Source organism: Streptomyces sp. NPDC050619, assembly GCF_040654815.1.
GTDB lineage: Bacteria > Actinomycetota > Actinomycetes > Streptomycetales > Streptomycetaceae > Streptomyces.
This window is the reverse complement of record NZ_JBFAIR010000021.1, coordinates 57,051-113,403: the sequence shown is the minus strand read 5'-3', so window position 1 is coordinate 113,403 and position 56,353 is coordinate 57,051. Positions and strand designations below refer to the sequence as shown.

Annotated in this window: 51 protein-coding genes, 3 tRNA genes and 1 riboswitch (1 of these 55 running past the window's edge); of the genes, 20 read left to right on the top strand and 34 right to left on the bottom strand. The window is 70.2% G+C overall.

Annotation, left to right across the window (positions count from 1 at the left end; genetic code table 11):
* Positions 1–111 precede the first annotated feature (111 nt).
* The 5 genes from AB0I77_RS30975 to AB0I77_RS30955 all read right to left on the bottom strand — a co-directional run bounded on the left by AB0I77_RS30975 (position 112) and on the right by AB0I77_RS30955 (position 1,531).
* Complete coding sequence (locus tag AB0I77_RS30975) at positions 112–540, bottom strand: MaoC family dehydratase (protein ID WP_363286031.1); 429 nt, start codon at positions 538–540, stop codon at positions 112–114.
* Complete coding sequence (locus tag AB0I77_RS30970; RefSeq protein WP_363286030.1) at positions 540–1,001, bottom strand: MaoC family dehydratase N-terminal domain-containing protein; 462 nt, start codon at positions 999–1,001, stop codon at positions 540–542. Before AB0I77_RS30970 ends, AB0I77_RS30975 begins: the two co-directional genes overlap by 1 nt.
* Positions 1,002–1,087: 86 nt before the next feature.
* On the bottom strand, positions 1,088–1,252 hold the full coding sequence (gene rpmG / locus AB0I77_RS30965; RefSeq protein ID WP_003948671.1) for a 50S ribosomal protein L33: 165 nt from the start codon (positions 1,250–1,252) through the stop codon (positions 1,088–1,090).
* A gap of 87 nt (positions 1,253–1,339) precedes the next feature.
* Positions 1,340–1,412: transfer RNA gene (locus AB0I77_RS30960), tRNA-Met, on the bottom strand.
* Between the two features lie 46 nt (positions 1,413–1,458).
* Positions 1,459–1,531 (bottom strand) — tRNA-Thr (locus AB0I77_RS30955).
* A 294-nt stretch (positions 1,532–1,825) separates the two neighbouring features.
* Here AB0I77_RS30955 and AB0I77_RS30950 point away from each other — a divergent pair.
* Both AB0I77_RS30950 and AB0I77_RS30945 read left to right on the top strand, forming a co-directional pair.
* On the top strand, positions 1,826–3,124 hold the full coding sequence (locus AB0I77_RS30950) for a hydrolase (protein ID WP_363286029.1): 1,299 nt from the start codon (positions 1,826–1,828) through the stop codon (positions 3,122–3,124).
* Between the two features lie 304 nt (positions 3,125–3,428).
* Entirely contained in the window at positions 3,429–4,085 is a 657-nt protein-coding gene (locus AB0I77_RS30945) for an SDR family oxidoreductase (RefSeq protein WP_363286028.1), read from the top strand.
* Positions 4,086–4,106: 21 nt separating this feature from the next.
* Here the strand turns inward: AB0I77_RS30945 and AB0I77_RS30940 are convergent, their stop codons facing one another.
* Complete coding sequence (locus AB0I77_RS30940) at positions 4,107–4,319, bottom strand: hypothetical protein (RefSeq protein WP_363286027.1); 213 nt, start codon at positions 4,317–4,319, stop codon at positions 4,107–4,109.
* A 191-nt stretch (positions 4,320–4,510) separates the two neighbouring features.
* On the opposite strand from AB0I77_RS30940, the gene AB0I77_RS30935 reads away from it, so the two are divergent.
* Positions 4,511–7,132 carry an MFS transporter gene (locus tag AB0I77_RS30935; protein WP_363286026.1) on the top strand — a complete coding sequence of 874 codons (2,622 nt, stop codon included), beginning with the start codon at positions 4,511–4,513 and terminating at the stop codon, positions 7,130–7,132.
* Between the two features lie 515 nt (positions 7,133–7,647).
* Entirely contained in the window at positions 7,648–8,472 is an 825-nt protein-coding gene (locus tag AB0I77_RS30930; protein ID WP_363286025.1) for a YceI family protein, read from the top strand.
* Positions 8,473–8,585: 113 nt separating this feature from the next.
* On the opposite strand, the gene AB0I77_RS30925 is transcribed toward AB0I77_RS30930, so the two are convergent.
* A tRNA-Tyr gene (locus AB0I77_RS30925) sits at positions 8,586–8,667 on the bottom strand.
* Between the two features lie 235 nt (positions 8,668–8,902).
* Here AB0I77_RS30925 and AB0I77_RS30920 point away from each other — a divergent pair.
* On the top strand, positions 8,903–9,391 hold the full coding sequence (locus tag AB0I77_RS30920) for a YajQ family cyclic di-GMP-binding protein (RefSeq protein ID WP_030672009.1): 489 nt from the start codon (positions 8,903–8,905) through the stop codon (positions 9,389–9,391).
* Positions 9,392–9,551: 160 nt separating this feature from the next.
* Here AB0I77_RS30920 and AB0I77_RS30915 read toward each other — a convergent pair whose 3' ends face one another.
* Entirely contained in the window at positions 9,552–9,818 is a 267-nt protein-coding gene (locus AB0I77_RS30915) for a GlsB/YeaQ/YmgE family stress response membrane protein (protein ID WP_363286024.1), read from the bottom strand.
* 154 nt (positions 9,819–9,972) lie between these two features.
* On the opposite strand from AB0I77_RS30915, the gene AB0I77_RS30910 reads away from it, so the two are divergent.
* Positions 9,973–11,217 carry an APC family permease gene (locus AB0I77_RS30910; protein ID WP_363286023.1) on the top strand — a complete coding sequence of 415 codons (1,245 nt, stop codon included), beginning with the start codon at positions 9,973–9,975 and terminating at the stop codon, positions 11,215–11,217.
* Between the two features lie 93 nt (positions 11,218–11,310).
* On the opposite strand, the gene AB0I77_RS30905 is transcribed toward AB0I77_RS30910, so the two are convergent.
* The 14 genes from AB0I77_RS30905 to AB0I77_RS30840 form a co-directional block, all read right to left on the bottom strand.
* A complete protein-coding gene (locus tag AB0I77_RS30905; RefSeq protein WP_363286021.1) occupies positions 11,311–11,877 on the bottom strand; it encodes an SMI1/KNR4 family protein in 567 nt (188 codons plus the stop codon).
* 86 nt (positions 11,878–11,963) lie between these two features.
* Positions 11,964–13,124 (bottom strand): barstar family protein, encoded by a 1,161-nt coding sequence (locus AB0I77_RS30900; protein WP_363286020.1) that lies wholly within the window; start codon positions 13,122–13,124, stop codon positions 11,964–11,966.
* Between the two features lie 15 nt (positions 13,125–13,139).
* Positions 13,140–13,532, bottom strand: a complete 393-nt coding sequence (locus AB0I77_RS30895; protein WP_363286019.1) for a YccF domain-containing protein — start codon at positions 13,530–13,532, stop codon at positions 13,140–13,142.
* Positions 13,529–14,392 carry a zinc metalloprotease HtpX gene (gene htpX / locus AB0I77_RS30890; protein WP_363286018.1) on the bottom strand — a complete coding sequence of 288 codons (864 nt, stop codon included), beginning with the start codon at positions 14,390–14,392 and terminating at the stop codon, positions 13,529–13,531. Before htpX ends, AB0I77_RS30895 begins: the two co-directional genes overlap by 4 nt.
* 189 nt (positions 14,393–14,581) lie before the next feature.
* Entirely contained in the window at positions 14,582–16,105 is a 1,524-nt protein-coding gene (locus AB0I77_RS30885; RefSeq protein WP_363286017.1) for an NADH-quinone oxidoreductase subunit N, read from the bottom strand.
* Complete coding sequence (locus AB0I77_RS30880) at positions 16,102–17,730, bottom strand: NADH-quinone oxidoreductase subunit M (RefSeq protein ID WP_363286016.1); 1,629 nt, start codon at positions 17,728–17,730, stop codon at positions 16,102–16,104. Before AB0I77_RS30880 ends, AB0I77_RS30885 begins: the two co-directional genes overlap by 4 nt.
* Before the next feature lie 6 nt (positions 17,731–17,736).
* The gene (locus AB0I77_RS30875; protein WP_363286015.1) at positions 17,737–19,731 is read right to left on the bottom strand and encodes an NADH-quinone oxidoreductase subunit L; all 1,995 of its coding nucleotides are present in this window, start codon (positions 19,729–19,731) and stop codon (positions 17,737–17,739) included.
* Positions 19,728–20,120 (bottom strand): NADH-quinone oxidoreductase subunit NuoK, encoded by a 393-nt coding sequence (gene nuoK, locus AB0I77_RS30870; RefSeq protein WP_363286014.1) that lies wholly within the window; start codon positions 20,118–20,120, stop codon positions 19,728–19,730. Before nuoK ends, AB0I77_RS30875 begins: the two co-directional genes overlap by 4 nt.
* On the bottom strand, positions 20,120–20,722 hold the full coding sequence (locus tag AB0I77_RS30865; protein WP_363286013.1) for an NADH-quinone oxidoreductase subunit J: 603 nt from the start codon (positions 20,720–20,722) through the stop codon (positions 20,120–20,122). Before AB0I77_RS30865 ends, nuoK begins: the two co-directional genes overlap by 1 nt.
* A complete protein-coding gene (locus AB0I77_RS30860) occupies positions 20,719–21,366 on the bottom strand; it encodes an NADH-quinone oxidoreductase subunit I (RefSeq protein WP_363286012.1) in 648 nt (215 codons plus the stop codon). Before AB0I77_RS30860 ends, AB0I77_RS30865 begins: the two co-directional genes overlap by 4 nt.
* A gap of 2 nt (positions 21,367–21,368) precedes the next feature.
* A complete protein-coding gene (locus AB0I77_RS30855) occupies positions 21,369–22,337 on the bottom strand; it encodes a complex I subunit 1 family protein (protein ID WP_363286011.1) in 969 nt (322 codons plus the stop codon).
* The gene (locus AB0I77_RS30850) at positions 22,334–24,250 is read right to left on the bottom strand and encodes an NADH-quinone oxidoreductase subunit C (RefSeq protein ID WP_363286010.1); all 1,917 of its coding nucleotides are present in this window, start codon (positions 24,248–24,250) and stop codon (positions 22,334–22,336) included. The genes AB0I77_RS30855 and AB0I77_RS30850 overlap by 4 nt, the downstream gene beginning before the upstream one ends.
* A complete protein-coding gene (locus AB0I77_RS30845) occupies positions 24,247–24,897 on the bottom strand; it encodes an NADH-quinone oxidoreductase subunit B family protein (RefSeq protein ID WP_363286009.1) in 651 nt (216 codons plus the stop codon). Before AB0I77_RS30845 ends, AB0I77_RS30850 begins: the two co-directional genes overlap by 4 nt.
* Positions 24,888–25,382 carry an NADH-quinone oxidoreductase subunit A gene (locus tag AB0I77_RS30840; protein ID WP_363286008.1) on the bottom strand — a complete coding sequence of 165 codons (495 nt, stop codon included), beginning with the start codon at positions 25,380–25,382 and terminating at the stop codon, positions 24,888–24,890. Before AB0I77_RS30840 ends, AB0I77_RS30845 begins: the two co-directional genes overlap by 10 nt.
* A 224-nt stretch (positions 25,383–25,606) precedes the next feature.
* Here AB0I77_RS30840 and AB0I77_RS30835 point away from each other — a divergent pair, with 224 nt between their 5' ends.
* The 5 genes from AB0I77_RS30835 (at position 25,607) to AB0I77_RS30815 (ending at position 32,610) form a co-directional block, all read left to right on the top strand.
* Complete coding sequence (locus tag AB0I77_RS30835) at positions 25,607–26,812, top strand: sensor domain-containing protein (protein WP_363286007.1); 1,206 nt, start codon at positions 25,607–25,609, stop codon at positions 26,810–26,812.
* Positions 26,813–26,943: 131 nt separating this feature from the next.
* Positions 26,944–28,308: a sensor domain-containing protein gene (locus AB0I77_RS30830; protein WP_363286006.1), complete on the top strand. Its 1,365-nt coding sequence runs from the start codon at positions 26,944–26,946 to the stop codon at positions 28,306–28,308.
* Between the two features lie 387 nt (positions 28,309–28,695).
* Positions 28,696–29,394: a response regulator transcription factor gene (locus AB0I77_RS30825; RefSeq protein WP_363286005.1), complete on the top strand. Its 699-nt coding sequence runs from the start codon at positions 28,696–28,698 to the stop codon at positions 29,392–29,394.
* A 215-nt stretch (positions 29,395–29,609) separates the two neighbouring features.
* The gene (locus tag AB0I77_RS30820; protein ID WP_363286004.1) at positions 29,610–31,538 is read left to right on the top strand and encodes a 2-oxoacid:acceptor oxidoreductase subunit alpha; all 1,929 of its coding nucleotides are present in this window, start codon (positions 29,610–29,612) and stop codon (positions 31,536–31,538) included.
* Positions 31,531–32,610 carry a 2-oxoacid:ferredoxin oxidoreductase subunit beta gene (locus AB0I77_RS30815; protein WP_363286003.1) on the top strand — a complete coding sequence of 360 codons (1,080 nt, stop codon included), beginning with the start codon at positions 31,531–31,533 and terminating at the stop codon, positions 32,608–32,610. The genes AB0I77_RS30820 and AB0I77_RS30815 overlap by 8 nt, the downstream gene beginning before the upstream one ends.
* Positions 32,611–32,774: 164 nt before the next feature.
* Here the strand turns inward: AB0I77_RS30815 and AB0I77_RS30810 are convergent, their stop codons facing one another.
* The 3 genes from AB0I77_RS30810 to AB0I77_RS30800 all read right to left on the bottom strand — a co-directional run bounded on the left by AB0I77_RS30810 (position 32,775) and on the right by AB0I77_RS30800 (position 34,369).
* Positions 32,775–33,032 (bottom strand): hypothetical protein, encoded by a 258-nt coding sequence (locus AB0I77_RS30810; protein ID WP_363286002.1) that lies wholly within the window; start codon positions 33,030–33,032, stop codon positions 32,775–32,777.
* 147 nt (positions 33,033–33,179) lie between these two features.
* Positions 33,180–33,743: a DUF6082 family protein gene (locus AB0I77_RS30805; protein WP_363286001.1), complete on the bottom strand. Its 564-nt coding sequence runs from the start codon at positions 33,741–33,743 to the stop codon at positions 33,180–33,182.
* Between the two features lie 227 nt (positions 33,744–33,970).
* Complete coding sequence (locus AB0I77_RS30800) at positions 33,971–34,369, bottom strand: helix-turn-helix domain-containing protein (protein WP_363286000.1); 399 nt, start codon at positions 34,367–34,369, stop codon at positions 33,971–33,973.
* A gap of 89 nt (positions 34,370–34,458) precedes the next feature.
* On the opposite strand from AB0I77_RS30800, the gene AB0I77_RS30795 reads away from it, so the two are divergent.
* From AB0I77_RS30795 to AB0I77_RS30785, 3 genes are all read left to right on the top strand, one after another.
* Entirely contained in the window at positions 34,459–35,313 is an 855-nt protein-coding gene (locus tag AB0I77_RS30795; RefSeq protein ID WP_363285999.1) for an SDR family oxidoreductase, read from the top strand.
* A gap of 191 nt (positions 35,314–35,504) precedes the next feature.
* Entirely contained in the window at positions 35,505–36,524 is a 1,020-nt protein-coding gene (gene rarD / locus AB0I77_RS30790; protein WP_363285998.1) for an EamA family transporter RarD, read from the top strand.
* Between the two features lie 394 nt (positions 36,525–36,918).
* Positions 36,919–37,869, top strand: coding sequence for a M28 family metallopeptidase (locus tag AB0I77_RS30785; RefSeq protein WP_363285997.1), 951 nt, complete (start codon positions 36,919–36,921; stop codon positions 37,867–37,869).
* Between the two features lie 160 nt (positions 37,870–38,029).
* Here AB0I77_RS30785 and AB0I77_RS30780 read toward each other — a convergent pair whose 3' ends face one another.
* A complete protein-coding gene (locus AB0I77_RS30780) occupies positions 38,030–39,901 on the bottom strand; it encodes a tetratricopeptide repeat protein (protein ID WP_363285996.1) in 1,872 nt (623 codons plus the stop codon).
* A gap of 277 nt (positions 39,902–40,178) precedes the next feature.
* Here AB0I77_RS30780 and AB0I77_RS30775 point away from each other — a divergent pair, with 277 nt between their 5' ends.
* From AB0I77_RS30775 to AB0I77_RS30765, 3 genes are all read left to right on the top strand, one after another.
* Positions 40,179–40,730 carry a DUF6668 family protein gene (locus tag AB0I77_RS30775; RefSeq protein ID WP_363285995.1) on the top strand — a complete coding sequence of 184 codons (552 nt, stop codon included), beginning with the start codon at positions 40,179–40,181 and terminating at the stop codon, positions 40,728–40,730.
* Positions 40,731–40,845: 115 nt separating this feature from the next.
* Entirely contained in the window at positions 40,846–42,144 is a 1,299-nt protein-coding gene (locus tag AB0I77_RS30770; protein WP_363285994.1) for an amidase, read from the top strand.
* A gap of 74 nt (positions 42,145–42,218) precedes the next feature.
* Entirely contained in the window at positions 42,219–42,800 is a 582-nt protein-coding gene (locus AB0I77_RS30765; protein WP_363285993.1) for an NAD(P)H-dependent oxidoreductase, read from the top strand.
* A 41-nt stretch (positions 42,801–42,841) separates the two neighbouring features.
* Here AB0I77_RS30765 and AB0I77_RS30760 read toward each other — a convergent pair whose 3' ends face one another.
* From AB0I77_RS30760 to AB0I77_RS30740, 5 genes are all read right to left on the bottom strand, one after another.
* On the bottom strand, positions 42,842–43,735 hold the full coding sequence (locus tag AB0I77_RS30760) for an ABC transporter permease (protein WP_363285992.1): 894 nt from the start codon (positions 43,733–43,735) through the stop codon (positions 42,842–42,844).
* Entirely contained in the window at positions 43,722–44,726 is a 1,005-nt protein-coding gene (locus AB0I77_RS30755; RefSeq protein ID WP_363285991.1) for an ABC transporter ATP-binding protein, read from the bottom strand. The genes AB0I77_RS30760 and AB0I77_RS30755 overlap by 14 nt, the downstream gene beginning before the upstream one ends.
* Before the next feature lie 55 nt (positions 44,727–44,781).
* Positions 44,782–46,053, bottom strand: a complete 1,272-nt coding sequence (locus tag AB0I77_RS30750) for a DUF2092 domain-containing protein (RefSeq protein WP_363285990.1) — start codon at positions 46,051–46,053, stop codon at positions 44,782–44,784.
* Positions 46,054–46,328: 275 nt separating this feature from the next.
* Positions 46,329–47,300 (bottom strand): CHRD domain-containing protein, encoded by a 972-nt coding sequence (locus AB0I77_RS30745; RefSeq protein WP_363285989.1) that lies wholly within the window; start codon positions 47,298–47,300, stop codon positions 46,329–46,331.
* 383 nt (positions 47,301–47,683) lie between these two features.
* A complete protein-coding gene (locus tag AB0I77_RS30740) occupies positions 47,684–48,694 on the bottom strand; it encodes a polyprenyl synthetase family protein (protein WP_363285988.1) in 1,011 nt (336 codons plus the stop codon).
* 216 nt (positions 48,695–48,910) lie between these two features.
* Between AB0I77_RS30740 and AB0I77_RS30735 the strand changes: the two genes are divergently transcribed.
* The 3 genes from AB0I77_RS30735 to AB0I77_RS30725 all read left to right on the top strand — a co-directional run bounded on the left by AB0I77_RS30735 (position 48,911) and on the right by AB0I77_RS30725 (position 53,731).
* Entirely contained in the window at positions 48,911–50,407 is a 1,497-nt protein-coding gene (locus tag AB0I77_RS30735) for a peptide MFS transporter (RefSeq protein WP_363286094.1), read from the top strand.
* 132 nt (positions 50,408–50,539) lie between these two features.
* Entirely contained in the window at positions 50,540–52,534 is a 1,995-nt protein-coding gene (locus tag AB0I77_RS30730) for a CocE/NonD family hydrolase (RefSeq protein WP_363286093.1), read from the top strand.
* Positions 52,535–52,808: 274 nt separating this feature from the next.
* Positions 52,809–52,985: riboswitch (cyclic di-AMP (ydaO/yuaA leader) on the top strand.
* Between the two features lie 5 nt (positions 52,986–52,990).
* On the top strand, positions 52,991–53,731 hold the full coding sequence (locus AB0I77_RS30725) for a LysM peptidoglycan-binding domain-containing protein (protein ID WP_363285987.1): 741 nt from the start codon (positions 52,991–52,993) through the stop codon (positions 53,729–53,731).
* Between the two features lie 7 nt (positions 53,732–53,738).
* On the opposite strand, the gene AB0I77_RS30720 is transcribed toward AB0I77_RS30725, so the two are convergent.
* The 3 genes from AB0I77_RS30720 to AB0I77_RS30710 form a co-directional block, all read right to left on the bottom strand.
* Positions 53,739–54,551, bottom strand: a complete 813-nt coding sequence (locus AB0I77_RS30720) for an HAD family hydrolase (protein ID WP_363285986.1) — start codon at positions 54,549–54,551, stop codon at positions 53,739–53,741.
* Between the two features lie 124 nt (positions 54,552–54,675).
* Positions 54,676–55,704, bottom strand: a complete 1,029-nt coding sequence (locus AB0I77_RS30715; RefSeq protein WP_363285985.1) for a LacI family DNA-binding transcriptional regulator — start codon at positions 55,702–55,704, stop codon at positions 54,676–54,678.
* Positions 55,705–55,787: 83 nt separating this feature from the next.
* A protein-coding gene (locus AB0I77_RS30710) for a carbohydrate ABC transporter permease (protein ID WP_363285984.1) crosses the window boundary here: on the bottom strand, positions 55,788–56,353 show its 3' portion. It continues 313 nt past the right edge of the window; the window shows 566 of its 879 coding nt (coding positions 314–879); its start codon lies off the right edge, out of view — the gene reads right to left on this strand; its stop codon occupies positions 55,788–55,790.

Sequence of the window (56,353 nt, the reverse complement as noted above, 5' to 3'; positions counted from 1 at the left end):
GGTCCGGGCCCGCGTAAGGGGCGTCCGCAGGTGTAAGGAGCGTCCGCAATGGCGGGCGCCCCTTACACCTTGCCGTACCTCGCCAGTCACCTTGCCGTCCCGGCGAGCCCCTCAGGCCAGTCGTACGACCGCCCGGGACATCCCCAGCACCTTCTGCCCGGCGCTGGTCGCCGTGAGGTCGACGCGGACCGTGTGGTCGTCGAGCTTGGCCGCGACTTTGGCGCTGACCTCGATCGTGGCGCCTTGGTCGTCGTTCGGGACGACGACGGGCTTGGTGAAGCGAACGCCGTACTCGACGACCGCGCCGGGGTCGCCGGTCCAGTCGGTGACCACGCGGATCGCCTCGGCCATGGTGAACATGCCGTGCGCGATGACGTCCGGCAGCCCGACCTCCTTGGCGAACTTCTCGTTCCAGTGGATCGGGTTGAAGTCCCCGGAGGCGCCCGCGTACCGGACGAGCGTGGCGCGCGTCACGGGAAAGGAGTGGGCGGGCAGCTCGGTGCCGACCTCGACGTCGTCGTACGCGATCTTCGCCGTCATCAGCTCGAGGCCTCCTCGTCCGCCGCGCGGGCGACCAGCTTGGTCCAGGCGGTCACGACGTGCTCGCCGGCCTCGTCGTGGACCTCACCACGGATGTCCAGGATGTCGTTGCCCGCCATGGACCTGATGGCGTCGATGGTCGAGGTGACGGTGAGCCGGTCGCCGGCGCGCACGGGGCGGACGTAGGCGAACTTCTGGTCTCCGTGCACCACGCGGCTGTAGTCCAGGCCGAGCTGCGGGTCCTCGATGACCTTTCCCGCCGCCTTGAAGCTGATCGCGAAGACGAAGGTCGGCGGAGCGATGACATCGGGGTGGCCGAGTGCCTTGGCGGCCTCCGGGTCCGTGTACGCGGGGTTAGTGTCACCCACCGCTTCCGCGAACTCGCGGATCTTCTCCCGGCCCACCTCGTAGGGGTCGGTGGGCGGATAGCTCCGCCCCACGAAGGACTGGTCGAGCGCCATGGCCCGGTACCTCCTGATGTCTGCTGTACCGAAACGACGTGAGGCCGTCCCCGCAGTGCGGGGACGGCCTCACGTACGAGCCTGAATTATCGCGTTTCGCGGTGCGCGGTGTGCGCATTGCAACGCGGGCAGTGCTTCTTCATCTCCAGTCGGTCCGGGTTGTTACGCCGGTTCTTCTTGGTGATGTAGTTCCGCTCCTTGCACTCCACGCAGGCCAGCGTGATCTTCGGGCGGACGTCGGTGGCAGCCACAGGAGTGCTCCTTGACGAACGGATGGGACATTAACGCACAGAAGAGTAGCCGATCGAAGGACCGACCCCACAATCGGCTACTGTCAGTAGCGGTGACCGGACTTGAACCGGTGACACAGCGATTATGAGCCGCTTGCTCTACCGACTGAGCTACACCGCTGCGATGCGATCGGGCCCCGCCTCGCGGCGGGAACCTCTCACACCAGAGCCCCAATACGGAATCGAACCGTAGACCTTCTCCTTACCATGGAGACGCTCTGCCGACTGAGCTATTGGGGCGAGCGATGAAGACATTACACGCTCGGTCGCCGTTCGCCCAAATCCGTTTCCCCGCCCCCGCCAGGCCCTGTTCCGCGGCCTCCTCACGAGCCGCTGAGGCCTCTGCCGTACGGCGGAACCCCACCGGTACGACTATTTCGCTCCTCACCGTCGTGAGCGTGTCGTCACCCTAGGCTTCGACTCACTCTGCGTGATCTTGCGTCTCCTTGCGCAGTTCACGAGCCCGCAGTCCCTGCCCCGCAACCCGAACCCCGCCGTCCCCGAGCCCCGCAGCCCACGAGCCTCTGGAGCGCGATGCCCGACAGTCAGCCGCAGCCGCCGCACTCCCCGTCGGGTTCGTCATCGGGTGCCTCGTCGGGTGTCCCTTCCGGGTCCTCGACGGGGCAGGCCGACGGGAACGCCCTCCTGCTGTGCGGGGCGCGACTCACCGACGGCCGGACCGTGGACGTACAGCTGGTCGGCGGGCGCATCGAGGCGGTCGGCACGGCCGGGAGTCTCGCGGCGGGCGGCACGCGCGCGCGTGGAGCGCGCCTGGATCTCGGCGGCTACCTGCTCCTGCCGGCCCCCGCCGAGCCGCACGCCCACGGCGACACCGCCCTGTCGGCCGACGTGGGCGGGCCGGTCTCGTACGACGCCCAGGACGTCCAGCGCCGGGCCACGGAGGCCGCCCTGCTGCACCTCGGACACGGGGCGACCGCCCTGCGGGCACACGTGCGCGTGGGCGACGTCCAGGGGCTGGGTGCGCTGACCGCCGTACTTCAGGCGCGGCGCTCGCTGCGCGGGTTCACCGAGCTGACCACCGTGGCGATGCCGAGGATGCTGACCGGGGTGGCCGGGGCCGACGGGCTCGCGATGCTGCGGGACGCGCTGAAGATGGGCGCCTCCGTGGTGGGCGGTTGTCCGGACCTGGACCCCGATCCGACGGGCTACGTGGAGACGGTCCTGGAGGTCGCCTCCGAGCACGGCTGCCCCGTCGACCTGCACACCGACGCTTCCGACCCGGCCCGCCTGGCCCGCCTCGCGGCGATGGCCGGCGGGCTGCGCCCCGGGGTGACGCTCGCCCCGTGCGGCGGCCTTGGACGGCTGCCCGCCGAGGTGGCCTCGCGGACCGCCGACCAACTCGCGGCGGCTGGCGTGGCGGTGGTGTGCCTGCCGCAGGGCGGCTGCGGGGGTGTGGAGCGGCGGGGCACTGCTCCGGTACGGCTGCTGCGCTCGGCCGGGGTGCGGGTAGCCGCCGGGAGCGGGGCCCTGAGGGACGTATCGAATCCGGTGGGACGCGGGGATCCGCTGGAGGCGGCGTACTTGCTGGCCTCGCGCCACGGTCTGCGGGCCGAGGACGCGTACGACGCGGTGAGCGCGTCGGCGCGGGCGGTGCTGGGGCTGCCCGAGGTGCGCGTGGAGGCGGGATTTCCGGCCGAGTTGCTGGCGGTGCGCGGGGACCGGCTGGCAGGGGTGCTGTCGCTGGCGTACAGCCGGATCGTGGTGCATCGGGGGCGCGTGGTGGCACGGACGAGCGCGGTGCGGGAGTACTGCGACTCTGCCGCGGCGGCGGAGTTGGGGCTGCCCAGGCAGGGGCGGGGGGAGTTGTCTTAGGGCGTGCGGCGGGGTGTGCGTTTCGCCCTGGCGTGCAGGGGGGTGCGTTTCGCGCGGGCATGCGGGGTGTGCGTTGCGCGCGGGCCTGCTGGGGGGAGTTTTCGCCCAGGCATGCGTTGTTGGCGCGTGCGCCTGGAGTGTGCGTCTTGCGCGCGGTCGTGCGCGGCTTGAGTTGGTGTGTTCGGCGTACGCCCGGAAGGCTCCGAAGGCTCATGCGCCCGATGCACGCGCCTCTGCTGTGCGCCCCTGAGGCGTGGCTGGAGTCATGCGGCGGATGCGGTCGTCCGGGCGTACGGTCGGAACCATGCGCATTGTCATTGCTGGGGGTCATGGTCAGATCGCACTGCGGCTGGAGCGGTTGCTCGCCGCGCGCGGGGACGAGGTCGCGGGGATCATCCGCAGCCCCGAACAGCGCGACGACCTGCGTGAGGCGGGCGCCGAACCGGTGCTGCTGGACCTGGAGTCGGCCTCGGTCGAAGAAGTCGCGGCGTCGCTGCGGGGCGCGGACGCGGCGGTGTTCGCGGCGGGCGCGGGTCCGGGCAGCGGCGTGGCCCGCAAGGACACGGTGGACCGGGGCGCGGCGGTCCTGTTCGCGGACGCGGCGGTCCGGGCGGGCGTACGACGCCATGTGGTCGTGTCGTCCATGGGTGCGGATCCGCAGCACGAGGGCGACGAGGTCTTCGACGTGTACCAGCGCGCCAAGGGCGAGGCCGACGCCTACGTGAGCGGCCTGGACGACCTGGACTGGACGATCCTGCGCCCCGGCCTGCTGACGAACGACACCGGCACCGGCCTCGTCCGGCTGGAGGCGAACACGGGCCGCGGCGCGATCCCACGCGACGACGTGGCCGCCGTACTGGCGGAGTTGCTGGACACTCCGGCGACGGCCGGTCTGACCCTGGAGCTGATCGGTGGGTCGACGCCCCTGTCGGTCGCGGTGAAGTCGGTGGCGGGGAACTGACTCTCAACAACCCTTGACCCTTCAGAACAGGGGCAGTTGACCGGGGAATTCGGGGACGGTGTACCCGTCCAACGTCGGCTGTGCCGCACCGAGTTCCGCCTGTCGCCGGGAGCCGGGGCAGGAGACGAGTTGCCCGCTCTCGCGTGCGCCGGGCGGGTCGTGCCGGGCGTACCGTCCGGCGACGACGGCGATCTCGCGACGGCATTCGGGGCAGTGTCTGCGGCGCGTGGACATGGGGTCAGTGTGCCCCGCCTGCCGTGTGATTCCCCTCCTCCCCCATCGCCTCCGAATCCCCCGCCGCCCTTCGATCACCTCGGGTCCTTCACGCGATGGCCACGGAATCCGACCATGCTTGCTTAAGTCAATCAACTGACTTAGCTTAGGAGGGTCGCGCTGTCACCGACGCCCACACGGAGGCTCGACCCATGTCCCATGCACATCCCCGACCCGCCGACGAAGGACGGGCCGCGGCACCGCGGCCCAATGCCGTCGTGGCGGTGCTGGCCTTCGGCGGGATCGTCGTCGCGCTGATGCAGACCCTGGTGATCCCGATCGTCCCGGAGCTCCCCCAACTCCTGAACGCCCCGGCCTCGGACACCGCCTGGGCCGTCACCGCCACGCTGCTCGCCGCCGCCGTCGCCGTCCCGATGATGGGGCGGCTCGGTGACATGTACGGCAAGCGCCGCATGCTCCTGATGAGCCTGGTCCTGCTGGTGGCCGGCTCGATCACCGCCGCCCTCAGCGACACCCTCGCCCCGATGATCGTAGGCCGGGTGCTCCAGGGCATGGCGGGCGGTGTGATCCCGCTCGGCATCAGCGTCATGCGGGACGAACTCCCCGCCGAACGGCTCGGTTCCGCGACCGCCATGATGAGCGCCTCACTCGGCGTCGGCGCGGCCCTCGGACTGCCCGCCGCCGCGCTCATCGCCGACAACTTCGACTGGCACATGCTCTTCTGGAGCTCGGCCGTCATGGGCGTCATCGCCCTCCTGCTGGTCCTGGTGCTCGTACCCGAGTCCAAGGTGCGCACCGGTGGCCGCTTCGACCTGATCGGCGGCCTCGGCATGGCGGGCGGCCTGATCTGCCTGTTGCTGGCCATCTCCAAGGGCGGCGACTGGGGTTGGGGCAGCGATTCGATCCTCGGTCTCTTCGCGGCGGCCGTCGTGGTCCTGCTGGTGTGGGGCTGGTGGGAACTGCGCACGGAGCAGCCGCTGGTCGACCTGCGGACCACCGCCCGCCGCCAGGTGCTGTTCACCAACCTCGCCTCGATCGCGCTCGGCTTCGGCATGTTCGCGATGTCCCTGGTCCTTCCTCAGCTCCTGCAGTTGCCCGAGGCGACCGGCTACGGTCTGGGCAAGTCGCTGCTCACCGCCGGCCTCGTCATGGCGCCGTCCGGCTTGGTGATGATGGTCATCGCCCCGGTCTCCGCGGCCCTGTCGAAGGCCAAGGGCCCGAAGATCAGCCTGATGGTCGGCTCCCTGATCGTGGCCGGCGGCTATGCCCTGCAGATCCTGCTGATGGACGAGGTCTGGCAGTTCGTACTGGTCTCCTGCGTCATCGGCACCGGTATCGGCTTCACCTACGGCGCGATGCCCTCGCTCATCATGGGTGCCGTGCCGCCGTCCCAGACCGGCGCCGCGAACAGCCTCAACACCCTGATGCGGTCCATCGGTACGTCGGTCGCCAGCGCGGTCGCCGGCGTCATCCTGGCGCAGATGACCACCAACCTCGGCTCGGTCGCCCTGCCCTCGGAGGACGGCTTCAAGACCGTCCTGGCCATCGGCGGCGGCGCGGCGCTGCTCGCGTTCGCGCTGGCGGCGTTCATTCCGCGCCGACGACCGGTCGAGGCGGGCGAGTCGAGTGCTTCGGTCGAGGCGGGCGGCGTCGGCGAGGCGGGCGAGGCGGGCGGCGCCGGGGCTTCGGCGGTGGAGAGTCCGCAGAGGGCTTCGACCGTGCCGGTCGCGGCCGTTGGGGTGGCACCCGCGTCCGCGGCGGCACTGGGTGTGCCGGCACGGGCGTCCGTCGCGACCGCTGAGCGAGAGAGGGCGAGTGGCTCCGCCGGTGGTTCGGGCAGTGATTCGGGCAGTGATTCGGGGGTCGGCTCGGGCCGTGTTTCGGGGGTCGGCTCGGGCGGTGTTTCGGGGGACGGCTCGGGCGGGGGTTCGGGGGACGGCTCGGGCAGGGGTTCGAGGGACGGCTCGGGCGGTGTTTCGGGGGACGGCTCGGGCAGGGGTTCGGCCGGTGACTTGGTCGGAGTGTCGGCCGGTGATTCGGCCGGGGGCGGCATCCTGGTGAGCGGGCAGGTCCTGGGCACGGAGCGCGTCGCCGTGGCCGGAGCCGCCGTCACGCTGATCTCGCTCGGCGGGAAGCAGCTGGGCCGGTCGGTCTCGCGCGGCGACGGCTCGTACGGCGTGTCCGCCCCGGGTGCCGGTTCGTACGTCCTGATCGCTTCCGCCGACGGCTACCAGCCGCAGGCCTCGACAGTCGTCGTCGCCGGCGACTCGCCGGTCCCGTACGACATTCTGCTGTGCGGCACCAGCGGCCTCACCGGTGTGGTGGTGTCCGCCGACAGCGGGGCTCCGGTCGTGGAGGCCGTGGTCATCGTGACCGACGTCCGCGGGGACGTCCTGGCCACCGGACGCACCGACGCCCTGGGCGAGTTCAGCGTCACCGACCTGGTGCCGGGCACGGTGACCGTGGCGGTCAACTCTCCCAAGCACCGCCCACTGGCCCTGCCCGTCGAGATCGGCGGCGTCGGGACCTCGCGAGTGGAGGTCGAGCTGCGGCCCGGGGTGCACGTGCGGGGTACGGTGCGCGGAGCCGGCGCCCCGCTGAGCGACGCGCTCGTGACGCTGGTGGACGCCGCGGGCAACGTGATCGCCACGACCACGACCGGCCACGACGGGGCGTACGCCTTCTCCGACCTGGACGGCGGCGCGTACACAGTCATCGCGACGGGTTACCCGCCGCGGGCGGCCACGGTGACGGTGTCGGGCGGCGGTGTCGACGATCATGACATTGAACTTGCCCATACGGGGAGTAGGTGACGTTGGACACTTGAACGCCCGAGCAGGCGGGCGCCTTTGAGGGGGACTGCGGGCGAGGTTTTGAGCGGGGGCTAGTGGGTGTGGCTCTGAGCGGGGGCCTTTGCGCAGGGCCTTCGGCGTGGCCTTCGGACGGGGGCTTCGCGCGGGGCCTTCGGGCGTGGCTTCGGGCGGGTGACCTTGAGCGGGGGGAGTCCGCACCGGGCAGCGGGGTGAAGGCAAGGCCGGGCAGGGGACCGGCGGGTGAGGGCGAGGCGGGATTACCCGGCGGGCGATTGCCCGACGGAGCGATTGCCCGACGGAGATCCCCCGCCCGCGCCTCGGTGCCCACCCGTTACACGTGGCACCCGCACGCATGAAGGCCGAACCCGAGGCGAACACACCGGAGTCGACCGCACCCGAGACGGCCCGAGCCCACCAGGACCGCCCCTAAGAGACCGCTTGCAGAAGTACACCGTGCGAAAGACAACCGCCTCGAGTGCACGGTATGGAAGAGCACCGCACGGAAGCGAGACGTAATGCCCCTCAGTGCACGGATCCGCACCCGGGACGGCTGGGCCGTACCCCACGCGGTGGTCACGGTGACCGACATGACCGGCGCGCAGATCCTGCGCGCCGAGGCCGAGGCCGACGCCGACGGCACCGTCACCGATGCCACGCCTCTGTCCCCCGGCGCCTACACGGTGATCGTCACCGCGCTCGGCTACGCGCCCGCCGCGTCGACGGCACTGGTCACGGCAGGCGGGCGCGCGGAGGTCGGCCAGGTCGTCCTCGGCCGGCAGGCAGGCGTCGAGCTGCCGTCGCCGGGCCCGTGGACCATCGACCCGCCCCACTCCTCCGTCGGCGCGGTCGCCCATCACCTGGGCATCTCCAGCGTGCACGGCCGTTTCACCGACTTCCGCGGACGCGTCGAGATCGCGCAGGTCGTAGCGAAGTCCCAGGTCGAGGCAGTGATCCGCACGGCCTCGATCGACACGGGCAACGGCATGCGCGACGACCACCTCAAGTCCCCCGACTTCCTGGACGTCGAGCGGCATCCGGAGATCACGTACCGCTCGACCGGCCTGACCCCCGCCGGCACTGACCGCTGGACGGTCCACGGCGAACTCGCCCTGCACGGCGTCGTCCGCCCGGTCGACCTGGACCTCGCCTACCTCGGCACCGGCCCCGACCCCTGGGGCGGACTCCGCGCGGCCTTCCGCGCCACGACCCAACTACGTCGCGAGGACTTCGCGATGAACTACAACCAGGTACTCCAGGCAGGAATCGCCGCGATCGGCACCACCCTGAAGGTGGAACTGGACATCCAGACGGTCCAGGGAGAGACGCTTCCCCAGGCTTGACGACGGGACCACCGCATCGTGGGTCGACGTCAGTGCGCTGAAGCCGGCACGCAACCAAAAAGACCCCTTCCACGCTGCGTTTCCGCAGGTCGGAAGGGGTCTCTTACCCAGTGTGGCGGCGCCAGGGTTCGAACCTGGGTAGGCTAAGCCGGCAGATTTACAGTCTGCTCCCTTTGGCCGCTCGGGCACACCGCCGGGGGTCGCTGCCCTTCGAACCGCTTTGTGGCGGTGCTCCGTGGCAACGACGTAAACAATACCCGATACGGAGGGGTGCTTCGCCACCCGATTGATCTGCGCCCAGAGGTCGGTGGGTGGCTAGGCTTGTCCGGATGCGGCCCGGGACCTGCCGGGCTCGGCGCCCGCCCCCACGTACGCCGATACGCACCCGTACGCACCCCGATACGCACCCCGATACAAGGAGCCACAGGACATGGCCGACTCCAGTTTCGACATCGTCTCGAAGGTCGAGCGGCAGGAGGTCGACAACGCCCTCAACCAGGCCGCCAAGGAGATTTCCCAGCGCTACGACTTCAAGGGCGTGGGTGCCTCGATCTCGTGGTCCGGTGACAAGATCCTCATGGAGGCGAACTCCGAGGACCGGGTGAAGGCCATCCTCGACGTCTTCCAGTCCAAGCTGATCAAGCGGGGGATCTCGCTGAAGGCGCTGGACGCGGGCGAGCCGCAGCTGTCCGGCAAGGAGTACAAGATCTTCGCGTCGATCGAGGAGGGTATCTCCCAGGAGAACGCGAAGAAGGTGGCGAAGATCATCCGGGACGAGGGCCCGAAGGGCGTGAAGGCCCAGGTGCAGGGCGACGAGCTGCGGGTCAGCTCGAAGAACCGCGACGACTTGCAGGCCGTTATCGCCCTCCTGAAGGGCAAGGACTTCGACTTCGCGCTGCAGTTCGTGAATTACCGGTAGTCGCGCAGTCCGAGCGCACTGCGCGCACTGCCTTCACGAGGACACGAGGACACGAGGACACGAGGAAGGGTGGGCACCCGGGGTTTCCCGCGGGTGCCCACCCTTCCCGCCTGCTGGCTGCGGTCGGGGTGCGCAGTCGCGCTCAGTTGCGCACTTGTGCTCAGTTGCGCGAGTTGCCGAACAGGAGGCGGTAGACCACCAGGAGGACGAACGAGCCGCCGATCGCCGCCGCCCAGGTGGCGCCGTCGTAGAAGTCCTTGCTGATCGGGTGGTCAAGCCAGCGGGCCGATATCCAGCCGCCGATGAACGCGCCCGCGATGCCGATGACTGTCGTGCCGATGAAGCCGCCCGGGTCACGACCCGGCAGCAGGAACTTGGCGATGGCGCCGGCCAAAAGGCCGAGGATGATCCAACTGATGATGCCCATGGCCTGAACCTGCCCCTTCGTGCTGTGTCCGCGCCGTCCCGGCACTGTGATTTGGGTCGCTCAACGATGTGCTCGTGCCGTTGTTCGTGCGGTGTTGATGTACAGGACGACGCGGCTGCATCGGGCGGTTGCAGCGATCAGTAGGGTGCGGCTCATGACACATTCCGATGCCGAGCTGCGCCGCAGTCTGGGAGTGGGAGACGCGGTGGTCATCGGGCTGGGCTCGATGATCGGCGCCGGAATCTTCGCAGCCCTGGGACCCGCAGCGCACGCGGCCGGCTCCGGGCTGCTGCTCGGACTCGCGGTCGCCGCCGTGGTCGCATACTGCAACGCCACGTCGTCGGCGCGGCTGGCCGCCCTGTATCCCGCCTCCGGCGGCACGTATGTGTACGGGCGTGAGCGGCTCGGGCCGTTCTGGGGTTATCTCGCCGGCTGGTCGTTCGTGGTCGGCAAGACGGCCTCCTGTGCGGCGATGGCGCTCACTGTGGGGGCGTACGTCTGGCCGGGGCAGGCGCACGCGGTCGCGGTCGCGGCCGTGGTGGCACTGACCGCGGTGAACTACGGCGGCGTCCAGAAATCCGCCTGGCTGACCCGGGCGATCGTCGCTGTGGTCCTGGCTGTCCTCGCTTCCGTGGTGGTCGTGTCTCTGGGGTCCGGGGAGTCCGATGCCGGGCGGCTGGACATCGGGACCTCGGACGGCGTGGGCGGGGTGCTTCAAGCGGCTGGTCTGCTGTTCTTCGCGTTCGCCGGGTACGCGCGGATCGCGACCCTCGGCGAGGAGGTGCGGGATCCGGCACGCACCATCCCCCGCGCGATCCCGCTGGCCCTGGGCATCGCGCTGGCGGTGTACGCCTGCGTGGCGGTGGCTGTCCTTTCCGTGCTGGGGGCGGGCGGTCTCGGTCAGGCGGAGGCGCCGCTGGCCGATGCGGTCCGCGCGGCCGGAGTGCCGGGGCTGGTGCCCGTGGTGCGGCTGGGCGCCGCCGTGGCCGCGCTTGGCTCACTGCTCGCCCTGATCCTGGGCGTCTCGCGAACGACGCTGGCCATGGCCCGGGACCGGCATCTGCCGGGGGCGCTGGCCGCCGTACATCCGCGTTTCCAGGTGCCGCACCGGGCCGAGCTGGCCGTGGGCGTGGTGGTCGCGGCGCTGGCCGCCACGGTGGATGTGCGGGGCGCGATCGGCTTCTCCTCCTTCGGTGTGCTGGCCTACTACGCGGTGGCCAACGCGTCGGCCTGGACGCTGGGGTCGGCTCCGGCGGCGCGGGTGGTACCGGCGGTGGGGCTGCTCGGCTGCGTGGTCCTGGCGTTCGCGCTGCCGGGGGTCTCGGTGGTGGTGGGCGCGGGTGTGCTGGCCGTCGGCGTGGTGGCGTACGGGGTGCGGCGGTGGGTGGCGGCGCGGTAGGGCGGTAGGACACCTCACGGGTGCTTGCCGGACGCGATGCGGCTTCTCGGACGCGGCGCGGCGTCTCACATCAGTCCCGGCGGTGCCTGCCTCTCAGGACACCTGCCCGAGCGCGGTACGTATGCGGAAGTCGGCCCATGGGGTCATCTCAGGCTCTTCGCTCTTCTCCTCGTACCAGCCCTTGCCGTCCAGCCAGGCCCGCAGCCAATCCGTGAGGCTGGGCGCGTCCACGAACCAGGCGTGCTCGGCCTCGCCGGCGTTCGGCTCGAAGAGCAGGACAGTGGCCTGCGGGCTGTGGCAGTCCACGCAGGCGTACAGCGCGCATCCCCAGTGGGATATCGGCAGCACGCCCGCGGGCCAGGGCCAGTCGGGGTCCTTGCGACCGCTTTCGCGGTTGGCCAGGTATTGCACGACGGCGGCGGGCTCGCCGGCCAAAGGGCCGTCGAGCAGAGGCAACAGGCCGTACTCCGGGCCGAATCCGCCGTCTCCTATCCGAACGTAGAGTTCGGCGAGCAGCGCGGGCAGGCGGAAGCCCAGGGTGGCCTCGGCACGGGCCAGTGTGGCGGTGTCCACCGGCTCGGGGAGGGAAGTCCAGCCCCAGGGGCGGGTGTTGTGCGCCTTGGTTCCCACTAGTGTCAGCAACTGCTCGCTCTCAGTCATGGGTCCATCATGCAAGGCGGCACTGACAATCGGGCCGGCCTGTGGACAACCACCAGGTTGTGGAAAACGTGGCCCCGACGAGCGGTTCATTCAAGGCGCACCTCGACCCCCTTCTCGGTCAGGAACGCGAGGAGTTCCTCGAAGGTCAGGGGACGGTAGCCGATGAGCGGGGTGAGCCCGAGGCAGGCGCGGGCGACGTGGGCGTCGTGCCAGACGAGCAGGAAGGGCGGGGCGGCGGCGCCCCACCGGCCGCAGAGGCAGTCGGCGAGGGCGTCGAGGCCCCAGCCGAAGTACCCGCCGGGGCCGTTCACCGCCTCGCCCAGGGCGCAGAAGAAGCCCGGCTCGTCGGTGATGTGACGGCCGTCGAGGTGGTGGACGGTGCCGGAGGGCTGGTCCGGGCGGCCGTATATGTGGTTCTCCCTGGCCGTACGGAGCCAGAACTGGCGCCCGTCGGCGTCGCCCCGAGCCCAGCGGTTGGGCTCGGCGGGGCGCCCGTCGCCCCACAGTTCCCACACCTCACGGGCCGCGAGAGGCGGGCGCTCCGACCACAGATCGACGGTGAGGTCGACCAGGCCCGGACCGCGGGCGGACGGGATCCAGGCGCGCAGCTCGCCCTCGGCGGCGGACTGCACGGCCCGGCCGGAGGAGTCGATGCGCAGGACCTTTGCGTGACCGAGGTCTTCTTCCCCGGCGTCCAGCGCGGCACGCAGGGAGCCTCGCGGCGAACAGCCCAGCAGTCGCAGCGGGGACTCCAGGGATTCGTCCCGGACCTCCCGCACCCGTGCCAGGTCGCGGCAGGTGCCCAGTCGTTCGCCTGTTGCCCGCAGGAGGCGGTAGCCCGGGGAAAGGGGCGGACACTGCGGGTAATCGGTGGGGTTGTGGTCGGGTTCGCGCCCCTCGATGGTGATGTCCCGCCGCGTCAGATCCCGGACGCAAGGGCGGTCTTCCAGGACACGCACGTCTTCGAGGTACCACTCGCCGACCGCTGTGCCGGACTTGTCGAGGATCTCCAGGGTGAGCAGGCCGAGCGGTGCCGAACCCGCTGCACGCGCGCGTGTGAGGGCTGTCCGCAGCTCGCCGTCGGGGGCACAGCCCAGCAGTTCGTACGTCCCTCGGGTGGGCGCGGGCGGGTCGGCGAAGAGGTCGGCGGCGTCCTCGCACAGGGCCCACGTCTCCTCGTAGCCGTCCTCGCCCTCGAACTCGGCCTGTCGGTCGTACGACAGCAGGAGGTACTTCGGCTCCCCCACCCCCGGGTCCGCCTGTCAGCGTGCCGCGAACGGCTGGTCCGTGCGCACGATTTCGCGTCCCAGCGGGAGCAGCGACACGGGGATGAGCTTGAAGTTGGCGATGCCGAACGGGATGCCGATGATCGTGATGCACAGGGCGATGCCGGTGACGATGTGGGCGAGGGCCAGCCACCAGCCCGCGAGGACCAGCCACAGGACGTTGCCTACACAGGAAGGCGCACCGGAGTCGCGGCGCTCGACAGTGGTGTACCCGAAGGGCCACAGGGCGTAGATGCCGATACGAAATGCGGCAATGCCGAACGGGATGCCGATGATCGTGATGCAGAGCAGCACGCCCGCGGCCAGGTAACCGAGGAACAGCCAGAAGCCGCTCAGGACGAGCCAGATGAGATTCAGGATGGTTTTCACTGGTGTCGACCTGCCATCTTTTCGAGCCGGGCGATGCGCTCTGTCATCGGCGGATGTGTCGAGAACATCTTGGAGAGTCCTTGGCCCGGGCGGAAGGGGTTCGCGATCATCATGTGGCTCGCCGTCTCGATGCGGGGCTCCGGGGGCAGCGGGAGCTGCTTGGTGCCCGTCTCGAGCTTGCGCAGGGCGCTGGCGAGTGCGAGGGGATCGCCGGTGAGCTGAGAACCGGCGGCGTCGGCCTCGTACTCCCTGGAGCGGCTGATCGCCAACTGGATGAGGGTGGCCGCGAGCGGGCCCAGGAGCATGATCAGCAGCATGCCGAGGATGCCCGGGCCGTCGTCGTCGTCCGAGCGGCCGATCGGGATCAGCCAGGCGAAGTTGACCAGGAACATGATCACGGAGGCGAGGGCGCCGGCGACCGAGGAGATCAGGATGTCGCGGTTGTAGACGTGGCTGAGTTCGTGCCCGATGACACCGCGCAGTTCTCGCTCGTCCAACAGGCGCAGGATGCCGTCCGTGCAGCACACGGCGGCGTTGCGCGGGTTGCGGCCGGTGGCGAAGGCGTTGGGCGCCTCGGTCGGGGAGATGTACAGGCGTGGCATGGGCTGGCGGGCCTGGGTGGAGAGCTCGCGGACCATCCGGTAGAGGGCGGGTGCCTCGAACTCGCTGACGGGGCGGGCGCGCATCGCGCGTAGAGCCAGCTTGTCGCTGTTCCAGTACGCGTACGCGTTGGTTCCCAGGGCGATCAGGACCGCGACGACGAGCCCCATACGGCCGAAAAAGCTGCCGATGACGATGATGAGTGCGGACAGTCCCCCGAGGAGTACTGCGGTCCTGAGCCCGTTGTGCCGGCGGTGCACGGTACGCCCTCCAAGTGGTGCAGCAGGGGAACCCTTTGCTTGCTGATCTCCGATGCCCGATGCCACTGGTGCCGTGGTGTCACGTCCAGTGGACCCTCCCAAATTGGTCAACGCCAGGTGGGGGCCGCTAGTTCCCTTGTGCCTGCGGCGGCGTGCGTGGGCCGTCCGGGTGAGGGCAGGGGCAGGCGCTCAGAAGAGTCCGGTGTCGGTGAAGCGCAGGACCAGCTGGGGTGCTCCGGACAGGGCGATACCGAGGACGCCGGTCAGGGCGATCGCGGCGGTGAGGGGGGCGGGGACGCGATGCCGAACGGGCTCGCCCTCGGGGGCGCGGAACAGCAGGGTCGTCCACTGGAGGTAGTAGAACAGCGCGATCACGACGTTGACGGCCATGACCACGGCGAGCCAGCCGAGGCCCGCGTCGACGGCCGCGGAGAACACGGTGACCTTGGCGAAGAGGCCGATGATGCCCGGCGGCAGCCCGGCGAGGCAGAGCAGGAAGAAGGCCAGAAGGAGGGCCGCGAGGGGGTTCGACGCATACAGGCCGCGGTAGTCGGCGACGCGGTTGAGGGACTTCGTACGGCCGACCAGTGCGGCCACCGCGAAGGCGCCGAGGTTCACGGCGGCGTACATGAGGGCGTAGGCGACCGTGGAGCCGATCGAGTGTTCGGGGTCGTCGGAGTACGCGGCGGCGGCGATCGGTACGAGGAGGTAGCCGGCCTGGCCGACGGAGGACCAGGCGAGCAGGCGTACCGCGCTGTACGCGCGCGTGGCCTGCTGGCGCAGGGCGCCCACGTTGCCGACGGTCATCGTGAGGGCGGCCAGCGCGGCGAGGGCCGGGCCCCAGACGTCGGCGTACGACGGGAGGGCGACGACCGTGATGAGGATGAGGCCGGAGAAGCCGACCGCCTTGCCGACGACGGACAGGTAGGCGGCGATCGGGAGGGGCGCCCCTACGTAGGTGTCCGGCACCCAGAAGTGGAACGGGACGGCGGCCGTCTTGAAGGCGAAGCCGACGAGGGTGAGGACGACGCCGGTCTGGGCGAGGGTGTGGAACTGTCCGTCGACGTTCTGGATCCGGTCGGCGACCTGCGTGAGGTAGAGGGTGCCGGTGGTGGCGTACACGAAGCTGATGCCCATGAGGCTGACCGCGGTAGCGGTGACCGAGGACAGGAAGAATTTCAGGGCCGCTTCGGAGGACTTCCGGTCGCCGTGACGCAGGCCCACGAGGGCGAAGGCGGGCAGGGAGGCGACTTCCAGGGCGACGATCAGGGTCGCGAGGTCGCGGGAGGCGGGCAGGAGGGCGGCGCCGGCCGCGGAGGACAGCAGCAGAAACCAGTACTCCCCTTCGGGGAGTCCCTTGTCGGCGTCCTTGAGGGCCGTGACCGACAGGAGGGCCACGAGGAGGGCGCCGCCGAGGACCAGGAGCTGGAGGACGAGGGTGAAGCGGTCGGCGGTGTAGCTGCACACATCGGTGTCGCCGGTGAGGCAGAAGGTGCTGCGGTCGCCGTCCAGGAGGGGCAGCAGCATGAGCGTCGAGGCGGCGAGGCCCGCGACCGAGAGCCAGCCGAGGAGCGCCTTGCGGGACTCCCCTACGAACAGGTCGGCGACGAGGACGACGAGTCCGACGACCGCCGCGATGGTGGGCGGCGCGATGGCGAGCCAGTCGACGGACTGGACGAGGTTCGCGGCCAGCGGCTGGGCCAGGGAACTCATCGAGTGCCTCCTGAGAGGAGCTGCTGCACGGCCGGGTCGGTCAGTCCGAGGAGTGCCTTCGGCCAGAGGCCTGCGACGACGGTGAGGGCGACGAGCGGGGTCCAGGCCGCGAACTCGTACGTGCGCACGTCGGCGAGCTTCGGGGCGTCCTGCGGTACGGCGCCCATGCAGACGCGGCGGACCACGACCAGCATGTACGCGGCTGTCAGCAGCGTGCCGAACGCGCCGATCGCCATGAAGGTGAGGAAGGCGGGGCGGCTGAGGCCGTCGGCGGGCCGGAAAGCGCCGAAGAGGGCCAGCATCTCGCCCCAGAACCCGGCCAGGCCGGGCAGACCGAGTGAGGCGACCGCGGCGAAGGCGAGCAGGCCGCCGAAGCGGGGGGCCTTGCCGTAGAGCGCGGCGCCGGTCTGGAACTGATCAGGCGCGGCGGCGCCGCTCGTTGAGGGGTGGTGGTCGGGCGACGGGAGGGAGAGGGCGTCGAGGTCGGTGGTGCCGGTGCGGTCCTTCAGCGCGCCGACCAGGAAGAACAGGAGGCCGGTGATGAGGCCGTGGGCGATGTTGGCGAACAGCGCGCCGTTCACGCCGGTCGGGGTCATGGTCGAGATGCCGAGCAGGACGAAGCCCATGTGGCCGACGGAGGAGTAGGCGATGAGGCGCTTGAGGTCGCCCTTCGCACCTTGCTTCGCCAGGGCCAGACAGGCTAGGGATCCGTAGATGATCCCGACGACGGCGAAGGCGGCGAGATAGGGCGCGAAGGTGCGGAAGCCGTCTGGCGTGATCGGTAGCAGAATCCGCACGAATCCGTACGTACCCATCTTCAGTAGCACACCGGCCAGCAGGACCGAGCCGACGGTCGGCGCGGCGGTGTGGGCGTCGGGCAGCCAGCTGTGCAGCGGCCACATCGGCGTCTTCACCGCGAGCCCGATCCCGATTGTCAAAACCGCGATGACCTGCACGGATGTGGTCAGCGACCGGCCGTTGTCAGTGGCGAGTGCCACCATGTCGAATGTGCCCGCCTTGATTCCGATCAGGAGCAGGCCGAGCAGCATGACGACGGAGCCGAGCAGTGTGAAGAGGATGAACTTCCAAGCGGCTTGGGTCCGTTGCTCAGCGCCCCAGCGGGCGATGAGGAAGTACATCGGGATGAGGACCATCTCGAAGGCGAGGAAGAAGAGGAGCAGGTCGAGGACGGCGAAGGTCGCGAGGGTGCCGGACTCCAGGACGAGCAGCAGGGCGACGAAGGCCTTCGGGGTCGGGCCCGCGGGCATTTTGAAGTACGAGTAGAGCGCGCAGAGGAAGGTCAACAGCGCGGTCAGGACCAGAAGGGGGAGGGAGATGCCGTCGATGCCGAGGTGGATGCGCACGTCGAGTGCCGGGATCCAGCTGATGTCGGTCGTGGCCTGCATCTTCGACGGGTGGTCGTGGTCGAAGCCGAGCGCGAGGACGATCGCGGCGATGAGAACCGCGCCGGTGACGGTGACGCCGTGCCGCAGCACGGCCTGCTCGGGTGACTTCCCCTTCAGTCCGGGCGGGGCAGGCAGGAGAGCGGTGGCGGCCCCGAGGAGCGGGCCGACCACGATGAATGCCAGAAGGACCTGCATCACGGACTCGTTGATATCGATCACGCCTGCTCACGCTCCCGTGGCGACAAGGACGGCGGCGACCACCAGGACGACGGTGCCGGCGAGCAGAGCGCTCACATAGGTCTGCAGATTGCCGGTCTGGGCACGCCGTACGGCGGCGCCGAGCAGGCGAGGCAGCGCGCCCGCGCCGCGTACGTAGGTGTCGACGACCTCACGGTCGAGGAACCGGACGAGCGTGGCGCCGGCCTGGACCGGGCGGACGAAGAGGGCCGTGTACACGGCGTCGAGGTGGAAGCCGACGGCCGCGTGGCGGTGCAGCGGGCCGAGCAGCAGGCGGCCCGGGTCCGCGGGGTCGGGCGCGTAGGCCACGCCTCCGTACGCGGGTTTGTGGCTGGCGATGGCCTCGGCCTCGACGAGTCCGGCGTCCCCCTCGGGGTGGGCCGCGACCGCACCCAGCGGGACGCGGGCCGCGAGCGCGGTGGTGTGCCGCCAGGCCGCGTAGGTGACGAGGCCGCCGATCAGGGCCACGCCAGTGCCGAGGACGGAGGTGGTCAGGGTCGGGGTCAGGTCACGGCCGTCGAACCAGTCGGGCAGCACGCGGTAGGCGAGCCCGCCGAGGGCGAGGGACGGGACGGCGAGCACCCACAGGACGGCGGTCATGGTGAGGGGCTGCCTGCCGTGGTCGGGGGCCTCGGCGCCCCGGCCGTGGAAGGCCAGCAGCCACAGGCGCATCGCGTAGGCGGCGGTGAGCAGGGCGGTGAGGAGGCCTGCGACCAGGACGGTCCAGCCCGCGGCGCCGGGGGCGTGCTCGGTGTGGCCGGTGGCGGCGTGCTCGGCGGCGCCGAGCACGGACTCCTTGGAGAAGAAGCCGCTGAAGGGCGGGATCGCGGCGAGCGCGAGGAGCGCCACGGTCATCGTCCAGTAGGCACTGGGGACGCGGGCGCGCAGGTCGCGCATGCGGGACATGGCGGCCAGCGAGTTGGTGCCGGCGGCGTGGATGATCACGCCCGCCGCGAGGAACAGCAGCGCCTTGAAGGCGCCGTGGGACAGGAGGTGGAAGACGGCGGCTCCGCGGTCGCCGACGGCGAGGGCGCCGGTCATGTAGCCGAGTTGACCGATCGTCGAGTAGGCGAGGACACGCTTGATGTCGTCCTGGGCGAGGGCGGCGAGCCCCGAGCCGGCCATGGTGACGGCGGCCATGACGGCGAGGACGACCATCGCGGCCTGGGAGGCCTCGAAGACAGGGAGGAGACGGGCGACGAAGTAGACACCGGCGGCGACCATCGTCGCGGCGTGGATCAGCGCGGAGACGGGAGTCGGGCCCGCCATCGCGTCGGGGAGCCAGGTGTGCAGCGGGAACTGCGCCGACTTGCCCGCCACGCCCGCGAGAAGCAGCAGGGCGATCAGCGTCGGGTGGTCGAGTCCGCCGCTCGCGACGGCGCCAAGGACCCGTGTGATGCGAAAGGACCCGGCGTCGGTGGCCAGGGCGAACAGGCCGATCAGGAAGGGGACGTCACCGAGCTTGGTGACCAGGAAGGCCTTGAGGGAGGCGGCGCGGGCCTCCGGGGTCTCCCAGTAGTGGCCGACCAGGAAGTAGGAGCAGATGCCCATGATCTCCCAGCCGACCAGCAGCACCATCAGGTCGCCGGAGTAGACGACGAGCAGCATCGCGGAGGTGAAGAGGGAGACGAGGGCGGCGTACGAGGGGTAGCGCGGGTCGTCGCGCAGGTAGCCCGTCGAGTAGATCTGCACGCAGGTGGCGACGACGCCGACCAGGACGGCGACGAGGGCGGCGAAGCCGTCGACGTGCAGGGCGAGTTCGATCGGGACCGAGCCGGTGGGCGTGAGCTCGGTGGCGGCGTCCACGGCATGGTCGCCGCCCTGGCGCACGGCGACCAGCGCGGCGAGCACGAGGGAGGCGAGCGTCGGCAGGACGGCGAGCGGGCGGACGAAACCGGGGGCCGTGCGGCCCAGGAGCAGGCCGGCCGCGGCGCCCAGGAACGGAAGGAGAGGGACGAGGACGGCGAGGGTGGTCGTGGTCACGCGGTGGCCTCAGCCTTCTCGGCCGGTCCGGCCTGCTCGGCCGTGGCGGCGTCGGGGCTGTCGGTCTCGTGGCCCTCGGCGGTGTCGCGGAGCTTGTCGATGTCCGCGGTGCCGCGGTTGCGGTGGACGGCGAGGACGATCGCCAGACCGATGCCGATCTCGGCGGCGGCGATGGCGATGGTGAACAGGGTCAGGGCCTGACCGGAGTGCAGGGTCTCCTCGGCCGTCCTGCTGAGCCAGACGTCGAAGGCGACGAGGTTGAGGTTGACGGCGTTGAGCATCAGCTCGACCGACATCAGGACCAGGATCGCGTTGCGGCGGGCGAGGACGCCGTACAGGCCCGTGCAGAAGAGGAGGGCGGAGAGGACGGTGGGATAGGCGAGGTGCATCAGCGGACACCTCCCTCGGCGGTGTCGGTGGCGGCCTGTTCTGCCTTCGCCTTGCGGGACAGGACGATCGCGCCGACCAGGGCGGCGAGGAGGAGGACGGAGAGGGCCTCGAAGGGGAGGACCCAGTTCTGGAAGAGGCTGGCGCCGGTGGCCTCGGTGGAGCCGGCGGCCGGACCGTCCAGGTCGATCCAGGTCGTGCGGAAGGCGTCGACGACCACCCAGACCAGGGCGGCCGCGGCGGCGACGGCCACGGTGAGGGCGGCCCAGCGGTTGCCGGAGTCGGCGTCCGGGGAGCGGCCGATGGGGGCTTTGGTGAGCATCAGACCGAACAGGAGGAGGACGACGACGGAACCGACGTAGATGAGGACCTGCACCCAGGCGATGAACTCGGCGGTGAGCAGGAGGTACTCGACGGCGAGGCCGCCGAGGGTCACCACCAGCCACAGGGCGGCGTGCACCAGCTGCTTGGTGGTGACGGTGACGAGCGCGGCGCCGAAGGTGGCCAGGCCGACGAGGAGGAAGGCGATCTCGACGCCGGTCGGGGAGAGGAAGCCCTGGCTGGTGCCGGCCGCGAGGGGCCCGGAGGCTGCGGCGAAGGTCATTCCTGGCCCTCCTGCCTCGGCTGGTCCATCTGCTGCTTGGACTCCCCCATCGGCCGCGTGGGCTGCTCGGCCGCGCGGGCCTGCTCGTCGGCGTGCGGCTCGGTCGGCGACGGGGCTTCCTGCTGGGCGGCCAGCTTCTCGGCGGTCTTGCGGGCGGCGGCGATCTCCTTCGGTTCCTCCGCGGCGGGGTCGAGGGCGGGCGGGGCCGGGACGGTCCACATCCACTCGCGGAGCTTGTCGCGTTCGTGGGTGAGGTCGCGGATGTCGGTCTCGGCGTACTCGAACTCCGGGGACCAGAACAGGGCGTCGAAAGGACAGACCTCGATGCAGATACCGCAGTACATGCACAGGGCGAAGTCGATGGCGAAGCGGTCGAGAACGTTGCGGCTGCGCTCGCGGCCACCGGGGGCCGCCGCCGGGACCGTCTCCTTGTGGGAGTCGATGTAGATGCACCAGTCGGGGCACTCGCGGGCGCACAGCATGCAGACCGTGCAGTTCTCCTCGAAGAGGCCGATCACGCCGCGGGTGCGGGGCGGGAGGTCGGGCTGGGCGTCCGGGTACTGCTCGGTGACGGTCTTCCTCGTCATCGTGCGCAGGGTGACGGCCAGACCTTTGGCCAGGCCGGAGCCGGGGATGGGTGCCATGGTTACTGGATCACCACCTTGACGATGCCGGTGAGGGCGATCTGGGCGAGGGAGAGGGGGACGAGGAGGGTCCAGGCGAGCTTCTGGAGCTGGTCCTCGCGCAGGCGGGGGTAGGTGACACGGAGCCAGATCACGACGAAGGCGAGGACCGCTGTCTTCAGCAGGGTCCAGACCCAGCCGAGGCCGTCCGCGCCCCACGGGCCGTGCCAGCCACCCAGGAAGAGAACGGTGGTCAGGCCGCACAGGACGACGATTCCGGCGTACTCGGCGAGGAGGAACAGAGCGAAGCGGAGGCCGGTGTACTCGGTGTACGCGCCGAAGATGATCTCCGAGTCGGCGATCGGCATGTCGAAGGGCGGGCGCTGGAGTTCGGCGAGGCCCGCCACGAAGAAGACGATCGCGCCGACGATCTGCCAGGGCAGCCACCACCACTGGAAGGCGTCGACGATGCCGGGGAGGGAGACCGTGCCCGCCGCCATCGCTACCGAGGCGGCGGTGAGGAGCATCGGGAGTTCGTACGCGAGGAGTTGTGCGGCGGTGCGCAGGCCGCCGAGGAGGGAGAACTTGTTGGCCGAGGCCCATCCCGCCATGAGCGAGCCGAGGACGCCGACACCCATCACGGCCAGGACGAAGAAGATGCCCGCGTCGACGACCTCGCCGACGGCGCCCTCGCCCGGGCCGATCGGGATGGCGAGGAGGACCAAGAGGTACGGGAGGAGGGCCACGGCGGGGGCGAGCTGGAAGATACGACGGTCCGCGCCCGCGGGTACGACATCTTCCTTCTGCGCGAACTTCACGCCGTCGGCGACGAGTTGGGCCCAGCCGTGGAAACCGCCGGCGTACATCGGGCCGAGACGCCCCTGCATGTGGGCCATGACCTTGTGCTCGGTCTGACCGATGATCAGGGGGAAGGTGAGGAAGACGACGAAGACGATCAGGAGTCGCAGGGCGACGTCGAGAGCGTCGTTCACTGCGGGCCTCCTGAGGGGTCTTCGGGGCTCGTGGGCGGGCATTCGGCGGTCGGGTCTTCAGGTGCGGCCGGACCGGCGTCGCCGGTGCCAACGCCATTGCCGGCGCCATGGCGACCGGCACCGGGCGACGGTTGTGGAGGCGGCTCGACTTCATCCGACGGTTCTTCGGCGGGCTCGGGGGGCTCGGCTGTCTCCGGTACTGCTGCCGGCTCCGACTCCGACTCCGACTCCGACTCCGACTTCTCGACGAACGGCTTCGACCGAGCTGTCGACGGCCGCTCCGGTGCGGGGCTGGGCTCCGCTGTGGGGTTCGGCTCCGCCGTCGGCTGCTCCTCCGTAGTCGGGCTCGCGTCCGTTGCCGACCGCTGCTCTGCCGCCGGGCTCGCCTCCGTCGCCGCGCTCGGCTTCGCCTCCGGCTCGTCGAAAGCTGGGCGGGCATGGTGCCAGGGGGCGTCCGGGCTGCGAGGGCTCTCGGCGGGACGGGCGGGACGGTCCTCGGTTGGCGGAGTCTGGACCCGCTGCGAGTCCGCCCCCTCCGAAGCGCTACCCGCACGCCGGGCACCGGCTGGACCGGCAGAGCTGACAGCCCTGGCAGCCCTGGCTGGAGCAGCCGGCACATCGGGAGCAGTCGGGCTGTCCTGACCCCCGGCCCCCGCCGCACCCGAACCCGAACCCGCCGCCCCCGCCGCATCCGAACCCGCCGCGTCCGCACCCCCCGCGCGCTGCGACGCAGAGCCGTCACCCGCACCGCGCGCACGGCGCGTCGCACCCGTACCGGGGCCCGCCCCCGTCTGCTGACTGGCCGAGCCCTCGGCCGCCGTACGCGCCCGGCGCGGCGCGTTCGATGCAGCCGGAGCCTCCACGCTCGGTGCACCCGCCGGAGCGTCCGAAGCCGAAACGTCCGAAGCGGCGGCATCCGAAGCGGCGGCGCCCGAAGCCGAAGCAGCCGAATCCGGCACTCCCGGAGCCGGCGCCCCCGAAGCGAGGGCATCCGAAGCCGAAGCACCCACAGCCGGACCCTCCGAAGCAGCCGGACCCTCCGAAGCCGAGGCACCTGCGGCCGGAGCAGCCGAAGCCGAAGCCCCTCCAGTCGAAGCATCAGCAGCGGAAGCCCCCGAGGCCGAAGCACCCCCAGCGGGAGACGCACCCTCAGCGGGAGAGGCCACCCCCGGCGCACTCCCCGCCTGGCTCGCCGACCCCTCCGCCGCCGTACGAGTGCGACGTACCGGCCGGTCTCCTGCCGCGCGTGCCGGGCGCTCGCCCGCCGCTCGGGCAGGACGGTCGCCCGCCGCGCGGGCCGCGCCCCGGGCCGGACGTGCCGGGGCCGGCGGCAGCTGGCCCTTCAGAGGGCCCCATTCGTTCGGGTCGGGGACCCCGGGAGGGAGCATCTGGCGACGCTTGGGGCCACCGTGTGCCGCACCCGCCGCAGGCTCCCCCGGCTCCTTCGCGCCGGGCCAGGCCTTGGCGACGCGGGACGCGAGGACGAAGTCCTTGCGCAGCGGGTGGCCTTCGAAGCTCTCCGGCAGAAGGAGGTGGTCCAGGGCGGGGTGGCCCTCGAAGACGACGCCGAACATCTCATGCGTCTCGCGCTCGTGCCAGGCCGCGCCCGCGAACACGTCCACCGCGCTCGGCAGGGCGGGGGCCTCGTGCGGAACCGTCGTGCGCACCATCAGCCGTCGTACCGGAGACAGCGCCACGACATGCGCCGAGACACGGAAGCCCGTGCCCGGTTCGTCGACCGCGCTCAGCCAGTCGAAGTAGGTGCAGCCCAACTGGTCGCGGGCGGTCTCCAGGGCGGAGATCCAGGCCGTCGGCGGTACGTCGACCGTCAGGACCTCGTACGACTCCTCGGCCGTGGCCTCCGTACCGAAGAGTTCCTCGACGGGGACGGGGAGCCAGCCGACCGTGGTCATCGGCCCTCACCCGACCCCGAGCCCGAAGCCGCGCCGGGCGGCTGCACCAGGCCGCTCTGCAGCGCCGCCGCCGAAGGACGCGCCGTGCCGACCCCGTACCGCTCCCCCAGCGACTCCCGCGCGATCTTCTCCTGGAGCTTCAGGATCCCCTGGAGCAGTGCCTCGGGACGGGGCGGACAGCCGGGGACGTAGACGTCGACCGGGATGATCTGGTCGACGCCCTTCGTCACGGAGTACGAGTCCCAGTACGGGCCGCCGCAGTTGCTGCACGCGCCGAAGGAGATGACGTACTTCGGCTCGGGCATCTGTTCGTAGAGGCGCTTCACGGCCGGCGCCATCTTGTCCGTGACCGTCCCGGAGACCACCATCAGATCGGCCTGGCGCGGGCCGGGCGCGAAGGGGATCACACCGAGGCGGATGAAGTCGTGGCGGGCCATCGACGCGGCGATGAACTCGATCGCGCAGCAGGCGAGGCCGAAGTTGAAGACCCAGAGCGAGTAGCGGCGGCCCCAGTTCAGGACGACCTTCATCGGCTCGGGAGCGAGGCGGGCCAAGGCACCCAGCCGCTTCGGCTCCGGCAGGTACACCGGCTCGGGCTCAAGCTCGTGCTCGTGCTCGGAAGGAGTCACTTCTGGCGTCACGTCCATGCCAGGACCCCCTTCTTGTAGGCGTACAGCAGGCCCACGGCCAGGAAGCCGAGGAAGATGAACATCTCCACGAGCGTCGTCGCGCCGTAGCCGGGGGCGGCGAAGACCGTGGCCCAGGGGAACAGGAAGATCGAGTCGACGGCGAAGATCACGTACAGAAAGGCGTAGACGTAGTAGCGGACCTGGGTGTGCGCCCAGCCCTCGCCGACGGGGTCGACACCGCACTCGTAGGTCAGGAGCTTCTCGGGTGTGGGGACCACAGGACGCAGTAGGCGCCCGGCGCCGAAGGCCACGGCGACGAACAGGACGCCGACGACGGCGAGCAGCCCGACGACCGAATACGACTGGAAGTAGTCCGCCGCATATGGCTGGAACTGGCCAGCCGAAAGCGAGAACCGGTCCGTCGAATGCGACTGGAAATGGTCCGCCGCAACGACGACGGTCGAATCGACGACGTTCGAATCGACGACGGTCGGTCCCGGCACGTCCGTCCCTCGCTCCCTGACCTCGGCCTGGTGAACTTCGTGAGCCTCGCGAACGGTGTCGTTCGACGATCTGTACGCACGGGAGTCTAGGCCCTGCTAAAGACACGGTAAGCAGCCCGTCACGCGTTGGGATATACCGCAGGTAGCCGGGGTGGGGTTTTCCCCAGTGGATCGTGGCGGTCCACCTCATGGCGCGGCGGTGCGCCGCGCGGCACGCTACCCGTATGACCGAACGCCTCTCGCCCACGAGCCACGCCGAAAACACCGGCTTCGCGGACAGCGACCAACCGCCACCGGCCCGTCTTGCCTACGACCGTGGCACCTGGAAGGAGATCGCGCACCTCCTGGCGAACCTGCCGGTGGCGCTGATCGGATTCGTCTACGTCGTGACGGTGCTGTTCGTCGGCTTCTGGCTGACCGTCACGGTGATCGGGCTCCCGCTGCTCGCGGCCGGACTGCTGGGCGCACGACAGCTGGGCAAGCTGGAGCGGAAGAGGGCCAGAGCGCTGCTCGGGGTGCGGGTGGACGAGCCGAGCCCGCTGCCGTTGCGCGGCAGCGGTGAGGGGTTCTTCCAGCAACTGTGGATGGGCGTGAAGGACCCGGTCGGCTGGCGCACGGTGCTGTACGAGTTCATCCGCCTGCCCTGGGGCGTCTTCACCTTCGCCATCACGCTGACCTCGCTGTTCGTGCTGTGGCCCGTGCTGCCGTTCATCGCGCGGGGCCTGACCAACGCCGACCGGGCGATGGTGCGCGGTCTGCTGTCGCCCTCCGATGAGCTGGAGCGGCGGATCGTCGAGCTGGAGTCCGATCGGGGGGTCGTGGTCGACACGGCCGCCGCCGACCTGCGGCGCATCGAGCGCGACCTGCACGACGGCGCGCAGGCCCGGCTGGTCAATCTGGCCATGGGGCTGGGCCTGGCCAAGGAGAAGCTCTTGGAAGACCCGGAGTACGCGGCGGCGATGGTCGATGAGGCGCACGGCGAGGTGAAGCTCGCGTTGCGGGAGCTGCGGGACCTGGCCCGGGGCATCCATCCCGCCGTGCTGACGGACCGCGGACTGGATGCCGCCCTCTCCTCGATCGCCTCGCGGTGCACGGTGCCGGTAAAGGTGACGACCGACCTGGGTTCCAGACCGGTCGCGGCCATCGAGGGCATCGCGTACTTCACCGTCTCGGAGCTGCTGCAGAACGTCAGCAAGCACAGCGGGGCGAGGTCCGCGTCGGTGGACGTGTGGCGGAGTGACGACCGGCTGCTGATCCAGGTGTGGGACGACGGCCGTGGCGGCGCGCATCTGGACGGCGGTACGGGTATGCGGGGCCTCGCCGACCGCTTGGACGCCGTCGACGGACTGTTCGTCATCGACTCACCTCCGGGCGGCCCGACCGTCATCACTGCGGAGCTGCCGTGGCGCGACCGGACGGACGGGCGCTGAGGTCCTGCCGTGGCCCCCGGGGTAGGGAAAACCCCCCGGCCAAGACGCCGACGGACTCCATGGTCGGCGGGTCGGCGGGCGAGCAGTGTTGAGGTACGACGGCACAGCCGCAGGACGAGGAGACAACGCCGATGGCCACGGAGTACGAACAGAGCTACGGGGAATACCGCGGCCCCGGGTTCCGCGAGGCGGGTGCCGGTGACGGCGGGCGGCGGCACCGCCTGCCCGCCGGGCTGCGGGCGCCGTTCGAGGCGCGCAGCTGGGGCGAGCTCGCTTATGTGCTGCTGAGCCTGCCGATCAGCGTCCTGCTGTTCACCTACGCCGTCGTGATGGTCGCGCTCGGTGTGGGCCTGCTTGTGACGTTCCTCGGAATTCCGGTGCTGGCGGCGGGGCTGGCCGGTCTGCGGGGGTTCGGAGCGCTGGAGCGGGCCCGGGCCCGCGGGCTGCTGGGGCTCGAGGTGGCCGACCCGGAACCGCTGCGGATGAAGAAGCGCGGCGCGATGGCCTGGATGGGGGCCGTCCTCAAGAGCGGCGCCTCGTGGCGGGCCATGCTGTACGCGATGGTGCACCTGCCGTGGGCGGTCTTCTCCTTCATCATCGCTGTGACCTTCTGGTCACTCGGGTGGACGCTGATGACGTACCCGGCATGGTTCTGGCTCTTCCCGATGTACGGCGGGCAGGACGGGATACAGCTGTACGGCGACGAGGGCCATCACATCTACCTCGACAACCCGTTCGAGATAACCGTGACCGCGCTGGTGGGGCTGTTGTTCACACTGGCCACCCCGTGGATCGTGCGGGCGCTGACGACGGTGGACCGGCTGATGGTGCACGGGCTGCTCGGGCCGACGCGGCTGTCGGCGCGGGTGGTGGAGCTGGAGTCGGACCGGGGGGTCGTGGTCGACACGGCCGCAGCGGACCTGCGGCGCATCGAGCGCGACCTGCACGACGGCGCGCAGGCGCGGCTCGTGGCGCTGGCCATGGATCTGGGCCTGGCGAAGGAGAAGCTGACGGAGGATCCGGAGGAGGCCGTGCGGATGGTGGACGAGGCGCACGGCGAGGTGAAGACGGCGCTGCGGGAGCTGCGGGACCTCGCCCGGGGCATCCATCCCGCCGTGCTGACGGACCGCGGACTGGATGCCGCCCTCTCCTCGATCGCCTCGCGCTGCACGGTGCCGGTACAGGTGGAGGTGGACCTGCCGTCACGGCCGGCGCCGGCGATCGAGGGGATCGCGTACTTCACGGTGTCGGAGCTGCTGCAGAACATCAGCAAGCACGCACAGGCCACGTGGGCCGCGGTGGACGTGTGGCGGGTGGAGGACCGGCTGATGCTCCAGGTCGTGGACAACGGGATCGGGGGTGCGGACACCTCCAGCGGCTCGGGGCTGGCCGGCCTTGCCGAGCGGCTGGACGCGGTGGACGGAATCCTGGTGGTGGACTCGCCGGTCGGAGGACCGACCCGGGTGACGGCCGAACTCCCTTGGCGGGCCGTGTAGCGCCGAAGGACGCCAGTCGCCCTGCGCACACCTACTCCTGGCATGCACACCCACGCCGGCACGCACGCGCACCCCTCGCACCACACCACTCGCACGCACACCCACACCTGGACGCACACGCACCCTCCGGCCCATATGACTCCTTCCCACCCAACCGTCACCTCATCACCTCCCGCTCCGCCCGCCCCGCCCCGCCCCGCCCCAAAGTGCCCACACCCCTCTCGCCCCCGGAGAGCAAACGCTCGCCGGGTATCTGGCCGGAAGACGACTCCCTCGCGCCCGGGAAGTCGGAACATGGCCGGGCAGTCTGTCCACAGGCCCGGTGGGGAAGCGTCGATCGCGGGATACTGAGGGGCCATGGGACGGGGAGGGGCCGGGTGCGGTCCGATGACAGGGGTTCGGGGGCCAAGAATTGTGGAGGACAGGGTGCGGGTGGTCATCGCCGAGGATTCAGTGCTGCTCAGGGAGGGCCTGACCCGGTTGCTGACCGACCGCGGGCACGAGGTCGTCGCCGGGGTCGGGGACGGGGAAGCGCTGATCAAGACCATCACGGAGCTGGACGCACAGGGCGAGCTGCCCGATGTCGTGGTCGCCGACGTACGGATGCCGCCGACGCACACCGACGAGGGCGTCCGAGCCGCGGTCCAGCTGCGCAAGGCGCATCCCGGTCTCGGGGTACTCGTCCTGTCGCAGTACGTGGAGGAGCGGTACGCCACCGAGCTGCTGGCGGGATCCAGCCACGGAGTCGGCTATCTACTCAAGGACCGGGTAGCGGAGGTGCGTGAGTTCGTGGACGCGGTGGTGCGCGTGGCCGACGGCGGTACGGCCCTGGACCCGGAGGTCGTCGCTCAGCTGCTGGGCCGCAGCCGCAAGCAGGACGTCCTCGCGGGACTCACCCCCAGGGAGCGGGAGGTTCTGGGGCTGATGGCCGAGGGCCGGACCAATTCGGCGATCGCGCGGCAGCTGGTGGTGAGCGACGGAGCCGTCGAGAAGCACGTCAGCAACATCTTCCTGAAGCTCGGGCTGTCCCAGAGCGACGGGGACCACCGGCGCGTGCTGGCGGTCCTCACCTACCTGAACTCGTGATGAGCGAGCGAGAACCGAGGAACGAAGAGGAGCGTCTCCAAAGGAAGCGCCGGAGGGCGGGTAAATCGTGACAAGTCGGGTGCCGAAGCGTCTCAAAGCCATGTCCATCATGCGAATGGCCGAAGGAAGGCGACCCTTACAGTCGTAGGGTTGATCCTGGGAGTGCCTGAGGGAAGGCTACTCCCGGACAGCCGCCTCTAGGGAGGTCCAGATCAGTGACCAGCCAGGTCAGTAGCCCAGCGGAGCAGGCCGACGGAACCGTCGTAGGAGAGCAGCGCAAAGCGGCAGGGACGAAGGACGTCCGCCGCCTGGACCGAGTGATCATCCGGTTCGCGGGGGACTCGGGTGATGGTATGCAGCTCACCGGTGACCGCTTCACCTCGGAGACGGCATCCTTCGGCAACGACCTGTCGACGCTGCCGAACTTCCCTGCCGAGATCCGCGCCCCCGCCGGCACCCTCCCCGGTGTCTCCTCCTTCCAGCTGCACTTCGCCGACCACGACATCCTCACCCCGGGCGACGCGCCCAACGTCCTGGTCGCGATGAACCCGGCCGCCTTCAAGGCCAACATCGCCGACCTGCCGCGCGGCGCGGAGATCATCGTCAACACGGACGAGTTCACCAAACGGGCGATGCAGAAGGTCGGGTACGACGCCTCCCCTCTGGAGGACGGCTCGCTCGACGGCTACCACCTCCACCCGGTCCCCCTGACCACACTGACGGTGGAGGCCCTCAAGGATTTCGACCTCACTCGTAAAGAGGCCGAGCGAAGCAAGAACATGTTCGCGCTCGGCCTCTTGTCGTGGATGTACCACCGGCCCACCGAGGGCACCGAGAAGTTCCTCAAGGCGAAGTTCGCCAAGAAGCCCGACATCGCGGCGGCCAACATCGCCGCCTTCCGCGCCGGCTGGAACTTCGGGGAGACCACCGAGGACTTCGCCGTCTCCTACGAGGTCGCCCCGGCCGCGAAGGCCTTCCCGGTCGGCACGTACAGAAACATCTCCGGGAATCTGGCCCTGTCGTACGGCCTGGTCGCCGCCTCGCGCCAGGCCGATCTGCCGCTGTTCCTGGGCTCGTACCCGATCACCCCGGCCTCGGACATCCTGCACGAGCTGAGCAAGCACAAGAACTTCGGGGTGCGCACCTTCCAGGCGGAGGACGAGATCGCGGGAATCGGCGCGGCACTGGGCGCGTCCTTCGGCGGCTCGCTGGCCGTGACGACCACGTCCGGGCCGGGGGTGGCGCTGAAGTCCGAGACCATCGGGCTGGCCGTCTCCCTGGAGCTGCCGCTGCTGGTCATCGACATCCAGCGGGGCGGGCCGTCCACCGGCCTGCCGACCAAGACCGAGCAGGCCGACCTGCTCCAGGCGATGTACGGCCGCAACGGCGAGGCCCCGGTCCCCATCGTGGCCCCCCGCACCCCGGCCGACTGCTTCGACGCGGCCCTGGAGGCGGCGCGCATCGCGCTGACGTACCGCACCCCCGTCTTCCTCCTGTCCGACGGCTATCTGGCCAACGGTTCCGAGCCCTGGCGCATCCCGGAAGTGGACGAACTGCCGGACCTGCGCGTGCAGTTCGCCCAGGGCCCCAACCACACCCTGGACGACGGAACCGAGACCTTCTGGCCGTACAAACGCGACCCGCAGACCCTCGCCCGTCCCTGGGCGATTCCGGGCACGCCGGGCCTGGAGCACCGCATCGGCGGCATCGAGAAGCAGGACGGCAGCGGGAACATCTCCTACGACCCCGCCAATCACGACTTCATGGTCCGCACCCGCCAGGCCAAGATCGACGGCATCGACGTCCCCGACATCGAGGTCGACGACCCGCACGGCGCGCGCACCCTGGTCCTGGGCTGGGGTTCGACCTACGGACCGATCACCGCGGCGGTACGGCGGCTGCGCACGGCCGGCGAGTCCATCGCGCAGGCCCATCTGCGCCACCTCAATCCCTTCCCCAAGAACCTCGGCACCGTCCTGAAGCGCTACGACAAGGTGGTGATCCCCGAGATGAACCTCGGTCAGCTCGCCACCCTCGTCAGGGCGAAGTACCTGGTCGACGCCCACTCGTACAACCAGGTCAACGGCATGCCGTTCAAGGCCGAACAGCTCGCCACGGCTCTCAAGGAGGCCATCGATGGCTGAGACGTCCACGGAAGGCACGGGCACGATCGAAGCGCTTTCGCTCGTCCCCAAGGCCGAGGGCAGGCAGTCCATGAAGGACTTCAAGTCCGACCAGGAAGTGCGCTGGTGCCCCGGCTGCGGTGACTACGCGATCCTCGCGGCGGTCCAGGGCTTCATGCCCGAGCTGGGCCTGGCCAAGGAGAACATCGTCTTCGTCTCCGGCATCGGCTGCTCCTCCCGCTTTCCGTACTACATGAACACGTACGGCATGCACTCCATCCACGGCCGCGCGCCCGCGATCGCGACGGGCCTGGCCTCCTCGCGCCGCGACCTGTCGGTGTGGGTCGTCACCGGCGACGGCGACGCGCTCTCCATCGGCGGCAACCACCTGATCCACGCCCTGCGCCGCAATGTGAACCTGAAGATCCTGCTGTTCAACAACCGCATCTACGGCCTGACGAAGGGCCAGTACTCCCCGACCTCCGAGGTCGGGAAGATCACCAAGTCGACGCCGATGGGCTCGCTGGACGCGCCCTTCAATCCGGTGTCGCTGGCGATCGGCGCGGAGGCGTCCTTCGTGGCGCGGACGGTGGACTCCGACCGCAAGCACCTCACTGAGGTACTGCGACAGGCCGCCGCCCACAAGGGCACCGCCCTGATCGAGATCTACCAGAACTGCAACATCTTCAACGACGGCGCCTTCGAGGTCCTCAAGGACCGGCAGCAGGCACAGGAAGCGGTGATCCGCCTGGAGCACGGGCAGCCGATCCGCTTCGGGGCGGACGGTGCGCGGGGCGTCGTACGGGATCCGGCCACCGGCGACCTGAAGGTCGTCACGGTGACACCTGAGAACGAGGATCACATCCTCGTCCATGACGCCCACTCCGCGTCCCCGACGACCGCGTTCGCGCTGTCGCGCCTGGCCGACCCCGACACCCTGCACCACACCCCCATCGGCGTCCTGCGCTCCGTGGAACGCCCCGTCTACGACACGCAGATGACGGACCAGCTGGACACGGCCATCGAGCAGAACGGCAAGGGGGACCTGGCGGCGCTGCTGGCCGGCGGGGACACCTGGACAGTCGTCGGCTGACTGGGCCGACCGGCGCGCGACACGTGAGGGCCTGGGTACGCGACGCGACCCAGGCCCTCCGCACGAGCGATGCGTCCGGGATGTCCCGCTCGGCACAAGCCTGCGCGGGAGGCGGAAAGGGGGCGCACGGGTGGATGCCTCACGCGAGGCGCCCGCCCCCGGCGTCAGACGTCGGGAATGTCCCGCTTCGCACGGATGAGGGTCTCGCGGTCGATCACAACGATCCGCTCGTAATCGGCGCGCGCCGCATCCGGGGGGAGGAGCGGGTCCAGGGCGGCGGTGGACTCAGTGCCGATGACGGCGAAACTGCCGTCGCTCAACTCGAAGACGTCCGGACAGGTTTCGGCGGTTTGGCTACCCCGTACCTTGGGTGAGTCTCCGATGCGGCGGACAACGCTGAGAGCAGGGATTTCGCGGGGCACTCGGAGCCTTCTCTAGGACCGGAAAGCTATCCACCAGGACGGGGTAGCGAAGCCCGCACAGGCTACCAAGATCACCTTCTCCCGGCCCGGATTTCGCGGAAATTACCTCCGTTTGCAGGAGTGACAGGCCATGCATTGACGACCGCATCAGGACGTCGGCTCGGCAGACGGCGGGGGCCCCACGATCCACCACTCGTCGGGGTCGTCCGCCAGCTCCTCCAGCATGATGTCCACGGCGGCACCGACCCGCGCTTCCACCGAATCCGCCGGAAGGCTCTTGCGGTGCTCGACCGTGCGGTCCCAGTATTCGGCGAAGGACGCGTTTCTGCACAACACGCGTAAGTGACCGAGCAGTTCGTCCCACTCGCACACACCGACGCGATAGGTCAGCAGCAAGTTGCCGTACTGCCTGTTGGCGAAGATCATCTGACGCCGTCTGCCCTCGGAGAGCCCGGGCAGCGTGCTCGCGGCGTCCGCCAGGGACGGGTCGTCGACCATCCGGTCCAACTGGTCCACAGTGAGGCGGTACTGCTGGATCAGATTCGCCCGGCGGATCTCCTCGGTCATCAGCGTGAGCTGCTGGAGCAACTGGGCCAGGAGCTCCTCCTGGGCTCGGCGGCGGGTGCCGCGGGCGAAGAACGCCCGCATCAGGCCGAGCCCCGCGACTGCCGCAGAACCGATACTGCGCGCGGCCCGTTTCTGTGTGGCCATGTCAAGGCATCCCCCTGGATCCGGTAACCGTGCACCGAAGGGCGGCACCACGGGTGGGGCACGGTGGGTGTGGCACTCCGCATCCAGCGTGCCGGGCGACTGAAGTCGGCGTGGGAGGCGGAGAGGGGGCGCATGGAAGGACGTGTCTCGCATGTCGACCAACGCCCTGACATATGTGTGCCCCCTGGCGCCGTGCGCACTCCTTCAGGCGCCTGGGGCCCGGTGCTTCAGCCCTGCTCAGAGCCCCGCTTCCGCGCGTCGTACCCCTCCCGCGCCTTCTGCACCTCCCCCATCCGCTCCTGCGTCCACAGCGCGAGGGCGCGCACCTGCTCGGCCGCCTCGCGGCCCAGGTCGGTCAGGGAGTAGTCGACCCTCGGGGGGATGACCGGCTTGGCGTCGCGGTGGACGAGGCCGTCGCGCTCCAGGGTCTGGAGGGTCTGGGTCAGCATCTTCTCGCTGACGCCGCCGATGGCCCGGCGCAGCTCGCTGAAGCGGTAGGGGCGATCGAGCAGCTCGATCAGGACGAGGACGCCCCAGCGGGACGTCACATGCTCCAGGACCAGGCGGTGCGGGCACATCGCCTCGCCGTTCGTCGCCCCGGCTGTCATCACATCACTTACGGCCATGTCGGTACCTTACTTCAAAGTGGGTACTTTCGCTGAGTTAGCGCACCCCCTATGGTTAGCGACATCGCACCCCACAAGGAGTTCTGATCATGAGCATCGTCGTCACCGGAGCAACCGGACACCTGGGCCGCCACGTCGTGGAGCAGCTGCTGGAGAAGGTTCCGGCGGACCAGATCACCGCCGTCGTCCGCACCCCGGAGAAGGCCGCCGACCTCGCGGGCCGCGGAGTGAAGATCGCAGTGGCCGACTACAACGCCCCGGAGACGTTCGACGGGCTCTTCGCGGCCGGCGACAAGGTGCTGCTCGTGTCCGGCAACGAGTTCGACAAGGGCCGTGTCCAGCAGCACAAGGGCGTGATCGACGCCGCCAAGGCGGCCGGTGTGGCGCTCCTCGCCTACACCAGCGCCCCCGGCAGCCTGTCCGCCGCCCTCGCCGACGACCACCGGGGCACCGAGGAGGCGCTCCTCGCCTCCGGCGTGACGTACGCGCTGCTGCGCAACGGCTGGTACCACGAGAACTACACCGAGAACCTCGCCCCGGTGCTGGAGCACAACGCGGTCCTGGCCGCCGCGGGCGAGGGCCGGGTCTCCTCCGCCTCGCGTGCCGACTACGCGGCGGCCGCCGTCGCCGTACTGACCGGCGAGGGGCACGAGAACAAGACGTACGAGCTGGGCGGCGACGAGGCGTGGAGCTTCGCCGAGTACGCGGCCGAGCTGAGCCGGCAGACCGGCAAGGAGATCGCCTACAGCCCGGTCTCGGTCGACGCCCTGATCGGCATCCTGACCGGCGCCGGGCTGCCCGAGCCGCTCGCCGCGACCCTGGCCGGCGTGGACGCCTCCATAGAGAAGGGCGAGCTGGTCGTGTCCAGCGGCGACCTCTCCCGGCTGACCGGGCGTCCGACCACGCCGCTCGCCGAGGCGATCACGGTCGCGCTCAAGGGCTGACAAAGCCATATAAGGGCTTGCGCCTGGGCTGAGGAGTTCTGGCGTAGACGCTCAGGGGCGCACTCCCCCTAAGGCCCCTGGGTGCACGACCCCGCCTGTCATGACCGTATAGCGATACGGGCATGACAGGCGGGGGTGCTCGGCGTTACCTTCTTGCAGGCGAGCGTGCGTGATGCGAGAAAGAGGGGACCGTGAGCGGGAAGTCGAAGGGTGAGCGGCACATAGGACTGCTGAACGGCTTCGCGGCTTACGGGATGTGGGGGATCGTGCCCCTTTTCTGGCCGCTGCTGAAGCCCGCCGGGGCGCTCGAGATCCTCGCGCACCGGATGGTCTGGTCCCTCCTCTTCGTCGCGGTCGCGCTGCTGGTCGTACGGCGCTGGGCGTGGGCCGGTGAGCTGCTGCGGCAGCCGCGCCGGCTCGGGCTCGTCGCGATCGCCGCGGCCCTCATCACCGTGAACTGGGGCGTCTACATCTGGTCGGTGAACGCCGGTCACGTGGTCGAGGCCTCGCTCGGGTACTTCATCAACCCGCTCGTCACCATCGCGATGGGCGTCCTGCTCCTGAAGGAACGGCTGCGGCCCGTGCAGTGGACGGCGGTCGGGGTCGGCTTCACCGCCGTCCTCGTGCTGACCATCGGATACGGGCAGCCGCCGTGGATCTCCCTCACCCTCGCCTTCTCCTTCGCCACCTACGGCCTGGTGAAGAAGAAGGTCAACCTCGGCGGTCTCGAGTCGCTGACCGCCGAGACCGCGATCCAGTTCCTGCCCGCGCTCGGCTATCTGCTGTGGCTCTCCGCGCACGGCGAGTCCACTTTCACCACCGAGGGCCCGGGCCACGCGGCCCTGCTCGCCGCGACCGGCGTCGTCACCGCGATCCCCCTCGTCTGCTTCGGCGCGGCCGCGATCCGCGTGCCCCTGTCCACACTGGGGCTGCTGCAGTATCTGGCTCCGGTCTTCCAGTTCCTGCTCGGCATCCTCTACTTCGACGAGGCCATGCCGCCCGAGCGCTGGGCGGGCTTCGCGCTGGTCTGGCTGGCGCTGACGCTGCTCACCTGGGACGCCCTGCGCAATGCGCGCCGGGCCGCCCGTACGCTCAGGGCCGCGAGCAGCAGGGCCAGCACGACCATGCCGACGGGCACCGTGAGCGCCGTACGGAAGGCTGAGAGCGTGCCCTCCGGTCCCGAACCCGAGCCGCTGGACGCCAAGCCGTAGACCGCGGTCACCGCCGAGATCCCGTTCGCCGGACCGAACTGTGTCGCGGTGTTCAGCAGGCCGCCCGCCAGGCCCTGTTCGGTGTCGGCCACCCCGTCCGTCGCGGCGACGGTCAGCGGACCGTACGCCAGTGCGAAGGCGGTGCTCGCGAGGTACAGCGTCGGCAGCATCGCCGGATACGGCCAGTCCATGCCGACCGGCAGGAACAGAACCCGAAGAAGACCCCGGCCCAAGAGCAGGGCTCAGTTTTGCGTGCACTGAGCACGAGCCATCCGTTATGCGAACAGCGCTGACCGGAATGCGCCCTTGACGGAGCGTCAGCCTCAGCTTCACCATCCAGGCACCCCATTCGCTGTGGAATCCCTGTGATTCCCAAGGAATTCGGAGCCCCCACATGAAGCTCTCGGTTCCCGGACGCGCCACGGCCACCGCCGTCGTCGCGGCCGTCTCGCTCCTGGCCGGCGGGTCCATAGCCGGCGCGGCCCCCGCGCCCGAACCCGCGGTGGCCGCGGCGCCCGACATCCCCGTGGCCAATGTCAAGGCTCATCTGACGCAGTTGCAGTCGATAGCCACCGCCAACGGCGGCAACCGCGCGCACGGCCGCGCCGGTTACAAGGCCTCGCTCGACTACGTGAAGGCCAAGCTGGACGCGGCCGGATTCACCACGGCCGTCCAGCAGTTCACGTCCTCCGGCCGCGTCGGTTACAACCTGATCGCCGACTGGCCCGGCGGGGACACGGGCCAGATCGTGATGGCGGGCTCGCATCTCGACAGCGTCTCCTCCGGCGCCGGCATCAACGACAACGGGTCCGGCTCGGCGGCCGTCCTGGAGACCGCGCTGGCCGTGGCGCGGGCGAACCTCCAGCCCACCAAGCATCTCCGGTTCGCCTGGTGGGGCGCGGAGGAGCTGGGGCTGGTGGGCTCCCGCACCTACGTCAACAGCCTCAGCGCGGCGAACCGCGCACGGATCAGTGGCTACCTGAACTTCGACATGATCGGCTCGCCGAACCCCGGCTACTTCGTCTACGACGACGACCCGGCCATCGAGAAGTCCTTCAAGGACTACTTCACCGGCCTCGGCGTCGCGACGGAGATCGAGACCGAGGGCGACGGCCGCTCCGACCACGCGCCCTTCAAGAGCGCGGGTGTGCCCGTCGGCGGGCTCTTCACCGGCGCGAGCAGGGTCAAGTCGGCGGCGCAGGCCGCCAAGTGGGGCGGTACGGCGGGGCAGGCCTTCGACCGCTGCTACCACTCGTCCTGCGACACGACCGCCAACATCAACGACACCGCCCTGAACCGGAACAGTGACGCGATCGCGTACGTGGTGTGGGAGTTGTCGGCGTAGGGGGGTGCCGGGGGGCGTGGCGGTGCGGGGGGGGGCGTGGTGACTGGTGAGTGTTGACTGGTGACTAGTGAGTGGTGAGTGGTGACTGGTGACTAGTGAGTGGTGAGTGGTGACTGGTGAGTGGTGACTGGTCAGCGGGGGTCGGCCGGGGTGACCGGGGTCAACGGGCGGTGCGGGCTCGTTCGGTGAGGCGGCCCATGCGGGTGCGGGCCTTCTCCAGTTGCTCGCTGTCCTCGGCGGCCGGGCCGTCCTCGGCCATGAGTTCGCTCCACAAGTCGATCAGGGCGTGGCCCAGGTCCAGGCCCTGTACGGGGTCGCGTACGGCGCGCCAGGCAGTGGCCGCGCTCTGGATGCTGCCGTACGCCTCCTCCGCCTCCCGGGCGCCGTGTCGGATGCGAGCCAGGTCGAGGGAGAGGTGGAAGGAGCGGACCGGGTCGTCGACCAAGTAGGCGATATATGCGGTGAGTTCGCGCAGCCGGAGCACTTCGGGGTGCTCCGGCCCCAGCGTCCCCGAGGCCTCCGCCATGGTCCGCTCCGCCAGCTCCGCCGCCGCCTCTGTCCGTCCATCCTTTACGGCCTCGTTGATCCGCGCCATGGGCTCCGCGAGCAGCGCGGGCGCGGTGCCGTCGCCGGGGACGGTGAGCAGACCGTCCCCGAGCACGGCTTCGGCTACCGCGTCGAAGCCTCGGGGCGGGGTGGGCTTGGGGTCTGGGTCGAGGTCGAGGGGGAGGGCGGAGGCTAGGGCTAGGTCGTCCGGGGTGAGGGTGGGGTTGGGGTTGGGGGTTGGGTTGGGGATGGGGGTTGGGTCGGGGTTGGGGATGGGCGCGGGATCGGGGACGCAGGCGGCATCGCGGGTGGATGCGGGCTCGGGCATGGACGCGGGCTGGGGCTTGAGCACAGACTCACGGATGGACCCCGCATCGTGGATAGGCGCGGCATCGCGGATAGGCGCGGCATCGCGGATAGGCGCGGCTTCACGGGCGGACGCGGGCTCGGACGTGGACGCGGGATCGCCGATGGACGCGGCATCGGGCAGGACCCCAGCCTCGCGGATGGACCCCGCATCACGCACGGACGCGGCATCACGAATAGGCGCGGCATCACGGGCAGACGCAGGCTCGGACATGGACGCGGGATCGCGGATGGACGCGGCATCGGGCAGGACCCCAGCCTCGCGGATGGACCCCGCATCACGCACAGACGCGGCATCACCAATAGGCGCGGCATCACGGGCGGACGCCTGATCAGGCATGAAACCGGGATCGCGGATGGACTCCGCATCACGGACGGGCGCGGCATCTCGGATGGAGGCGGGATCGGGCATGGGCGCGGCGTCACCGATGGGTGCGGCATCGGGCGTCGGCGCTGGATTCGTGTCCATTACCGGTGGCGGGCCGAACTCCCCCGTCGGAGGGGCGACGGTGCCGGGGGCCGGGCCCAGGGGTGGCTGCGGGATCGGCCGCGGCGCGAAGGCTGACTCGGGCTCATCGGCCGCCGGCGTCTCGGACACGGCCCGCATCGGAAACGTGGGGACCGCATCCCGCACGGGCTCCGACACCGGCCGCAGCATGTGCGTGGGGTTGTCCCGTTGCGCCCACCGCGGCTCCACTGAGGCTGCGGGCGCCGGCGCCCCCAAGTTCGTGGTCGGCGGAGCCGGCGCATCACTCGGCTCCCCCCACGGGGCCATCGGTGCCGGGTCGGAGGCGAAGCTGCTGGAGCCGTCGGGGTCGACGTGGAGCGGGATGACGTAGCCGATGCGTTCGTCGTGGATCGTGGCGAGGACGCGGTGGCCGGTGGCGAGGGCGATGCGGTGGAGGTGGTTCAGGACGGCGTGCTGGATCTCCTCGCCGGAAGCCGCGACGACCCGCACGCCCCCGACCGACGCACTGCCCACTACGCCCACAACACCCGCACCGCCCGCACCGGGTCCGGGCGCAGCGGGGACGTAGACGTCGATCGGTGCCGCCGCGGGCGCGGCCGGGTGCGCGGCGCGCTGGTGGTCCCGCTTCTTGCCGCGGCTCAGTCGAGACATCGGTTCCCTCACTCGGATGCGTCGGGCAGTCGCCGGACAACGCGTTCGGTTTCCATGGTGCGCCCTCCAGCCGTCGGGTTTCCGTTCCCGGCGTCAAGATCCGGTCGTATACGTACTGTCGAGTCTCTCCGCTCGCCCACGGTTCTCACGTCACCGTGACGTCACAGGCTGGTTCCAGGAACTCACACCACGTCAGAGCGCGTCTCGGATGTCATGAGCATCAGGGGGTAGCGGGGTAGCGGGAGGGATGTCGAGGTGACGAGAGAGGAACGCGGGCATGCGTACGGATGTGCAGCAAGGGCCGGAGATCTGGATCCGCGGACCGGTAGCCGTGCCGGAGCCGGAGCCGGGGCAAGAGCCAAGATCGCCCGAGCCTGAGCCTGCCCGTGCCACTGCCCCCGCCTCCGCCGCGCCCCGCCGCTTCTCCTTCCTCGGCACCCACGGCGGCGCGGGCACCTCCACCCTGGCCAGTGTCTACGGCGGCCACGACTGCGGACGCGACTGGCCGGGCCCCGCCGACCCGCCGTCGGTCCTGCTCGTCGCCCGTACCCACGCGGCCGGACTGCATGCCGTCCTGCGTGCGGTGGAGGTCTTCCGGCGCGGGGAGGCGCCGCCGGGGCTCGACCTCGACGCGGTGGTGCTGGTCGCGGACGCCCCCGGCCGGCTGCCGCGACCCCTCGCCCAACAGGTCAAGGCCATCGAGTCGGCGATCGACGTGTACCGCGTGCCGTGGGTGACCGCCTGGCGCCTGGGCGACCTGGGCAGAACCCGGCCCCGCGAGGCCGAGGCGCTGGCCCGCCTGACAGGGGCGGCCGGGCGGTCCCGTTGACCCGCACGACCTCGCCGACCCTGGCGACCGCCTGGTGCCCGGGCGACCTGAGCAGAACCCCACCCCGCGAGCCCCAGGCACTCGCCCGCCTCACACGGGCAGCCGGTGGGTCGCGTTGAGCGACACGACCTTGCCCGACCTGTCCGACTTCGCATCACTGTCGGCCGAACGCATCGCCTCCGCCGTACGGACGCGTGCCCTGTCCGCGGTCGATGTCGTCGCGGCGGCGCTGGAGCGGATCGGGCGGGCCGAGCCGACCCTGTGCGCGTTCATCGAGGTGTGGGGCGAGGACGTGCTGCGGCGGGCGCGCGACGTGGACGCTCGGGTTGCCGCGGGCCAGCGGCTCCCGCTGGCCGGGGTCCCGATCGGGGTCAAGGGCAGGAACGGGCTGCGTACGGCGGCTCCGCTGCTGGCCGCCGGGTGTGTGGCGGTGGGCGCCACGGCCGTCCCGGGGCCGGGAACTCCGTGGCAGACCTGGGGACTTGGCGCCCATGGCCGTACGGTCAACCCGTGGCGGGCTGACCGTACGCCGGGCGGATCCTCGGCCGGGTCCGCGGCGGCGGTCGCGGCGGGGCTGGTGCCGCTGGCGACCGGGAGCGACGGGGCTGGGTCGGTGCGGATCCCCGCGGCGTGGTGCGGTGTGGTCGGGCTGAAGGTCACGAACGGACGGCTGCCGACGGCCGACCGTACGGGGCTCACGGCGCCCGGCGTGCTCACCCGCACCGTGTCGGACGCGGCGGCGTACTGGCGGGTGATGTCGGCAAAGCCAGCCGATGCACCAAGCACTGCCCCTCCGACCACCCCCGCTCCAACCACCCCCGCTCCAACCACCCCGGCTCCAATCACCCCCGCTCCAACCACCCCGGCTCCAATCACCCCCGCTCCAACCACCGCCCCTCCGACCACCCCCGCTCCAACCACCGCCCCTCCAACCGCCGTCTGGTCCCCCGACCTCGGCTTCGCCGACCCCGCCCCCGCCCCCGCCCCCGACATCGTCGAGATCGCCCGTGCGGCCGCCCTACGCCTCGCGGAAGCCGGTGCCCTGCGGCTCGTATCGCCCCGCACCGCCCTCCGGCTCGAAGACCCGGCGCCCGCCTGGCTCGCGCTGCGGTCCGACGGCGCGGAACTCACCTCCGCGCACCGCATCCGGGCGGAGAACGACCGTCGGCTGGACGCCCTCTTCGCCGAGGCGGAACTGCTCCTGACACCGACGACCCCCACCCCGCCGCACGGCCACGAAGGCCCTGGCGACCGCTACTCCACGGCCCTGACCTGGGCGTTCAACCTGAGCGGGCACCCGGCGATCAGCCTCCCGGCGGGCTTCGGCCCCGACGGGTGTCCGGTCGGGCTCCAGTTGGTGGCGCCGCACGGGCGGGAAGAGCTCTTGCTCCGGACCGCCGATCGTCTATATTGATTGCATGCACATTTAGTGCATACGCATTTAGTGCAAGCGCATTCAATAGCTCCATGCCGCCTGATGGGGGACCCATGACCCGCCGCTTCCTGTTCGTTCTCGGCAGCAGCCGCACCGAGAGCAACACCGAAATGCTGGCCCGCAGGGCCGCCGAGCAGCTCCCCGGAGATGTCGAGCAGGAGTGGATCAGCCTCGCGGAGCATCCGCTGCCGGACTTCGTGGACCTGCGACACGACAGTGATCATGTCCGCCCGACTGAGGGCAACGTGGCACGACTGCTGGACGCGACGCTCGCGGCGACGGACATCGTGATCGTGTCGCCGCTGTACTGGTACTCCCTCCCCGCCCCCGTCAAGCGCTACCTGGACTTCTGGGCGGGCTGGCTGCGCACCCCGGGCGTGGACTTCAAGGCGACGCTGGCCGGGCGGACGCTCTGGGGCGTCACCGTGCTCGCCCACGAGGAAGAGGAGGTCGCCGACCCACTGGTCGGGACACTCAACAACTCGGCCGCGTACATGGGCATGCGCTTCGGCGGGGTGCTGCTCGGCAACGGCAGCAAGCCCGGTGACGTACTGAAGCACACCGAGGCACTGAACCGCGCCAAGACGTTCTTCGCCCGGCAGGCGCCGCTCGCGCGCTTCCCCTACGACAACTAAGATAACTAGAACAACTGAGACAACTAGGGCAAATGGGGCAACTAGGACCCCACATCCTTCGCCGTGAACCGCGCCCAGGCCGCCGCGCCGAACACCGCCGCGTACAGGGACTGGATGCCGAGGTTCTTCAGCAGGTCGTCCCAGTACACCGGGTCGCGCATGAGGTCGGCGAAGGACAGCCAGTAGTGGGAGAAGAAGTACGGCTGGATGGCGTGGAGCTGGGGGATCTGGTCGAGGATCTGGATCGTGATCAGCAGGCCCACAGTCGTCGCCATGGCCGCGATGCCGCTGCTGGTCAGGGTCGAGACGAACAGGCCCAGGGCCGCCACGCCCACCAGTGACGCGGCGACGATCAGGGCGATCAGCACGGCCCGCCCCAGACCCTCCTCGAAGCTGATCCGCGTGCCGGAGATGGTCGTCAGCTCACCGAGTGGGAAGAGCAGCGCTCCGACCGTCAGCGCCGAGACCGCGACCACGAGCGTGGCCACCAGGCAGAAGGCCATCACGGTCGCGTACTTGGTGAGCAGCAGGCGGCTGCGGCCGGCGGGGGCGACCAAGAGGTAGCGCAGGGTGCCCGCGCCCGCCTCGCCGGCGATCGAGTCGCCCGCGATGACGCCGATCGCCATCGGCAGGAAGAACGGGAGGGTCGCGGCCAGCGCGGTGAAGACCAGGAACAGGCCATTGTTGGTGATCTGCGAGATGAACGCCGGGCCCTGCCCGCCTCCGCCGCCGGGCGACGAGCCGTCGCTCGTCTCGATCTTCACCGCGATCCCGACCAGGATCGGCACGGCGGCCAGGACACCGAGGAGCGCGAGCGTGCGCCAGCGCCGGAAGGTGGTCAGCAACTCGCTGCGGAACAGCCCGAACGTCCACAACAGGCTGGGCTTACGGGGGCCTTCACGCGAGCCTTGATCAAGAACTTCAGCCCGCGACATCGAACCCCTCCCCCGTGAGCGCCACGAACGCGTCCTCCAGAGAGGGCCGTTCGACCCCGAAGCCGCGGACGCGGACACCGGCCTTCACCAGCGCGGCGTTCAGGTCGGCGAGATCGCGGTCCGGGGGTTCGCCCGACACCTGGTCCTCGGCCACCACGACATCCCCGACCCCCTGCTCCTTCAGCACCCGTGCCGCCTCACCCGCGTCCGGCGTCGTCACGACGAGCCGGCCGCGTACCCCCGCCGCCAGGTCCGCCACCGGTCCCTGGGTGATCAGGCGGCCCCGTGCCATCACCGCCACGTGCGTACACACCTGCTCGATCTCGTCGAGCAGGTGGGAGGAGAGGAAGACGGTCGTGCCGTCCGAAGCCAACTCCCGGATCAGGGAGCGGATTTCGCGCATGCCCTGCGGGTCGAGGCCGTTGGTCGGCTCGTCCAGGACGAGCAGTTTGCGCGGCTGGAGCAGCGCGGCCGCGAGGCCGAGCCGCTGCTTCATGCCGAGCGAGTACGCCTTCGCCTTCTTGCCCGCGGCTGCCGCGAGACCCACCCGGTCCAGCGCCGCCGCGACGCGGGTACGCCGGGTGCGCGGGTCGGCGGTCGGGTCGGCGGCGTCGTACCGCAGCAGGTTCTCGCGGCCGGAGAGGAAGCCGTACAGGGCGGGCCCCTCGATCAGCGCGCCCACGTGCGGCAGTACGGCGCGTGTCGAGCGCGGCATGGGACGGCCCAGTACGCGGGCCGACCCGGAGGTGGGCTCGATGAGCCCCATCAGCATGCGGATGGTGGTGGTCTTGCCGGAGCCGTTCGGGCCGAGGAAGCCGAAGACGCTGCCCACCGGGACGGTCAGGTCGAGACCGTCGACGGCGAGCTGCCCGCCGCGGTAGCGCTTGGTGAGCGCGCGGGTGGTGATGACGCTGTCGTCATCTGTCCCACCCGCACCCATCGGCCCGGGCTCCGGCTCCGGATCCGGCTCCGTGGCGGACGGTTCGCCCATCGGCTTCCTCGATTCCTCGTACGCGTACGGCACTCATCGCATGTGCGTACGGTACTTACTGCCCCGCGTTCGCCGCCTTCACCAGGGCGTCCTTGCTGACGGCGCCGACGTAGAGCTTGCCGTCGTCCGTCATCAGGGCGTTGACCAGGCGGGTGGAGAAGACCGTGCCGGAGCCGAACTTGCCGGTCACCTTGTCGCCGAGCGAGTCTATGAAGCCGCCCAGGTCGCCGCCGGCCGCGGAGCCGGTCGGCATGCCCTCGCCGCCGGTGTCGAAGGTGGCGACGGAGTTCCAGCCTTCGCCGATGACCTTCAGACCGTCCAGACCGTCCAGACCGTCAAGTCCGTCGTGGCCCTTGCCGAGGTCCCCCTCGGACTTCGCGCCTGCCCTGTCGTGCTCGACATCCCCGCCCTCGGTGATCTTCGCGCCCTTGGGCGGCGTGAAGTCGAAGGTCGACGCGGCCGGCTTCGCGAAGCTGACCTGGGTGAAGCCCGCGTCGATCACGGCGGCGCCGCCGCTCGCCGGGGTCAGCGTGAACTTCAGCGGCATCCCGGTCTTCGCGTCCACGGCCACGGTGATCGCGCCGACCGTGGAACCGGAGTCCTTGGGCTTGATGACGAGGCGGTAGGAGTCCCGGCCGGCGACCTGCGCGGTGCCGTCGACGGTCACGGAGGTCGTGTCGTCGACCGCCTTGAGGGCCTCCTCGGTGAGGTCCTTGGGCGTGGCGGGGACGTCTTCCTTCGCTTCCTTGCCGGAGCGGCCGGAGCGGTCGGAGCCACCGGAGCTGTCCGCACTGTCGGAGCCGGTCGCGTGGTAGACCTCGTTCGACTTGCTGTCGTAGCCCCAGACGTCCTTGCCGCTGTGGATCACGCTGTACTCGGCGGCGTTCTCCATCAGCGAGAGCTTCTGCTTGTCCGGGCCGTCGGCCGCGACGCGCAGGGTGTGCGTGCCGGACGCCAGTTCGGTGAGCTTGCTGGTGGGGTCCGCGGACGATCCCTCGCCCGACTTCATGGCGCCGGAGGTCAGGCTGCTCTCCAGACCGCCCAGGTCGGGCAGCCCCAGATCCGTGGTGATCTTCACCGTGCCGGACAGCTGCTGCACGTCCGACGCGGCGATCTTCTCGATGAGTTGCTGTGCGCTGACCTTCGGCAGGTCGGGGTCGCCGGAGTCGGCGAGGGCGGGGACGAGCCCGATGGTCGCCGCCGCCACCCCCACCACCGCGACCGGGACGACGTACCGCGCGGCCTTGCGCCGGCCCGCGTATCGGTCGTCGGCCTCCGCGGCGGTCGCGCTGTCGGTCGTGCTGTCGTCGGATTCGTTCGGTGCCATGTGGTTCTTACCTCCGTCGTCGGCGGCGGCCTTTCAACTCCCCTGTGTCCACCCCGTAGCCGCCATTCTCACCCGAATCGGTGAGGAGTGGTGTTTTCCCGCTGTCTCCATCTGACCAAATCGGCCACCGGAATTCGTCAACCCCCGGGCTCAACTCCGCGTACACCTGCGGTATGACACACGAAGGCGGCGCCTCCCCCGACCCGTAAGGGTTGTCCGGCAGGCGCCGCCCCGACGCGCTCGTTTTTCAGGGACCAAAGAACCTTCAGGAACCTTCAGGAACCGATGAACACGTAGTCCGCCTGGTACGGCACGCCGACGATCGTGCCCGGCGAGCAGGAGCCGGCCGGGGCGACGCCGCCGACGGTATTCAGCCGCAGGATCTCCGCGGTGTCGGCGAGCAGTCCGCGCTGCTTGCCGGACTGGGTGGCCCTGAGGTCCAGTTCGGGGATGTTCTTGTCCCCGTTCGGGGACTTGGTGAGCACCGACCCGGTGACCGCGCTGCCGTCGGGCGCGATCCACCGCGGCGTACCGGAGTTGGGCTGCACGAAGGAGTGCGCGATGCCGCCGGCGAGTACGGCGCTGACGTCCCGCTGCGCGAAGGCGTAGCCGCCGCCCTCGGCCGGCTTGCACTCGTAGATCTGCTTGCCCTTGATGACGGACGCCTGGAAGTTGTCGAGCGCGTCGCGGAAGTCGAAGGAGGCGACGGTGACCGGGTGGAGCTGGCCGCGGACGGCACCGCCCGGGAACTCGGCCGTGTGCAGGTTGGCGTAGAAGGAGCCGGGTTCGGACTTCAGCGCGTCGAGCAGCGCCGTGTCCTTGACCTTGACGGTTCCGGTGAGGCTGCGGTCCTTGCTGCTGGAGCTCTTGGCGCTCTTCGCGCTCTTTGCGTCGAGCAGCTTGGTGAAGTCGACCTTGACGTCGCCGTTGGCGCCCTTGGCGCCCTGGTGGAGGTGGAGGGCGGTCGGCTTGCCGGTGCCGCGCCACTGCACGGCGACAGACACCGTGTCCCCCTCGACCTTGACGAATTCCAGCGCGGCTCCGTCCTGGTCGCCGACGGCCGGGCCGCCCTGCACGGGCACCTCGCCCGCGCCCTGGAGGCTCGCGGCGAGAAGGGTGACGCTTTCGGCGGCGTGGTCCGGGTGGGCGTACGCCGGGGCCACCCCGGCGGCGATACCGGCGAGGGCGGTCAACCCGGCGCTGGTGACGAGCAGTCTCTGGCGGCGCTTCGACGACGTCGTGTTCATGCCCATGATGGTGGTGTCTCCCCGTGTCTCCCGTACGTCAGCCAACGCCCGCCGCGTCTGCTTCTGGGCATGGATACGGGGCACATCTCGGTTTGGATCAGTTCAACCGTGTGGCATGGGTCACATCTCGCAGGATGGCCGCTCGCTGGATGGGCGCTCCCGGTATGGGTCAGCCCGCTCGGTGGATGGGCGCTCCCGGTACAGGTCAGCCCGCCCGGTGGATGGGCACCCCCACTCCAGGCCACCCCCACCCGGTGAATGGTCCCCCCGCTACAGGTCACCCCGCCCGCTGAATGGGCACCCCACTACAGGCCACCCGCCCGGTGGATGGGCACCCCCACTCCAGGCCACCCCGCCCCCTAAACGAACGCCCCCAGTACAGCTCACCCCGCCCGATGCACCACCGCATCGCACATCTCCATCAGCGCCAGCTTCGCATCGCAGTCCCGCAGCGGGGCAAGCGCGGACCGCGCGTCCTCGGCGTAGCGGACGGTGTCCTTGCGGGCCTGCTCCAGTGCGGGATGCGCCCGCAGCCCGGCCAGCGCCTCCTCGAGCCGCGCGTCCTCGCCCAGGTCGGAGTCCAGCAGCTCGCACAGCGCGATGTCCTCGGCCAGCCCCAGCCGGGCCGCCCGCTCCCGCAGCCGCAGCACCGGCAGCGTGGGAATGCCCTCGCGCAGATCCGTGCCCGGCGTCTTCCCGGACTCGTGCGAGTCGGAGGCGATGTCCAGGACGTCGTCGGCCAACTGGAAGGCGACGCCAAGACGCTCGCCGTACTGGGTCAGCACGTCGATCACCGTCTCGTCGGCGCCCGACATCATCGCGCCGAAGCGGCACGACACCGCCACCAGCGACCCCGTCTTGCCGGCCAGGACATCGAGGTAGTGCTCGACCGGGTCGCGCCCGTCCGTCGGCCCCGCCGTCTCCAGGATCTGACCGGTGACCAGCCGTTCGAACGCCTCCGCCTGAACCCGCACCGCCTCCGGCCCGAGGTCGGCCAGTATGTGCGAGGCGCGGGCGAACAGGAAGTCACCCGTGAGGACGGCGACCGAGTTGCCCCAGCGGGCGTTGGCGCTGTCGACCCCGCGCCGCACGGCGGCCTCGTCCATCACGTCGTCGTGGTACAGGGTCGCCAGGTGGGTCAGCTCCACCACCACCGCCGACGGCACGATCCCCGGCGCATACGGATCCCCGAACTGGGCAGAGAGCATCACAAGCAACGGCCGGAAGCGCTTTCCACCCGCCCGCACCAGGTGTTGGGCGGCCTGGGTGATGAAGGGAACCTCACTCTTGGTGGCTTCGAGCAGTCCCTCCTCGACAGCCGCCAATCCGGCCTGGACATCGGCTTCCAGAGCCTGGTCCCGCACGCTCAGCCCGAACGGCCCGACGACGGTCACGAGGGGTCTCCTGTCTGCTGGTGTCTACTGGCGATTACACGGTTTGTCGATAGGTCGCTGCCATCACTCAAGTCAGCGTATCCGGTCAAGTTTCGATCACCGATAGCGCCCGCCCGTGCAGCTCGGGCGGTATCGGATCACTCCCGGTATGTTTTTGATCACTTGATATGAACTGATATCTACCGACTTACACGGAAGCAGCAGAGATTGTCCGAGATCGACGTCGATGCCACGGCCGAGAACCGGCCACCGTCCCCCGACGACGACCACGCCTTCTTCGGCCAGCCCAAAGGCCTGCTCACCCTCTCCGGTCTCGAGGTCTGGGAACGCTTCTCGTTCCTCGGTATGCAGGCCATCCTCGTCCTCTATTTCGCCGACACGGTGGCGCACGGCGGCCTGGGCATGTCGGCCGGAACCGCCGCCTCCGTCTCCGCCGCCTACGGCACCCTCGTCTACCTCGTGTCCGTCGCCGGCGGCTGGCTCGCCGACCGCATCCTCGGCTCGTACCGCGCGGTGCTGTGGGGCGGGATCCTGATCGCCTGCGGCCACTACTCCATGGCCGTACCCACCGCCGCGACGACCTGGACCGGCCTGGGCCTGATCAGCGCGGGCACGGGTCTGCTCAAGCCCAACGCGGCCACCATGGTCGGCAAGCTCTACGCCACCGACGACGACCGCCGCGACGCCGGTTTCGCGCTCTACTACATGGCGATCAACATCGGCGCCTTCGCGGGCCCGCTGATCACCGGCTGGCTCGGCGACCACCAGGGCTGGCACTGGGGCTTCTCGGCGGCGGCGATCGGCATGACGCTGGGCCTGGCCCAGTACGTCCTGGGCCGCCGCCACCTGGCCGGGCGGGGACACGCGGCGGAGTTCGCCCTCGCGCCGGAGGCGATGCGCGGGGCCGTCCGCCTGATCATCGCGGGGATCGCCGCCACCGCGCTCATCGCGACGGCCCTCGCCGCCGCCGGCCCGCTCACCATGGACCGCTTCGTCGATCTGCTCACCCTCGTCTCGGTGGTCGCCCCGGTCGTCTACTTCACGGTGATGTTCATGAGCCCCCGGGTGACGCCCGGGGAACGCGGCCGGCTGCGCCCGTACATCGTCCTCTTTCTCGCCTCCACCGTCTTCAACTTCATCCTCTTCCAGGCGTACTCGACGATGATGCTGCTGGCCGCGTCGAACGCCGAGACGACGATCCTCGGCTTCGACTTCCCCGCCAGTTGGTACGCCTCCGCCCTGGGCGCCTTCGAGGTCGGCCTCGCGCCCGTGGTCGCCGCGCTCTGGGTCCGCATGGGCCGCGGCCAGCCGCACGCCTCGAACAAGATCGCGATCGGGGTCGTCCTCGGCGGTCTGTCGTTCCTGCTGATGGCCCTGCCGACGTCCGGACACGCCTCCGGCGACTACCTGATGTCCGCCTGGTGGATCGTCGGCTCCTACCTCCTGCTCGGGCTCGGCGACATCCTCCTGGAGACCTCCGGCATGTCGGCCACGACCAAGCTCGCCCCGGCCGCCTTCTCCAGCCAGACCATGTCCCTGTGGTTCCTGTCCCTGGCCCTGGCGAACGGCATCCAGGCCCAGACGGTGAAGCTCTACGACGACGTCTCCCAGCAGGCCTACTTCGGCGTCAACGGCGCGGTCGCGATAGCCGCGGGCCTGGCCGTGATGGCGGCCGCGCCCTGGCTGCGCCGCACGATGCACCCGGTCCATTGAGGCCACCCCGATGAGCTTCTGTCGCACCCGGTTCACTGAGGTCACCCCGACGGGCATCCGCCGCACCCGGCCCACTGAGGTCACCCCGCTGAACATCCGCGCACCCGGTCCACTGAGGTCACCCCGATGAGCATCCGCATCCGTACGTCCTTCCCCTACGAGACGACCCACGAGGACCTCCGCATCCCGCTCCCGGACGGGACACTCCTCTACGCGCGCGTGTGGCGCCCCCTGACGGACGAACCCGTGCCCGCGCTCCTCGAGTACCTGCCGTACCGTCTGACCGACTGGACCGCGCCCCGCGACTGGCAACGCCATCCCTGGTACGCCGGGCACGGCTACGCCTCCGTCCGGGTGGATGTCCGCGGGCACGGCAACAGCGAGGGCGTGCCGACGGACGAGTACTCGGCGACGGAACTGGCCGACGGGGTCGAGGTGGTGAACTGGCTGGCGGCCCAGCCGTGGTGCGACGGCAAGGTCGGCATGTTCGGCATCTCCTGGGGCGGCTTCAACTCCCTCCAGATCGCGGCCCTCGCGCCCGAGCCGCTCAAGGCGATCGTCACGGTCTGCTCCACCGACGATCGCTATGACAACGACGTGCACTACATGGGAGGTTCCGTCCTCGCGGTGGACATGCACGCCTGGGCGGCCACCATGCTCGCCTTCGTCTGCCGCCCGCCGGACCCGCGGTACGCCGGCGCGGCCTGGCGGGAGCTGTGGCTGGAGCGCCTGGAGGAAGTGGAGCCCCTCGTCCACACCTGGCTGGACCACCAGACCCGGGACCGCTACTGGCGCCACGGCAGCGCCTGCGAGGACTACGGCGCGATCGACGCCGCCGTCCTGGCGGTGGGCGGCTGGCACGACCCGTACCGCGACACGGTGCTCCGCCTGGTCGAGCACCTGCTGGCCGACCGCGTCCGCGGCCTGATCGGCCCCTGGTCCCACCAGTACCCCGACCGCGGCCTGCCGCCCGGCCCGGCCATCGGCTTCCTCCAGGAGACCCTGCGCTGGTGGGACCACTGGCTGAAGGGAACCGACTCAGGCGCGATGCGGGAACCCCTCCTGCGTGCGTACGTCAGCGACTCGCACCCCCCGGCGACGGTGTACGACACGCTGCCCGGCCGCTGGGTCGGCGAACCGGCCTGGCCCTCCCCCAACGTCAGGACCGTCTCGTACGACCTCCAGGGCGCCCCCCTTCTCATCCGCTCGCCGCAGCACACGGGCCTCGACGCGGGCCGCTTCTTCCCCTTCGGCAACGACGCCGATCTGCCGCCCGACCAGCGGGAGGAGGACGCGCGGTCGGAGTGCTTCGAGTTCGAAGTGGGCGAGGAGACCTGGGTGTTGGGGCGGCCGAGGGTGCGGCTGCGGCTGACCTCCGAGGTGCCGCGCGGCCAGGTGGTCGCCCGCGTGTGCGACGTGGCCCCGGACGGCTCGTCGACCCTCGTCACCCGGGGCGTGCTGAACCTGTCGGCGCGGCAGGGCCGGGACAAGGCGGTGCCGTGGGCGCCGGGGAGCACGGAGGACGTCGAGTTCGAGCTGAACGGCATCGGCCACGTCTTCCCGGCCGGGCACCGCATCCGGCTCGCCGTCTCCTCGGCGTACTGGCCGTGGATCTGGCCGCAGCCCGACTCGGCGGCGGGCTGCACGCTGGATCCGACCGGGAGCTTCCTGGAACTCCCGGTACGGACAGGGGAGTTCGCCTCGGACATCTCCTTCGAGGACCCGGAGCAGTCCGAACCGCTGGGCGTGAGCTACCCGGCCACCCTCGACGAGCCCCGCCCCGAACGGCTGGTCGTGCGCGATGTGGCCAAGGGCGAGTGGCGGCTGGAGGTCGATCCGCGCTACGGCGGCACGCGGGTGTATCCCGACGGTCTGGAGTTCACCGAGGAGGCGCTGGAGACGTACACGATCAACGAGTCGGACCCCCTGTCGGCGCGCACCCACTCGGACTGGTCGATCCGGCTGCACCGGCCGGAACTGGCCTGGGACACGACAGTCCGCACCAGCTCGACCATCACCTGCGACGAATCGTCCTTTTTCGCCGCCAACGAGGTGATTTGCACGGACGGTGGCGAGGTGGTCTTCCACCGAACCTGGGAGAAGCAGATCCCACGGACGGCCGGTTGACGACGAGTTGAGCACAATGCCCGATTTGCCACTCTTGTGCAGGCCAGTGAGTTGGGTCACTCGCTCCCCGCGCGCACCCCTCTGTCACGCCTTTGCGTTTCGCCTTGCATCGAACGCCAGTTGAGCCTTGCAACAGCAAAGGATCAAGCACCCCAAATGACTCCGTCCAAGGTCAACAGGGGTCTTATGTGAATCCAGCACTTGTTCCGGACATGTGCTCTCGCATACGTTCCCGGCCTGTCGGGCGGACGCCTAATCCTGCCGCCGCCCGGACCGAGACTCATCGACGAAGACACTCGCACGGCAGGAGCGGGGGACCCAGGTAAGTCGCCGGGCCGGACGGCACATGTCGCACCGGAACGGCTGGGGGTGAAGTCGCGTCCGTCAGGGCGCGGCCGGGCAGCTCCCGCCCGAACCCGACAGCTCACCTCGTAGGCGCCGGAGAGGAACAGAGCCATGGCCGCACGAGGTAAGCACCGCCGCCCCAGAACCCGCCCGCTCACCCGAGGCATCGTCGCAGTCGGAACCGGCACCGTCGCCCTCGCCCTCCCGCTGCTGAGCGCGACCACCGCGAGCGCCGCGGCGCCGGCCGCGGCCCCCGCCGCAGCGCAGGCCGTAGCGCAGGTCAAGTCCGTCACGTACACCGCGGTCAAGGGCGACACGCTCTACGGCATCGCGGACAAGTACGACACGCCCGGCGGCTGGCGACAGCTCTACAAGGACAACCGCAAGGCCGTCGGCGACGACCCCCGGCTGATCCACCAGGGTCTCAAGCTGACGGTCAGGACGACGAAGACGACCTCGGCGCCCGCCAAGAAGCCCGCCCAGTCCGTCACCAAGACCACCCAGGCCACCCAGGCCTCCGTCAAGACGTACGCGAACAACCTCGACGGCTGGATCCGCCAGGCGATGGACATCATGGCGCAGAAGGGAATCCCCGGCTCGTACGACGGCATTTACCGCAACATCATGCGCGAGTCCTCGGGCAACCCCAACGCCATCAACAACTGGGACTCCAACGCCGCCGCAGGCACCCCGTCCAAGGGCCTGCTCCAGACCATCGACCCGACCTTCCAGGCGTACCACGTGGCCGGCACGTCGTTCGACCCGTACGACCCGGTCGCGAACATCGCCGCGGCCTGCAACTACGCGGCCGCGCGGTACGGCTCGATCGACAACGTCTTCGGGGCGTACTGAGCCTGCCTTACCGCCGCGGAAACAGTCTCTCGAGGACGACGGCGATGCCGTCGTCCTCGTTCGACGAGGTGATCTCGTCGGCCACGGCCTTGAGTTCGGGGTGGGCGTTGGCCATCGCGACGCCGTGGGCCGCCCAGTCGAACATGGGGATGTCGTTGGGCATGTCCCCGAAGGCGATGGTCTGTTCGGGGCCCAGCCCCAGGTGCTCGGCGGCCAGCGCCAGACCCGTCGCCTTGGTGATGCCGCATGGCTGGAGTTCGACGGTCCCGGGCCCCGACATGGTGACCGTGGCGAGGGAACCGACCACTCCGCGCGCCGTCGCGGCCAACTCGTCGTCGGACAGGTCGGGATGGCGCAGCAGCACCTTGCTGATGGGCTCGCCCCACAGGTCGTCGCGCCGGTCCACGCGTACGGCGGGCAGGGTCGGGTGCGGCATCAGATAGCCGGGCTCGATGAGGGTGAGCCCGTCGACGCCGTCCTGGTCGACGGCCGCGTACACCTGGCCCAGCTCGGCCTCGATCTTGCCGAGCGCGGTCTCGGCCAGCTCCCGGTCCAGGGTGACCGACCACAGCAGACGGCCGGCGCCGGCGTCGTAGACCTGCGCGCCCTGCCCGCACACCGCGAGCCCCGTGCTGCCCAGGTCGTCGAGGAGCGGCCGCACTCTGGGTGCCGGGCGGCCGGTCACCACGAGGTGCCGGGCACCGGCCGCCGCCACCCGCGCGAGCGCGGCGAGGGACCGGTCGGACAGCGTGTCGTCGGCTCTGAGCAGCGTGCCGTCCAGGTCGGTGGCGATGAGTGAATACGCGGTGGGTGCGGCCATGATCAGAGAATACGGATGGAACGCCCCGCCGACTCGACGCGAACCGGACGGCTGTTTCCTACACATGCGTTGACACCTGCTCCGGTTACGACGACACCTGCTCCGGTCACGACGCTCGTCGCCCTCACGCGGAGTCCCGTACGACCAGTTCCGTCGGGAGTATCACTCCCGCGGTGTCCTCCCCCGCGATCTGGGCGATCAGCATGCGGACCATCTCGGCGCTGATGCGGTCGTAGGGCTGGCGCATGGTGGTGAGGGCCGGGGTGATGGCGGTGGCCGCGGCCGAGTCGTCGAAGCCGCCGACAGCGATGTCGTCCGGGACGGAACGCCCGGCCTGTTGCAGGGCGTTGACCACTCCCTGGGCCATGAGGTCGGAGGCGACGAACACCGCGTCCAGGTCGGGGGCCCGCTCCAGCAGGAGGCGGGCCGCCTGCTCGCCGCCGGTGCGGCGGTAGTCGCCCTCCGCCACCAGTGCCGGGTCGTGGGGCAGGCCCGCCTCGGCGAGCACCTCGCGGTAGCCGGCCAGGCGGTCGGTGCCGCCCGGGGTGTCGAGCGGTCCGGTGATCATGCCGATGCGGCGGCGGCCGACGGCGATGAGGTGGCGGACCATCTCCCGGGCGCCGTCCCGGTCGTCGGCCGCCACGTAACTCACCCTGGAGCCGAGGCCCATGGGCTTGCCGCAGGCCACCAACGGCATCCCGGCGGCACGCAGTTCGGCGGCGACCGGGTCCCCGCTGTGGCTGGAGACCAGCAGCACGCCGTCGACGTGGCCCGAGGTGATGTACCGGGTCAGCCGGCGCCGGTCGTCGTCGGTGGCGGCGAGCATCAGCAGCAGCGGGATGTCGTGCCGGGCGAGGTGCTCGGTGCACCCGCGCAGCAGCACATTGAAGTTGGGGTCCTCGAAGAACTTCTCCTGCGGTTCGGTGAGGAGGAAGGCGACCGAGTCCGAACGTCCCGTACTCAGGCTGCGGGCGTGCCGGTTGACCACGTACCCGGTCTTCCTGATGGCGGCCTCCACCGACCGGCGGGCGGCCGGCGAGACGTAGTGGCCGCCGTTCAGGAAGCGGGAGACGGTGCCCCGCGACACGCCCGCCTCCCGCGCCACGTCGTGAATGGTGGGCGGTTTGCGGCGTCCGTTCGCGCTGGTGGTCATGTTCCTCGTTCGTGACGGTGCTCGGTAATCGGTGCTCAGTAACGGCAATTGATAGCAATTGGCAGTAATTGATGGCAATTACCTCAGGCCTTGACCGAGCCGCTCAGCAGGTCCAGGGACCAGAACCGCTGGATCACCAGGAAGAGCGCGACCAGCGGGACGATCGCGAGCAGACACCCGGTGATGACCAGGGTGTAGAGGGCGGGCTGCGAGGCGCCCTGCTGGAGCAGGGTGTAGAGCCCGAGGGTGATCGGGAACTTGGTGTCGTCGGCCAGCATCACGTACGGCAGCAGGAAGTTGTTCCAGATGGCGACGAACTGGAAGAGGAACACCGTGATCAGGCCCGGCATCATCATCGGTACGGCGATCCGGGAGAAGATCCGCCACTCGCTCGCCCCGTCCATGCGGGCGGCCTCCATGAGTTCGGCGGGCACCGAGGCGGCCGCGTAGATGCGGACCAGGTAGACGCCGTACGGGGAGAGGATCGAGGGCAGCAGCATCGACCAGTACGAGTCGGCCATGCCGATCTTCGACAGCAGCAGGTACTGCGGGACGGCCAACACGATGCTCGGCACCAGGACGCCGGCCAGGATCATCTTGAAGATGAACTCCCGCCCGCGGAAGGAGTACCGGCCCAGCGCGTATCCGC

Excerpts from the sequence above, each read along its gene's own strand:
- AB0I77_RS30920 (WP_030672009.1), top strand. The coding sequence starts at position 8,903 with ATGGCCGACTCCAGTTTCGACATCGTCTCGAAGGTCGAGCGGCAGGAG.
- AB0I77_RS30785 (WP_363285997.1), top strand. The coding sequence starts at position 36,919 with ATGAAGCTCTCGGTTCCCGGACGCGCCACGGCCACCGCCGTCGTCGCG.
- AB0I77_RS30805 (WP_363286001.1), bottom strand. The coding sequence starts at position 33,743 with ATGGCCACACAGAAACGGGCCGCGCGCAGTATCGGTTCTGCGGCAGTC.
- AB0I77_RS30970 (WP_363286030.1), bottom strand. The coding sequence starts at position 1,001 with ATGGCGCTCGACCAGTCCTTCGTGGGGCGGAGCTATCCGCCCACCGAC.
- AB0I77_RS30720 (WP_363285986.1), bottom strand. The coding sequence starts at position 54,551 with ATGGCCGCACCCACCGCGTATTCACTCATCGCCACCGACCTGGACGGC.
- AB0I77_RS30835 (WP_363286007.1), top strand. The coding sequence starts at position 25,607 with ATGACCGAACGCCTCTCGCCCACGAGCCACGCCGAAAACACCGGCTTC.
- AB0I77_RS30930 (WP_363286025.1), top strand. The coding sequence starts at position 7,648 with ATGCCCCTCAGTGCACGGATCCGCACCCGGGACGGCTGGGCCGTACCC.
- nuoK (WP_363286014.1), bottom strand. The coding sequence starts at position 20,120 with ATGCACCTCGCCTATCCCACCGTCCTCTCCGCCCTCCTCTTCTGCACG.
- AB0I77_RS30945 (WP_363286028.1), top strand. The coding sequence starts at position 3,429 with ATGCGCATTGTCATTGCTGGGGGTCATGGTCAGATCGCACTGCGGCTG.
- AB0I77_RS30905 (WP_363286021.1), bottom strand. The coding sequence starts at position 11,877 with ATGACTGAGAGCGAGCAGTTGCTGACACTAGTGGGAACCAAGGCGCAC.
- AB0I77_RS30845 (WP_363286009.1), bottom strand. The coding sequence starts at position 24,897 with ATGGACGTGACGCCAGAAGTGACTCCTTCCGAGCACGAGCACGAGCTT.
- AB0I77_RS30725 (WP_363285987.1), top strand. The coding sequence starts at position 52,991 with ATGGCCGCACGAGGTAAGCACCGCCGCCCCAGAACCCGCCCGCTCACC.
- AB0I77_RS30780 (WP_363285996.1), bottom strand. The coding sequence starts at position 39,901 with ATGTCTCGACTGAGCCGCGGCAAGAAGCGGGACCACCAGCGCGCCGCG.
- AB0I77_RS30795 (WP_363285999.1), top strand. The coding sequence starts at position 34,459 with ATGAGCATCGTCGTCACCGGAGCAACCGGACACCTGGGCCGCCACGTC.
- AB0I77_RS30850 (WP_363286010.1), bottom strand. The coding sequence starts at position 24,250 with ATGACCACGGTCGGCTGGCTCCCCGTCCCCGTCGAGGAACTCTTCGGT.
- AB0I77_RS30825 (WP_363286005.1), top strand. The coding sequence starts at position 28,696 with ATGACAGGGGTTCGGGGGCCAAGAATTGTGGAGGACAGGGTGCGGGTG.
- AB0I77_RS30885 (WP_363286017.1), bottom strand. The coding sequence starts at position 16,105 with ATGAGTTCCCTGGCCCAGCCGCTGGCCGCGAACCTCGTCCAGTCCGTC.
- AB0I77_RS30800 (WP_363286000.1), bottom strand. The coding sequence starts at position 34,369 with ATGGCCGTAAGTGATGTGATGACAGCCGGGGCGACGAACGGCGAGGCG.
- AB0I77_RS30775 (WP_363285995.1), top strand. The coding sequence starts at position 40,179 with ATGCGTACGGATGTGCAGCAAGGGCCGGAGATCTGGATCCGCGGACCG.
- AB0I77_RS30910 (WP_363286023.1), top strand. The coding sequence starts at position 9,973 with ATGACACATTCCGATGCCGAGCTGCGCCGCAGTCTGGGAGTGGGAGAC.
- AB0I77_RS30915 (WP_363286024.1), bottom strand. The coding sequence starts at position 9,818 with ATGGGCATCATCAGTTGGATCATCCTCGGCCTTTTGGCCGGCGCCATC.
- AB0I77_RS30830 (WP_363286006.1), top strand. The coding sequence starts at position 26,944 with ATGGCCACGGAGTACGAACAGAGCTACGGGGAATACCGCGGCCCCGGG.
- AB0I77_RS30815 (WP_363286003.1), top strand. The coding sequence starts at position 31,531 with ATGGCTGAGACGTCCACGGAAGGCACGGGCACGATCGAAGCGCTTTCG.
- AB0I77_RS30975 (WP_363286031.1), bottom strand. The coding sequence starts at position 540 with ATGACGGCGAAGATCGCGTACGACGACGTCGAGGTCGGCACCGAGCTG.
- AB0I77_RS30860 (WP_363286012.1), bottom strand. The coding sequence starts at position 21,366 with ATGGCACCCATCCCCGGCTCCGGCCTGGCCAAAGGTCTGGCCGTCACC.
- AB0I77_RS30750 (WP_363285990.1), bottom strand. The coding sequence starts at position 46,053 with ATGGCACCGAACGAATCCGACGACAGCACGACCGACAGCGCGACCGCC.
- AB0I77_RS30940 (WP_363286027.1), bottom strand. The coding sequence starts at position 4,319 with ATGTCCACGCGCCGCAGACACTGCCCCGAATGCCGTCGCGAGATCGCC.
- AB0I77_RS30755 (WP_363285991.1), bottom strand. The coding sequence starts at position 44,726 with ATGGGCGAACCGTCCGCCACGGAGCCGGATCCGGAGCCGGAGCCCGGG.
- AB0I77_RS30950 (WP_363286029.1), top strand. The coding sequence starts at position 1,826 with ATGCCCGACAGTCAGCCGCAGCCGCCGCACTCCCCGTCGGGTTCGTCA.
- AB0I77_RS30715 (WP_363285985.1), bottom strand. The coding sequence starts at position 55,704 with ATGACCACCAGCGCGAACGGACGCCGCAAACCGCCCACCATTCACGAC.
- AB0I77_RS30765 (WP_363285993.1), top strand. The coding sequence starts at position 42,219 with ATGACCCGCCGCTTCCTGTTCGTTCTCGGCAGCAGCCGCACCGAGAGC.
- AB0I77_RS30760 (WP_363285992.1), bottom strand. The coding sequence starts at position 43,735 with ATGTCGCGGGCTGAAGTTCTTGATCAAGGCTCGCGTGAAGGCCCCCGT.
- AB0I77_RS30935 (WP_363286026.1), top strand. The coding sequence starts at position 4,511 with ATGTCCCATGCACATCCCCGACCCGCCGACGAAGGACGGGCCGCGGCA.
- AB0I77_RS30745 (WP_363285989.1), bottom strand. The coding sequence starts at position 47,300 with ATGAACACGACGTCGTCGAAGCGCCGCCAGAGACTGCTCGTCACCAGC.
- AB0I77_RS30865 (WP_363286013.1), bottom strand. The coding sequence starts at position 20,722 with ATGACCTTCGCCGCAGCCTCCGGGCCCCTCGCGGCCGGCACCAGCCAG.